General features: G+C 29.8%; 64 protein-coding genes (2 of these 64 running past the window's edge). 60 read left to right on the top strand and 4 right to left on the bottom strand.

From position 1 onward, the window contains the following. From rplE to rpsI, 25 genes are all read left to right on the top strand, one after another. Nucleotides 1-23, top strand: partial view of a 50S ribosomal protein L5 gene (gene rplE / locus BEN51_RS01265; RefSeq protein ID WP_119864297.1) — the end only. The gene continues 520 nt to the left of window position 1, outside the view; only the last 23 of its 543 coding nucleotides appear in the window; its start codon lies beyond the left edge, outside the window; it ends in the stop codon at nucleotides 21-23. 14 nt (nucleotides 24-37) lie between these two features. Further along, nucleotides 38-223, top strand: coding sequence for a type Z 30S ribosomal protein S14 (locus tag BEN51_RS01270; protein WP_119864298.1), 186 nt, complete (start codon nucleotides 38-40; stop codon nucleotides 221-223). Nucleotides 224-252: 29 nt separating this feature from the next. Next, nucleotides 253-651 (top strand): 30S ribosomal protein S8, encoded by a 399-nt coding sequence (rpsH, locus tag BEN51_RS01275; RefSeq protein ID WP_119864299.1) that lies wholly within the window; start codon nucleotides 253-255, stop codon nucleotides 649-651. 63 nt (nucleotides 652-714) lie between these two features. Next, a complete protein-coding gene (gene rplF / locus BEN51_RS01280; RefSeq protein WP_119864300.1) occupies nucleotides 715-1,257 on the top strand; it encodes a 50S ribosomal protein L6 in 543 nt (180 codons plus the stop codon). Nucleotides 1,258-1,277: 20 nt separating this feature from the next. Continuing rightward, complete coding sequence (gene rplR / locus BEN51_RS01285) at nucleotides 1,278-1,640, top strand: 50S ribosomal protein L18 (protein WP_119864301.1); 363 nt, start codon at nucleotides 1,278-1,280, stop codon at nucleotides 1,638-1,640. Nucleotides 1,641-1,659: 19 nt separating this feature from the next. Further along, nucleotides 1,660-2,157, top strand: coding sequence for a 30S ribosomal protein S5 (gene rpsE / locus BEN51_RS01290; protein ID WP_119864302.1), 498 nt, complete (start codon nucleotides 1,660-1,662; stop codon nucleotides 2,155-2,157). Between the two features lie 12 nt (nucleotides 2,158-2,169). Further along, nucleotides 2,170-2,349 (top strand): 50S ribosomal protein L30, encoded by a 180-nt coding sequence (rpmD, locus tag BEN51_RS01295; RefSeq protein WP_119864303.1) that lies wholly within the window; start codon nucleotides 2,170-2,172, stop codon nucleotides 2,347-2,349. A 20-nt stretch (nucleotides 2,350-2,369) separates the two neighbouring features. Further along, on the top strand, nucleotides 2,370-2,810 hold the full coding sequence (gene rplO / locus BEN51_RS01300) for a 50S ribosomal protein L15 (protein ID WP_119864304.1): 441 nt from the start codon (nucleotides 2,370-2,372) through the stop codon (nucleotides 2,808-2,810). 1 nt (nucleotide 2,811) lies between these two features. After that, nucleotides 2,812-4,086 carry a preprotein translocase subunit SecY gene (gene secY, locus BEN51_RS01305; RefSeq protein ID WP_119864305.1) on the top strand — a complete coding sequence of 425 codons (1,275 nt, stop codon included), beginning with the start codon at nucleotides 2,812-2,814 and terminating at the stop codon, nucleotides 4,084-4,086. 22 nt (nucleotides 4,087-4,108) lie between these two features. After that, nucleotides 4,109-4,759 carry an adenylate kinase gene (locus BEN51_RS01310; protein ID WP_119864306.1) on the top strand — a complete coding sequence of 217 codons (651 nt, stop codon included), beginning with the start codon at nucleotides 4,109-4,111 and terminating at the stop codon, nucleotides 4,757-4,759. Then, nucleotides 4,759-5,508, top strand: coding sequence for a type I methionyl aminopeptidase (map, locus tag BEN51_RS01315; RefSeq protein ID WP_119864307.1), 750 nt, complete (start codon nucleotides 4,759-4,761; stop codon nucleotides 5,506-5,508). The genes BEN51_RS01310 and map overlap by 1 nt, the downstream gene beginning before the upstream one ends. Before the next feature lie 51 nt (nucleotides 5,509-5,559). Continuing rightward, nucleotides 5,560-5,871 (top strand): KOW domain-containing RNA-binding protein, encoded by a 312-nt coding sequence (locus BEN51_RS01320; protein ID WP_119864308.1) that lies wholly within the window; start codon nucleotides 5,560-5,562, stop codon nucleotides 5,869-5,871. A 7-nt stretch (nucleotides 5,872-5,878) separates the two neighbouring features. Further along, on the top strand, nucleotides 5,879-6,097 hold the full coding sequence (infA, locus tag BEN51_RS01325; protein WP_119864309.1) for a translation initiation factor IF-1: 219 nt from the start codon (nucleotides 5,879-5,881) through the stop codon (nucleotides 6,095-6,097). A 45-nt stretch (nucleotides 6,098-6,142) separates the two neighbouring features. Next, nucleotides 6,143-6,256, top strand: coding sequence for a 50S ribosomal protein L36 (gene rpmJ / locus BEN51_RS01330; RefSeq protein WP_003373491.1), 114 nt, complete (start codon nucleotides 6,143-6,145; stop codon nucleotides 6,254-6,256). A gap of 240 nt (nucleotides 6,257-6,496) precedes the next feature. Continuing rightward, complete coding sequence (rpsM, locus tag BEN51_RS01335; RefSeq protein WP_119864310.1) at nucleotides 6,497-6,862, top strand: 30S ribosomal protein S13; 366 nt, start codon at nucleotides 6,497-6,499, stop codon at nucleotides 6,860-6,862. A gap of 15 nt (nucleotides 6,863-6,877) precedes the next feature. After that, entirely contained in the window at nucleotides 6,878-7,270 is a 393-nt protein-coding gene (rpsK, locus tag BEN51_RS01340; protein WP_119864311.1) for a 30S ribosomal protein S11, read from the top strand. A gap of 23 nt (nucleotides 7,271-7,293) precedes the next feature. Further along, a complete protein-coding gene (gene rpsD, locus BEN51_RS01345; protein ID WP_119864312.1) occupies nucleotides 7,294-7,914 on the top strand; it encodes a 30S ribosomal protein S4 in 621 nt (206 codons plus the stop codon). A gap of 101 nt (nucleotides 7,915-8,015) precedes the next feature. Then, on the top strand, nucleotides 8,016-8,963 hold the full coding sequence (locus BEN51_RS01350; RefSeq protein ID WP_119864313.1) for a DNA-directed RNA polymerase subunit alpha: 948 nt from the start codon (nucleotides 8,016-8,018) through the stop codon (nucleotides 8,961-8,963). A gap of 14 nt (nucleotides 8,964-8,977) precedes the next feature. Continuing rightward, on the top strand, nucleotides 8,978-9,319 hold the full coding sequence (gene rplQ, locus BEN51_RS01355; protein ID WP_119864314.1) for a 50S ribosomal protein L17: 342 nt from the start codon (nucleotides 8,978-8,980) through the stop codon (nucleotides 9,317-9,319). 230 nt (nucleotides 9,320-9,549) lie between these two features. After that, a complete protein-coding gene (locus tag BEN51_RS01360) occupies nucleotides 9,550-10,383 on the top strand; it encodes an energy-coupling factor transporter ATPase (protein ID WP_418219555.1) in 834 nt (277 codons plus the stop codon). Then, nucleotides 10,368-11,234, top strand: a complete 867-nt coding sequence (locus tag BEN51_RS01365; protein WP_119864316.1) for an energy-coupling factor transporter ATPase — start codon at nucleotides 10,368-10,370, stop codon at nucleotides 11,232-11,234. The genes BEN51_RS01360 and BEN51_RS01365 overlap by 16 nt, the downstream gene beginning before the upstream one ends. A gap of 5 nt (nucleotides 11,235-11,239) precedes the next feature. Further along, nucleotides 11,240-12,043 (top strand): energy-coupling factor transporter transmembrane component T family protein, encoded by an 804-nt coding sequence (locus BEN51_RS01370; RefSeq protein WP_119864317.1) that lies wholly within the window; start codon nucleotides 11,240-11,242, stop codon nucleotides 12,041-12,043. Nucleotides 12,044-12,053: 10 nt separating this feature from the next. Then, the gene (truA, locus tag BEN51_RS01375) at nucleotides 12,054-12,788 is read left to right on the top strand and encodes a tRNA pseudouridine(38-40) synthase TruA (RefSeq protein WP_119864318.1); all 735 of its coding nucleotides are present in this window, start codon (nucleotides 12,054-12,056) and stop codon (nucleotides 12,786-12,788) included. A gap of 169 nt (nucleotides 12,789-12,957) precedes the next feature. Next, nucleotides 12,958-13,392, top strand: a complete 435-nt coding sequence (gene rplM / locus BEN51_RS01380; protein ID WP_119864319.1) for a 50S ribosomal protein L13 — start codon at nucleotides 12,958-12,960, stop codon at nucleotides 13,390-13,392. Nucleotides 13,393-13,420: 28 nt separating this feature from the next. After that, nucleotides 13,421-13,813 (top strand): 30S ribosomal protein S9, encoded by a 393-nt coding sequence (rpsI, locus tag BEN51_RS01385; protein ID WP_119864320.1) that lies wholly within the window; start codon nucleotides 13,421-13,423, stop codon nucleotides 13,811-13,813. Between the two features lie 50 nt (nucleotides 13,814-13,863). On the opposite strand, the gene BEN51_RS01390 is transcribed toward rpsI, so the two are convergent. Next, nucleotides 13,864-14,925, bottom strand: a complete 1,062-nt coding sequence (locus BEN51_RS01390; protein ID WP_119864321.1) for an NAD(P)-dependent alcohol dehydrogenase — start codon at nucleotides 14,923-14,925, stop codon at nucleotides 13,864-13,866. Between the two features lie 355 nt (nucleotides 14,926-15,280). Here BEN51_RS01390 and BEN51_RS01395 point away from each other — a divergent pair, with 355 nt between their 5' ends. Then, complete coding sequence (locus BEN51_RS01395) at nucleotides 15,281-15,943, top strand: HAD family hydrolase (protein ID WP_119864322.1); 663 nt, start codon at nucleotides 15,281-15,283, stop codon at nucleotides 15,941-15,943. A gap of 96 nt (nucleotides 15,944-16,039) precedes the next feature. Beyond that, nucleotides 16,040-16,726 carry an N-acetylmuramoyl-L-alanine amidase CwlD gene (gene cwlD / locus BEN51_RS01400; protein WP_119864323.1) on the top strand — a complete coding sequence of 229 codons (687 nt, stop codon included), beginning with the start codon at nucleotides 16,040-16,042 and terminating at the stop codon, nucleotides 16,724-16,726. Between the two features lie 248 nt (nucleotides 16,727-16,974). On the opposite strand, the gene BEN51_RS01405 is transcribed toward cwlD, so the two are convergent. Further along, nucleotides 16,975-17,835 carry a YitT family protein gene (locus tag BEN51_RS01405; protein WP_207652788.1) on the bottom strand — a complete coding sequence of 287 codons (861 nt, stop codon included), beginning with the start codon at nucleotides 17,833-17,835 and terminating at the stop codon, nucleotides 16,975-16,977. A gap of 198 nt (nucleotides 17,836-18,033) precedes the next feature. Between BEN51_RS01405 and BEN51_RS01410 the strand changes: the two genes are divergently transcribed. The 8 genes from BEN51_RS01410 to iadA all read left to right on the top strand — a co-directional run bounded on the left by BEN51_RS01410 (nucleotide 18,034) and on the right by iadA (nucleotide 28,677). Beyond that, nucleotides 18,034-18,723 (top strand): response regulator transcription factor, encoded by a 690-nt coding sequence (locus BEN51_RS01410; RefSeq protein ID WP_119864324.1) that lies wholly within the window; start codon nucleotides 18,034-18,036, stop codon nucleotides 18,721-18,723. Further along, on the top strand, nucleotides 18,713-20,485 hold the full coding sequence (locus BEN51_RS01415; protein ID WP_236906233.1) for a sensor histidine kinase: 1,773 nt from the start codon (nucleotides 18,713-18,715) through the stop codon (nucleotides 20,483-20,485). Before BEN51_RS01410 ends, BEN51_RS01415 begins: the two co-directional genes overlap by 11 nt. 15 nt (nucleotides 20,486-20,500) lie before the next feature. Next, complete coding sequence (locus BEN51_RS01420; protein WP_119864325.1) at nucleotides 20,501-20,875, top strand: Spx/MgsR family RNA polymerase-binding regulatory protein; 375 nt, start codon at nucleotides 20,501-20,503, stop codon at nucleotides 20,873-20,875. A 171-nt stretch (nucleotides 20,876-21,046) separates the two neighbouring features. Further along, complete coding sequence (locus BEN51_RS01425) at nucleotides 21,047-23,278, top strand: ribonucleoside-diphosphate reductase subunit alpha (protein ID WP_119864326.1); 2,232 nt, start codon at nucleotides 21,047-21,049, stop codon at nucleotides 23,276-23,278. A 31-nt stretch (nucleotides 23,279-23,309) separates the two neighbouring features. Next, the gene (locus BEN51_RS01430) at nucleotides 23,310-24,347 is read left to right on the top strand and encodes a ribonucleotide-diphosphate reductase subunit beta (protein WP_119864327.1); all 1,038 of its coding nucleotides are present in this window, start codon (nucleotides 23,310-23,312) and stop codon (nucleotides 24,345-24,347) included. A gap of 244 nt (nucleotides 24,348-24,591) precedes the next feature. Continuing rightward, entirely contained in the window at nucleotides 24,592-26,211 is a 1,620-nt protein-coding gene (ptsP, locus tag BEN51_RS01435; RefSeq protein ID WP_119864328.1) for a phosphoenolpyruvate--protein phosphotransferase, read from the top strand. Nucleotides 26,212-26,341: 130 nt separating this feature from the next. Next, nucleotides 26,342-27,487, top strand: a complete 1,146-nt coding sequence (locus BEN51_RS01440; RefSeq protein WP_119864329.1) for a tetratricopeptide repeat protein — start codon at nucleotides 26,342-26,344, stop codon at nucleotides 27,485-27,487. A 17-nt stretch (nucleotides 27,488-27,504) separates the two neighbouring features. Then, nucleotides 27,505-28,677: a beta-aspartyl-peptidase gene (iadA, locus tag BEN51_RS01445; protein WP_119864330.1), complete on the top strand. Its 1,173-nt coding sequence runs from the start codon at nucleotides 27,505-27,507 to the stop codon at nucleotides 28,675-28,677. A 178-nt stretch (nucleotides 28,678-28,855) separates the two neighbouring features. Here iadA and BEN51_RS01450 read toward each other — a convergent pair whose 3' ends face one another. Both BEN51_RS01450 and BEN51_RS01455 read right to left on the bottom strand, forming a co-directional pair. Beyond that, the gene (locus tag BEN51_RS01450; RefSeq protein WP_119864331.1) at nucleotides 28,856-29,431 is read right to left on the bottom strand and encodes a cell wall hydrolase; all 576 of its coding nucleotides are present in this window, start codon (nucleotides 29,429-29,431) and stop codon (nucleotides 28,856-28,858) included. Nucleotides 29,432-29,502: 71 nt separating this feature from the next. Continuing rightward, on the bottom strand, nucleotides 29,503-30,486 hold the full coding sequence (locus BEN51_RS01455; RefSeq protein ID WP_119864332.1) for a hypothetical protein: 984 nt from the start codon (nucleotides 30,484-30,486) through the stop codon (nucleotides 29,503-29,505). A gap of 169 nt (nucleotides 30,487-30,655) precedes the next feature. Between BEN51_RS01455 and cdaA the strand changes: the two genes are divergently transcribed. From cdaA to BEN51_RS01585, 25 genes are all read left to right on the top strand, one after another. Beyond that, nucleotides 30,656-31,510, top strand: coding sequence for a diadenylate cyclase CdaA (gene cdaA, locus BEN51_RS01460; protein WP_119864333.1), 855 nt, complete (start codon nucleotides 30,656-30,658; stop codon nucleotides 31,508-31,510). Then, nucleotides 31,480-32,748, top strand: a complete 1,269-nt coding sequence (locus BEN51_RS01465; RefSeq protein WP_119864334.1) for a CdaR family protein — start codon at nucleotides 31,480-31,482, stop codon at nucleotides 32,746-32,748. Before cdaA ends, BEN51_RS01465 begins: the two co-directional genes overlap by 31 nt. Nucleotides 32,749-32,953: 205 nt before the next feature. After that, complete coding sequence (locus BEN51_RS01470; protein WP_119864335.1) at nucleotides 32,954-34,558, top strand: NAD(P)/FAD-dependent oxidoreductase; 1,605 nt, start codon at nucleotides 32,954-32,956, stop codon at nucleotides 34,556-34,558. A gap of 117 nt (nucleotides 34,559-34,675) precedes the next feature. Next, complete coding sequence (locus BEN51_RS01475; RefSeq protein WP_119864336.1) at nucleotides 34,676-35,497, top strand: AIM24 family protein; 822 nt, start codon at nucleotides 34,676-34,678, stop codon at nucleotides 35,495-35,497. Nucleotides 35,498-35,580: 83 nt separating this feature from the next. Next, on the top strand, nucleotides 35,581-35,889 hold the full coding sequence (locus tag BEN51_RS01480; RefSeq protein ID WP_119864337.1) for a YerC/YecD family TrpR-related protein: 309 nt from the start codon (nucleotides 35,581-35,583) through the stop codon (nucleotides 35,887-35,889). 37 nt (nucleotides 35,890-35,926) lie between these two features. Beyond that, complete coding sequence (glmM, locus tag BEN51_RS01485; RefSeq protein WP_119864338.1) at nucleotides 35,927-37,270, top strand: phosphoglucosamine mutase; 1,344 nt, start codon at nucleotides 35,927-35,929, stop codon at nucleotides 37,268-37,270. Between the two features lie 591 nt (nucleotides 37,271-37,861). Then, the gene (gene ilvN, locus BEN51_RS01490; protein WP_119864339.1) at nucleotides 37,862-38,362 is read left to right on the top strand and encodes an acetolactate synthase small subunit; all 501 of its coding nucleotides are present in this window, start codon (nucleotides 37,862-37,864) and stop codon (nucleotides 38,360-38,362) included. A gap of 135 nt (nucleotides 38,363-38,497) precedes the next feature. After that, nucleotides 38,498-40,093 (top strand): citramalate synthase, encoded by a 1,596-nt coding sequence (cimA, locus tag BEN51_RS01495; protein ID WP_119864340.1) that lies wholly within the window; start codon nucleotides 38,498-38,500, stop codon nucleotides 40,091-40,093. An 18-nt stretch (nucleotides 40,094-40,111) separates the two neighbouring features. Next, nucleotides 40,112-41,371, top strand: a complete 1,260-nt coding sequence (gene leuC / locus BEN51_RS01500) for a 3-isopropylmalate dehydratase large subunit (protein WP_119864341.1) — start codon at nucleotides 40,112-40,114, stop codon at nucleotides 41,369-41,371. Nucleotides 41,372-41,384: 13 nt separating this feature from the next. Next, nucleotides 41,385-41,888, top strand: coding sequence for a 3-isopropylmalate dehydratase small subunit (leuD, locus tag BEN51_RS01505; protein ID WP_119864342.1), 504 nt, complete (start codon nucleotides 41,385-41,387; stop codon nucleotides 41,886-41,888). 193 nt (nucleotides 41,889-42,081) lie between these two features. Beyond that, entirely contained in the window at nucleotides 42,082-43,158 is a 1,077-nt protein-coding gene (gene leuB, locus BEN51_RS01510) for a 3-isopropylmalate dehydrogenase (protein ID WP_119864343.1), read from the top strand. 13 nt (nucleotides 43,159-43,171) lie between these two features. Further along, complete coding sequence (ilvD, locus tag BEN51_RS01515; protein ID WP_119864344.1) at nucleotides 43,172-44,830, top strand: dihydroxy-acid dehydratase; 1,659 nt, start codon at nucleotides 43,172-43,174, stop codon at nucleotides 44,828-44,830. 49 nt (nucleotides 44,831-44,879) lie between these two features. Then, nucleotides 44,880-46,556, top strand: coding sequence for a biosynthetic-type acetolactate synthase large subunit (gene ilvB / locus BEN51_RS01520; RefSeq protein WP_119864345.1), 1,677 nt, complete (start codon nucleotides 44,880-44,882; stop codon nucleotides 46,554-46,556). 11 nt (nucleotides 46,557-46,567) lie between these two features. Further along, complete coding sequence (gene ilvC, locus BEN51_RS01525) at nucleotides 46,568-47,572, top strand: ketol-acid reductoisomerase (protein ID WP_119864346.1); 1,005 nt, start codon at nucleotides 46,568-46,570, stop codon at nucleotides 47,570-47,572. 192 nt (nucleotides 47,573-47,764) lie between these two features. After that, nucleotides 47,765-48,616 (top strand): 4,5-DOPA-extradiol-dioxygenase, encoded by an 852-nt coding sequence (ygiD, locus tag BEN51_RS01530; protein ID WP_236906234.1) that lies wholly within the window; start codon nucleotides 47,765-47,767, stop codon nucleotides 48,614-48,616. 163 nt (nucleotides 48,617-48,779) lie between these two features. Further along, nucleotides 48,780-49,727 carry a 1,4-dihydroxy-2-naphthoate polyprenyltransferase gene (gene menA, locus BEN51_RS01535; RefSeq protein WP_119864347.1) on the top strand — a complete coding sequence of 316 codons (948 nt, stop codon included), beginning with the start codon at nucleotides 48,780-48,782 and terminating at the stop codon, nucleotides 49,725-49,727. Then, the gene (locus tag BEN51_RS01540; protein ID WP_119864348.1) at nucleotides 49,727-49,969 is read left to right on the top strand and encodes a GIY-YIG nuclease family protein; all 243 of its coding nucleotides are present in this window, start codon (nucleotides 49,727-49,729) and stop codon (nucleotides 49,967-49,969) included. The genes menA and BEN51_RS01540 overlap by 1 nt, the downstream gene beginning before the upstream one ends. A 208-nt stretch (nucleotides 49,970-50,177) precedes the next feature. Next, nucleotides 50,178-50,891, top strand: a complete 714-nt coding sequence (locus tag BEN51_RS01545; protein ID WP_119864349.1) for a LytR/AlgR family response regulator transcription factor — start codon at nucleotides 50,178-50,180, stop codon at nucleotides 50,889-50,891. Nucleotides 50,892-51,258: 367 nt separating this feature from the next. After that, a complete protein-coding gene (locus BEN51_RS01550; protein ID WP_119864350.1) occupies nucleotides 51,259-51,648 on the top strand; it encodes a hypothetical protein in 390 nt (129 codons plus the stop codon). A 23-nt stretch (nucleotides 51,649-51,671) separates the two neighbouring features. Next, complete coding sequence (locus BEN51_RS01555; protein WP_207652790.1) at nucleotides 51,672-52,370, top strand: hypothetical protein; 699 nt, start codon at nucleotides 51,672-51,674, stop codon at nucleotides 52,368-52,370. 302 nt (nucleotides 52,371-52,672) lie between these two features. Next, nucleotides 52,673-54,952 (top strand): peptidase domain-containing ABC transporter, encoded by a 2,280-nt coding sequence (locus tag BEN51_RS01560; protein ID WP_119864351.1) that lies wholly within the window; start codon nucleotides 52,673-52,675, stop codon nucleotides 54,950-54,952. After that, on the top strand, nucleotides 54,939-55,436 hold the full coding sequence (locus BEN51_RS01565; protein WP_119864352.1) for a hypothetical protein: 498 nt from the start codon (nucleotides 54,939-54,941) through the stop codon (nucleotides 55,434-55,436). Before BEN51_RS01560 ends, BEN51_RS01565 begins: the two co-directional genes overlap by 14 nt. Further along, on the top strand, nucleotides 55,423-56,535 hold the full coding sequence (locus BEN51_RS01570; RefSeq protein ID WP_119864353.1) for an HlyD family secretion protein: 1,113 nt from the start codon (nucleotides 55,423-55,425) through the stop codon (nucleotides 56,533-56,535). The genes BEN51_RS01565 and BEN51_RS01570 overlap by 14 nt, the downstream gene beginning before the upstream one ends. Nucleotides 56,536-56,665: 130 nt before the next feature. Further along, nucleotides 56,666-57,061 (top strand): hypothetical protein, encoded by a 396-nt coding sequence (locus BEN51_RS01575; RefSeq protein WP_119864354.1) that lies wholly within the window; start codon nucleotides 56,666-56,668, stop codon nucleotides 57,059-57,061. A gap of 473 nt (nucleotides 57,062-57,534) precedes the next feature. Next, nucleotides 57,535-57,671, top strand: partial view of a hypothetical protein gene (locus BEN51_RS01585; RefSeq protein WP_119864356.1) — the 5' end (the start) only. Its footprint extends 193 nt past the window's final position; 137 of the gene's 330 nt are visible here — the first part of the coding sequence; the start codon lies at nucleotides 57,535-57,537; its stop codon lies off the right edge, out of view.

Raw genomic sequence — 57,671 nt, forward strand, 5'->3', positions numbered from 1 at the left:
TTGGAATGCCATTCGCTCAATAAAAGGAGGGAAAACTGTGGCACGTAAGGCTATTATTGAAAAATGGAAAAAGGAACCAAAATATAAAACAAGAGCTTATACAAGATGCAGAATATGTGGAAGACCACATGCAGTATTAAGAAAATATGGTGTATGCCGTATTTGTTTTAGAGAACTTGCTTATAAGGGTGAAATTCCTGGTTGCAAGAAAGCAAGTTGGTAAAACTAATGTAGTGAAAGGAGGCACATTAAATGGTTATGACAGATCCTATCGCAGATTTGCTAACACGTGTTAGAAACGCAAATGCTGCTAGACATGAAGTAGTAGAAGTTCCTTCATCAAATATTAAGAAAGCAATAGCTGAAATATTATTACAAGAAGGATATATTAAAGAATTAGAGGAATATAGCGACGGAGTAGTTCCAATGCTAAGAATAACTCTTAAATATGGAGCAGATAAAGAAAGAGTAATTACTGGAATTAAGAGAATATCTAAGCCAGGTCTTAGAATTTACTGCAAGAAAGACGAAATTCCAAAGGTGCTAAACGGATTAGGAATTGCAATTATATCAACATCAAAAGGATTATTAGTTGATAGAGAAGCAAGAAAAGTTGGCTTAGGCGGAGAAGTTATCTGCTACGTTTGGTAATTTTAAATAAGAAAATTGACTTTATTAACATATAACAGAACAAGTAAAACAGGAGGTGCGATTATGTCAAGAATAGGTAGATTACCTATAGCTATACCTGCAGGAGTAACAGTAGAAGTTTCAGCAGATAATGTTGTTACAGCTAAAGGACCTAAAGGTCAACTTGTTAAAGCTATGCACAAAGATATGAATATAGCAGTTGAAGACAATCAAGTTGTTGTAACTAGACCTAGTGATAACAAAGAACACAAGGCTCTTCACGGTTTAACTAGAACATTAATCAATAACATGATAATCGGCGTTGAAAAAGGATTTGAAAAAACACTAGAATTAGTTGGTGTTGGTTATAGAGCTCAATTACAAGGAAAGAAGCTTGTAATGAACTTAGGATTTTCACATCCAGTAGAAATTGAACCAGTTGATGGAGTAACATTTGAAACTCCTTCAGCAACAAAAGTTGTTGTTAAAGGTATAGACAAAGAACTTGTTGGAGATGTTGTGGCTGATATAAGATCATGGAGAAAACCTGAACCATATAAGGGCAAGGGAATTAAGTTCGAAAATGAAGTTATCAGACGTAAAGAAGGAAAAACTGGTAAGAAATAATAGAAAGGAGTGAAACCTCTATGTTCAAGAAGGTAGACAAGAACACTAAAAGAGCAAAACGTCACCTAAGAGTACGTAAAAAAGTATTTGGTACTGCTGAAAGACCAAGACTTTCAGTATATAGAAGTGAAAAGAATATATATGCTCAAATTATAGATGATGTTAAAGCAGTAACTTTAGTTGCAGCTTCATCTTTAGATAAGTCATTAAACTTAAAAGTTGGTGGAAATAAAGAAGCTGCTAAATTAGTTGGAGAATTAATAGCTAAGAAAGCATTAGAAAATGGAATTACAGAAGTGGTATTCGATAGAGGCGGTTATGTATATCACGGAAGAATTCAAGCTTTAGCAGAAGCTGCAAGAGAAGCAGGCTTAAAATTCTAATAAACAAGGAGGGAAATAAATGAGAATCGATCCTAGCACACTAGACCTTAAGGAAAAGGTTGTAAGTATAAACAGAGTAACTAAGGTTGTTAAGGGTGGTAGAAACTTCAGATTCAGCGTACTAGTTGTTGTAGGTGACGAAAACGGACACGTAGGCGTTGGAAGCGGAAAGTCAATAGAAATCCCAGAAGCAATTAGAAAAGGAATAGAAGACGCTAAAAAACATTTAGTAAGTGTTGCAATAGTTGATGGTACTGTTCCTCATTCAATATATGGAAAATTTGGAACTGGTAAAGTTCTTATAATGCCAGCTAAAGAAGGTACAGGAGTTATCGCTGGAGGTCCAGCTAGAACTGTATTAGAATTAGCAGGATTAAAGGATGTTAGAGCTAAGTCTTTAGGTTCAAACAATCCTAAAAATATGGTAAATGCTACTATTAACGGTTTAGCAAACTTAAGAACAGCTGAAGATATAGCTAGATTAAGAGGCAAAACTGTAGAAGAAATATTAGGTTAGGAGGGGAAAGCAATGGCAAAAATTAAAGTTACTCTAGTAAAGAGCTTAATCGGAAGAAAAAAAGACCAAATTGCTACTGCACAAGCCCTTGGACTAAATAAAATTGGTAAGACAGTAGAACATGAAGATACTCCTCAAATCAGAGGAATGATAAATAAAGTTAGCTATTTATTGAAAGTAGAAGAAGTTTAATAAGAGGAGGTGCTTGAGTAATGAAACTTCATGAATTAAGACCAGCAGCTGGAAGTAAAAAAGCTCCTAAAAGAGTTGGTAGAGGTACTGGTTCAGGTTTAGGTAGAAACGCTGGTAAAGGTGAAAAGGGTCAAAATGCTAGATCAGGCGGCGGTGTAAGACCTGGTTTTGAAGGTGGTCAAATGCCACTATACAGAAGACTTCCTAAGAGAGGATTCACTAACATATTTGCTAAAGAAATTGTTAGCATAAATGTTGATAGATTAAATATATTTGAAAACGGAACTGTAGTTACACCTGAACTTTTACTTGAAAAGAGAGTAATAAGCAAGGTTAAGGACGGAGTTAAAATTTTAGGAAATGGTACTTTAGAGAAAAGCTTAACTGTTAAAGGATGCAAGTTCTCAAAATCAGCTGCAGAAAAGATCGAAGCAGCTGGAGGAAAAGTAGAGGTGGTTTAGTATGCTATCAACCCTACGTAATGCCTGGAAGGTTCCCGAATTAAAGAAAAAATTCCTATGGACTATATTTTTAATTGCAATTTTCAGGATAGGAACACATATTCCTGTTCCTGGAATTAGCAAAGAAGTCTTAGAAAGTTTAGCACAAAGCGGAACTTTATTTGGATTTTATGATTTAATATCAGGAGGTGCTTTTAGTCAATTTAGTATATTGGCTCTAGGCGTAACACCTTATATTAATGCATCGATAATAGTGCAACTATTGACTATAGCAGTACCATCTTTGGAACAATTATCTAAGGAAGGTCAAGAAGGAAGAAAGAAAATTCAAGCAATAACAAGAATATTATCTATATTTATTGGTTTTATTTTAGCTTTCGGAATTTATAACTTAGTAGCTTCAAAAGGAGCTATACAAGAAAGTAGCTTTAGTCAAATAATTGTTGTATTAGTATCATTAGTTGCGGGATCAACTTTCTCAATGTGGTTAGGAGATCAAATAACAGCTAAAGGATTTGGAAATGGAACATCAATATTAATATTCGTAAATATTGTGTCTCAGTTACCGGTGACTTTAATGTCATTATATACATTAAAAAATATAGGAAAAATCACTATTGTAGAAATATTGTTGTTTGTGTTATTTGTGTTATTAATGTTAGTAGCATCTGTATTCTTCTCATTAGCAGAAAGAAGAATTCCAGTGCAATATGCGGGAAAAGCTGTTGGAAATAAAGTTATGAGAGCTCAAAGTACCCATATACCTTTAAGTATAATAGGGTCTGCAGTTATAGCTATAATATTTTCATCCTCAGTTATGATGTTCCCTGCTACACTAGCTCAATTCTTCCCAAATAGCAAAGTATTGACTAGTTTAACAACAAGTAAATATAGTTTATTCAATAGAGGAACATGGATATATGCGGTTGTATATGCTCTATTGACAATATTCTTTACTTGGTTCTATACACAAATTACAATGAAACCTGATGAAATGGCAGAAAATTTACATAAATCAGCAGGTTTTGTACCTGGTATTAGACCAGGAAATGCAACTGAAAAATATTTCGAAAAACTACTTACAAAAGTATCAATAATAGGTGGAGTATTTGCAGCTGTTTTAGCAGTACTACCTATATTAATATCAAATACAAATTTACAAGGAATTCAATTTGGTGGTACATCATTACTAATTATGGTAGGAGTTGGACTTGATTTTTCAAGACAATTAGACTCACAATTAATTATGAGACATTATCAAGGATTCTTAAAATAGTTTAATAATGGAGATGATGCCCGTGAAGATAGTATTATTAGGTCCTCCTGGAGCAGGGAAAGGAACACAGGCAAAATCAATTAGTAATAGATACTCAATACCTCATATTTCAACTGGAGATATTTTTAGAAAGAATATTTCAGAAAATACTCCTTTAGGAATTGAAGCTAAGAAATACATCGATAAAGGTCAATTGGTACCTGATGAAGTTACAATTAACATGGTTAAGGATAGACTTCAAGAAGATGATTGTAAAAGTGGGTTCTTATTAGATGGATTTCCTAGAACTGTAATTCAAGCAGAAGCTCTTCAAGAATTTTTATTAGAAAGAGATAAAAATCTTGATACTGCATTACTGATTGAAGTGCCAACAGAGTTTATTTTAGAAAGAATGACAGGAAGAAGAGTATGTCCATCATGTGGAGCTAGTTATCACATAAAGTATAATCCACCTATCCATGGAGATAAATGTGATGTTTGTGGAAGTGATATCATCCAAAGAAAAGATGATTCAGAGGAAACAGTATCTGAAAGATTAGATGTGTATAAGAAACAAACACAACCACTAATTGATTTTTATAAAGAAAAGAACTTACTTTCAGTTGTAGATGGAACAAAGGCTATTAATGAAGTTTTTGAAGGTATTTGTGCCTTATTAGGAGATTTTGAATAATGATTTTTCTTAAAAATAACAAAGAAATTGAGCTAATGAGGTTGGCTGGAAGAATAGTAGCCGAAACATTATTATTAATTGAAGAAAAAGTAAGGCCAGGAATAACTACTGCTGAATTAGATAGAATTGCAGAAGAATTTATAACTAAGCATGGAGCTAGACCTTCATTTAAGGGCTTATACGGCTTTCCAGCTTCATTATGTATATCTGTTAATGAGCAAGTTGTTCATGGAATCCCAGGAAAATATGTATTAAAAGATGGAGATATAGTTAGTGTAGATTGTGGTGCGTTTCTTAATGGCTTTCATGGAGATGCTGCAAGAACCTTTGCAGTGGGCAATATAACAGAGGAAGCTAGTAAGTTAATTAAAGTAACCAAAGAAAGTTTCTTTAAAGGCATTGAAAATGCTAAGGTGGGCAATAGACTTACTGATATATCACATGAAATACAAAACTACGTAGAGGCTGCAGGTTTCTCAGTAGTAAGAGAATTCGTGGGACACGGTATAGGAAGATCTTTGCATGAGGATCCAGATATACCAAATTACGGTAGGCCAGGTAAAGGTCCTAAATTAGTAGAAGGAATGGCTTTGGCCATTGAGCCTATGGTTAACGTAGGTAGCTATAAAGTTAGAACATTAAATGATAACTGGACTGTAGTAACTAGTGATGGCAGTTTATCTGCACATTACGAGAACACTATTGTAATTTTACCAGATGGACCAGAAATATTAACACTGATTGAGTAAGTGTTGCTTAGTTATAAATTAACATGATACCACAAGGTGGCTTGTAGATTTATGACTAAGGTAATCATTGAGGTGAAAAATTTGCAAAACAATGACTTGATTGGAAAAGTAGTTCTTTCAAAAGCAGGAAGAGACAAAGATCATTTATATGTAGTAATAGATGTGTTAAATGATAAGTATGTTCTTCTAAGCAATGGGAATACAAAAACAGTTCAGATGCCTAAACGTAAGAGTTTAAAACACTTAAGAGTTTTAAATAATGTAGATGATGAGATTAAAGAATCTATCATATCAAAAGATAGAGGTACTGATTTAAAAATAAAAAGATTTCTAAAACTTAAAGGCATTGTTAAGGAGGGTTGATTACCTTATGTCAAAAGATGATGTAATAGAAATGCAGGGTACAGTACTAGAAGCATTGCCAAATGCTATGTTCCAAGTAGAACTTGAAAGCGGGCATAAGATTCTAGCACATATATCAGGAAAATTAAGAATGAACTTCATAAGAATTCTTCCAGGGGATAAGGTTACAATAGAACTTTCTCCATATGACTTAACAAGAGGTAGAATTACATGGAGAGAAAAATAAAAAATTAATACTAAACGCTACAAAGTTTTACAAGGAGGGTTAGCGATGAAAGTAAGACCATCAGTTAAGCCTATTTGCGAAAAGTGCAAAGTTATAAAGAGAAAAGGAAGAGTAATGGTTATCTGTGAAAATCCTAAGCACAAGCAAAAACAAGGCTAATACAATAAAAGTATAGGCAAAAAAGTATTATATTCCTATATGAATTTTATTGACTTTTAACTTAAAGTCAAATATGATTATATAGGCATTTATTTAATGATAAATAAATATTAGGTGCGGCTGACAGTAGAGCAAAACTCTACTGACCTAGTTTTTATTATATAAAAATACACAAAATCAATTAATAAACAATATTAATAAAAATTGTTTTGATTTCAATACCAGGAGGTGTAAGTTTTAATGGCAAGAATTTCAGGCGTAGACCTACCAAAGGAAAAAAGAATTGAAATAGGTCTAACATATATATATGGAATAGGACTTTCTACTTCACATAAGATATTAGCAGCAACAGGTATAAATCCTGACACAAGAGTTAAGGATCTTACTGAAGACGAAGTAACAAAGATTAGAGAATATGTAAAAACATTAACAATTGAAGGCGACTTAAGAAGAGAAGTAGCATTAAATATTAAGAGATTAATAGAAATCGGATCTTATAGAGGAATAAGACACAGAAAAGGTCTTCCAGTTAGAGGTCAAAAGACTAAGACTAACGCTAGAACAAGAAAAGGTCCAAAGAAAACTATAGCAAATAAGAAGAAATAGTTAGGAGGGAATTCAATGGCTCAGAAAGTTAAGAAAACTAGAAGAAGAAAAGAAAGAAAGAATGTTGAGCATGGCGCAGCACATATTTCTTCAACATTTAATAACTCAATAGTTACTTTAACTGATGCAAGAGGAAATGCTTTATCATGGTCAAGCGCAGGAGCTTTAGGCTTCAGAGGGTCAAGAAAGAGTACTCCTTATGCAGCACAAATGGCAGCAGAAACTGCAGCTAAAGCAGCTATGGAACATGGATTAAAGAGTATAGAAGTTTATGTAAAGGGACCAGGAGCTGGAAGAGAAGCAGCAATCAGATCTTTACAAGCAGCAGGATTAGAAGTAACTTTAATTAAAGATGTTACTCCAATCCCACATAACGGATGTAGACCACCAAAGAGAAGAAGAGTCTAGTATTCATATAGGAGGTGTAATTAATGGCAAGATATACTGGAGCTACATGTAGATTATGTAGAAGAGAAGGTATGAAACTATTCCTAAAAGGGGATAGATGTTATACAGATAAATGTGCTTTCGTTAGAAGAAGTTATGCACCAGGACAACACGGAGCAGCTAGAAAGAAATTATCTAACTACGGAGTACAATTAAGAGAAAAACAAAAAGCAAGAAGAATATACGGAATATTAGAAGGCCAATTCAGAACTTACTATGAAAAGGCTGATCACATGAGAGGAATCACAGGTGAAAACTTACTAAAATTACTAGAAATGAGATTAGATAACGTAGTTTACAGACTAGGTTATGGTGCTTCAAGACCAGAAGCTAGACAATTAGTAAACCACGGACATTTCTTAGTAAATGGTAAGAGAGTTAATATCCCATCATATCAAGTTTCTGTTAATGATGTAATAACAGTAGCTGAAAAGAGCAGAGGATCAGAAAAGTTCAAGACATTTATTGAAAATCCTAAGACATTACCAAAATGGTTAGAAGCTAATGCTGAAAATTATACAGGAAAAGTAGTTGCTGAGCCATCAAGAGAAGATATTGATAGCCCAATCAACGAAACTCTAATTGTCGAATTATACAGCAAGTAATAGTTTAGTATTTATATTGTTAAGATTTTTCTTACGATATAAATATTTAAGCGTTGCCCTCAGAGTAAAGTTGCCATTTAATATATAAGGAGGGTTTGTGCATGTTAGAAATAGAAAAGCCAGTTATAGAGTGTACAGAAGTAAATGAAAATGGTACTTATGGTAAGTATGTTATTGAACCACTAGAAAGAGGATACGGTATAACTCTTGGAAATGCTCTAAGAAGAATACTTTTATCATCACTTCCAGGAGTTGCTCCAACATCTGTTAAGATTGACGGAGTATTACATGAGTTTTCAACTGTACATGGAGTTAAGGAAGATGTAACAGAAATAATTCTTAACATAAAATCTTTAGCATTAACTATGAATGGTGAAGGTCCAAAAACTATTTATATAGATGCTAAAGGACCTGGTGAAATTACAGGTGCTGATATAAAAACTGATGGAGATGTAGAGGTAATAAATAAAGATCTTCACATCGCTACGTTAGATGAAGACGGTAAGTTATATATGGAGATAACTGTTAATAAAGGAAGAGGATATGTAACTCAAAGTAAAAATAAGAGTGAAGATCTTCCAATATCATCAATAGCAGTAGATTCAATATATACACCAGTTAAAAGAGTTAATTTTACTGTTGAAAATACAAGAGTTGGTCAAATTACTGACTACGATAAATTAACTTTAGAAATTTGGACTAACGGAACTATAAAAATTGATGAAGCTATAAGCTTATCAGCAAAAATTCTTATAGAACATTTAAAACTATTTATGTCATTAGGAGATAGTACTAATGATGTAGAAATTATGATAGAAAAAGAAGAAGATAAGAAAGAAAAAGTACTAGAAATGACTGTAGAAGAATTAGATTTATCTGTTAGATCTTATAACTGTCTAAAGAGAGCAGGAATTAATACAGTTCAAGAACTTGCCTCAAAATCAATGGATGATATGATGAAGGTAAGAAATCTAGGAAAGAAATCTTTAGAGGAAGTCGAAAGAAAGCTTAGGGAGCTAAACTTAAGTTTAAGACAAAACGATGAGTAAGGAGGTAAATCCACATGGCAGGTTATCGTAAACTAGGTCGTTCTACAGACCAAAGAAAAGCTATGTTAAGAAGCCTTGTAACTGGACTTTTAAAACATGGTAAGATAGAAACAACAGAAACTAGAGCTAAAGAAACTAGAAAACTAGCTGAAAAGATGATCACTTTAGCAAAAAGAGGTGACCTACACGCTAGAAGACAAGTTTTAGCTTTTGTTACTGAAGAAGAAGTAGTTGCAAACCTATTTGACAACATTGCTCCAAAATATGCTGAAAGAAATGGTGGATACACTAGAATCTTAAAGATGGGTCCAAGAAGAGGGGACGGAGCTGAAGTTGTTATACTTGAATTAGTATAATATATTAGGGGATTAAGCCGAGCTTAGTCCCCATTTTTACATATATATATTTAAGATTTATGAGGACAAATAGTTAAATATTATATGAGAGTCTATAAAATTTTCCAAAATCCATTGTAATACTTTCAAGGTATATTATAATATTCTTATATTTAATGTATATACAGTATAGATTTTGATATAATATTTAAGCATAGTGGCAGATTGGAGGAATATATGTGAAAGAAACAATGATTAACTGCAACAATGTGTCTTATAAATATAGAGCTAACGAAAATGAAGAAGAAAAATATGCTGTAAATGGTGTTACTTTTAAAGTAGAAAAGGGAGAATTCCTTGCTATTTTAGGGCATAATGGGTCTGGAAAATCAACAATAGCAAAGCATATGAATGCTCTATTATTACCAACTGAAGGAACAGTAGTAGTCGATGGATTAGATACTTCAAATTCAGAATGTTTATGGGAAATTAGAGCAAAGGCAGGTATGGTTTTTCAAAATCCAGATAATCAGCTTGTTGCTACAATTGTAGAAGAAGATGTTGCTTTTGGACCTGAAAATTTAGGAATAGATCCTAAAGAAATAAGAGAAAGAGTCGATGATAGTTTAAAGAAAGTTGGTATGTATGAGTATAGAAAGCATGCTCCTCATTTACTTTCTGGAGGTCAAAAACAGAGAATAGCTCTTGCAGGAATATTAGCAATGCAGCCAGATTGTATAATACTAGATGAACCAACAGCTATGCTAGATCCTTCTGGTAGAAAAGATGTATTAAATTATATAAAAGAAGTTAATGAGAAATACGGTATAACAATTATATTAATTACTCATTATATGGATGAAGCTGCTCAAGCAGATAGATTAATAGTTATGGATAATGGTAAAATAATCTTAGAAGGAAAACCTAGAGAGGTCTTTTCTAATGTAAAGAAAATGAAAGAACTTGGTTTAGATGTTCCTCAAGTAACAGAATTATGTTATGAGTTAAGAAAAGAAGGTATAAATATAAATTCAAATATTTTAAATGTAGATGAGATGGTGAATGTATTATGTCAATTAAAATAGAAAATTTAGTACATGTGTATATGCCAAAATCACCTTTTGAGAAAGTGGCATTAAATAATGTTAATCTAGAAATAAATGATGGAGAATTTGTAGCTTTAATTGGACACACAGGTTCTGGAAAATCAACATTGATACAACATATGAATGGATTATTAAGTCCTACATCTGGAAAAATAATAATAGATGGCATAGATATTACAAAAAAAGATGTTAAGCTTTCTGATATAAGAAAAAAAGTAGGTTTAGTATTTCAATATCCAGAATATCAATTGTTTGAAGAAACAATAGAAAAAGATATAGAATTTGGTCCTAGAAATTTAGGATTAGAGGATGAAGAGATAACAAGAAGAGTTAAAAGAGCCATGAATATGGTAGGTCTAGACTATGAAACTTATAAAGACAAATCTCCTTTTGACTTAAGTGGGGGACAAAAAAGAAGAGTAGCAATTGCTGGTGTAATTGCTATGGAACCAAAGACACTTATATTAGATGAACCAACTGCCGGATTAGATCCAAAGGGAAGAGATGATATTTTAAATCAAATTAAAATTCTTCATGATGAATATAAAATGACAATCATAATAGTAAGTCATAGTATGGAGGATGTTGCTAATATAGCAGAAAGAGTTATTGTTATGAATAATGGAGAAGTTGCTCTTCAAGGAAATCCTTCAGAAGTATTTGTAGAAGTAGAAAAATTAGAAAAAATAGGCCTTGCAGTACCTCAAGTAACATATTTAATGAGAAAACTAAGAAATAAGGGTTTTGATGTAAGTACAAAGGTATATACAATAGAGCAGGCTAAAGAAGAATTATTAAAGCTATTAAAATCCAATGTATCTAGGGGGTAACAAAATTGATAAAAGATATAACTATAGGTCAATATATACCTGGGGAAACCTTTGTTCATAAGTTAGACCCTAGGACAAAAATACTTTTAACTATACTATATATAATATCCTTATTTATAGTAGATAAATTTGTTGGATATATATTAATTATAGGCTTTTTAGTTCTAACAGTATGGGCAGCAAAGCTCCCAGTTAGATATTTAGCTAAGGGAATAAAACCAGTACTTTTTCTAATAATTTTCACTGCAGTATTAAATATCTTTATGGTTAAGGGAACTCTAAATAATTTAATATTTGAATATGGTTTTATAAAAGTATATAAAGAAGGGCTTTTAACAGCAGCCTTTATGGCTTTAAGGCTAATTTTCCTAATTATGAGTACTTCTGTTTTAACTCTTACAACATCCCCTATTGAGTTAACAGATGCAATAGAAAAGCTTCTTAAGCCAATAGGAAAAGAAATTGCTCATGAATTAGCTATGATGATGACAATTGCCTTAAGATTTATACCAACTTTAATGGACGAAACAGATAAAATTATGATGGCTCAAAAGGCAAGAGGAGCAGATTTTGATAATGGTGGATTAATGCAAAAGGCAAAAAGTCTAATACCACTTTTAGTTCCTCTATTTGTAAGCTCCTTTAGAAGGGCAGATGAGCTTGCTATGGCAATGGAATCAAGAGCTTATAGGGGCGGAGCAGGAAGAACTAGAATGAAGCAGTTAAAATTTACAAATAATGATTTACTTTCTTTTGGTTTATTTTCAATTTTATTTGTAGGAGCTTTATTAGTAAGATTCTATTTATAAAGGTGAAAAAATGAGAAATATAAAACTAACAATAGAATATGATGGAACAAATTATTTAGGATGGCAGAAACAAAAAAATGGAGCAACTATTCAAGGAACCTTAGAAGAGGCTATAAAGCTTTTAACAAAGGAAGAAATTGAATTAGTAGGAAGTTCTAGAACTGATACAGGAGTTCATGCTAAGGCTTTTATAGCTAATTTTAAAACAAATAGTACAATTCCTGCTGATAAGTTTAGAGAAGCCATAAATCATAAATTGCCTGAAGATATTGTTATTATAAAATCAGAGGAAGTAGATATAAACTTTCATTCAAGGTATGATGCTAAAGGAAAAACATATTCCTATAGTATAATTAACAGAGATATTTACCCAGCAATAGGAAGAAATTATTTATATCATATAAAGAAAAAATTAAATATAAATTCCATGAAGGAAGCTTGTAAATACTTCATAGGAACTTACGATTTTTCAGCTTTTAAAAGTAGTGGAAGTTCAGTTAAAACATCTATAAGAACAATAAAAGATCTTCATATAGATGAAGAAAATGAAATAATAAAAATATATGTAACTGGTGATGGTTTCTTATATAATATGGTTAGAATTATTGTAGGTACCTTATTAATGGTTGGAAATAATAAAATAAAGCCGGAAGAGATAACAAATATTATAGAAAGTAAAGATAGGCAAAAAGCTGGAATTTGTGTTCCAGCAAAAGGTTTGACCCTAGAAAAGGTATATTATTAACATAAAAAATAATTATAAAGAGTATTGACACACCCGTAAGCGTGTATTATAATAATGTATGTTTGTTAGAATAATTTATGTATATAAGATCCACTAGCCCCGGGTCTTGACATAAAAGCAGTACTTAAAGAAAAGTAGAGCACAAATGTAAGTTCAGGGAGGGAAAACAATGAAATCATACATTGCTAAAGCGCAAGAAGTTGAAAGAAAATGGTATGTAGTTGATGCTGCTGGTAAACCACTAGGAAGAGTTGCTAGCCAAGTTGCTTCAATTTTAAGAGGAAAAAATAAGCCAACATTTACACCAAATGTTGATTGCGGAGATTTCGTTATAGTAATCAATGCAGAACAAGTTGTTTTAACTGGTAATAAGTTAGATCAAAAGATGATGAGAAAGCACAGTCTATATCCAGGTGGATTAAAGGAAACTCCATATAGAGAAGTGTTAGCTAAGAAGCCTGAATTCGCTTTCGAAGAAGCTGTAAGAAGAATGCTTCCAAGTGGCGTATTAGGAAGAAAGATGCTTAAAAAATTAAAAGTATATAGAGGTGCTGAGCACGGACACGAAGCTCAAAAACCAGAAGTACTTGAATTAAAGTACTAATAATACACGCTCGGGAGGAGGAATAGAAATGTCAAAAGTTCAATACATGGGAACTGGAAGAAGAAAAAAATCAATTGCAAGAGTTAGACTAGTACCAGGAAGTGGTAGAGTTGTTATAAACAATAGAGAAATAGATCAATATTTCGGTTTAGAAACATTAAGAATGATTGTAAACCAACCATTAGTTTTAACAGGAACTAAGGATAAATTTGATGTTTTAGTTAATGTTCACGGTGGTGGATTCACAGGTCAAGCTGGAGCTATCAGACACGGAATAACAAGAGCATTAATTAAATCAGATGAAAGCTTAAAACCAGAATTAAAGAAAGCTGGATTTGTTACTAGAGACCCAAGAATGAAGGAAAGAAAGAAATACGGTCTTAAGAAAGCAAGAAGAGCTCCACAATTCTCAAAGAGATAGTATTTGGAACTCAAAAAACCCACAAACTTTATGTTTGCGGGTTTTTTATTTTATTCAATTATTACTATAGGTTTAATTAGATCCTTTGGCTTATCTTTCATAAGCAATAAAGCTTCTTCTATATGTTCAAATCCATGGAATTTATGAGTTATTAATTTAGATGGTTGAATTCTCTTTGATAAAACTAATGATGCAAGTTTTTCCATTTTTAGTCTTCCACCAGGCATAAGTCCTCCAGCAATAGTCTTATGTCCCATACCACAGCCCCATTCAGCTCTAGGTATTAATACATTATCTCCTGATCCTAGATAATTAACATTACCTATTCTCCCACCAGGTTTTAACATTTTAATTGCTTGTGCAAATGTTGTTTCTCCATCTCCACCAGCTATAATAACTCTATCTACACCTTTTCCGTTAGTTAATTTCATAACTTGCTCAACTATATCGCCATTTTTATAGTTTATTATTGCTGTAGCCCCAAATTCTTTAGCTAATTCTACACAATTTGGACGAGAGCCAACAGCAAATATTTCAGAAGCTCCTCTTATAGATGCTCCAGCAACAGACATTAGTCCAACGGGACCGATACCTATTACACATACAGTATCACCAAATTGAACATCTGCTAATTCTACTCCATGTAATCCTGTAGGAACCATATCTGCTAACATAACAGCACTTTCTAAATCTAGTCCTTCTGGTAAGTGGGCTAAGTTTCCATCAGCATCATTTACGTGGAAGAACTCACCGAAAACCCCGTCTTTAAAATTAGAGAATTTCCATCCTGATAACATTCCACCTGAATGCATTGAATAACCAGCTTGAGCTTCTAGAGTAGACCAATCAGGAGTAATGGCTGCAATAAGAACTCTATCTCCAGCTTTAAAGTCTTTAACTAAATTTCCTACCTCCACAACTTCTCCTACAGCTTCATGGCCTAGTATCATATTATGTCTCTCTCCTATAGCACCTTCCCATACTGTGTGTATGTCAGAAGTACAAGGAGAAACGGCTAAAGGACGAACAATTGCATCTAAAGGACCACATACAGGACGATCCTTTTCAACCCAGCCTACCTTTCCTATTCCTAACATTGCAAAACCTTTCATAAAAACTCACCCCTATATAAAATTCTATTTAAATAACAATATTATATTGTTAAAAAATAAACTATAATTATTAAGAAATAAGCATAAAAATAAATACATTAATAAAATACTAGATTTTCAATAATAATATTAGCATTAATTAGGACAGGCTATATAACTATTATAACGTTTACTAAATCTATCTTCAACAGTTTATGAAAATTTAACAATTATTAAATCTCTTATAAATATGTAGTCAATAATTTAACAATATTTATATAATGAAGGTTAAGCTATGTAGAAGGGATTTTTATAGATATATGCTATAATATGACTATGTTCAAAAGAAACCACAATAATTTTAGGGGAGGTTATTATGAAGGGTGTAATTTTTGATTTTAATGGAACTATGCTTTTTGATTCTGATAAGCAGGAAAAGGCATGGAGAATGTATATTAAAAAAATGATAGGAAGAGATGTTAGTGACGAAGAGTTTAAAGAAAGAGTTCATGGTAGAAATAACTCAGATATATTAGAATATTTTTCAGGTAAAAAATTAACTGAACAAGAAATAGATGAAATGGGTGAGGAAAAGGAAGTTATATATAGAAGATTATGTCTAGAGGATAAGGAAAATTTTAAGCTTGTAGAGGGAGTTGAAGAATTATTAAATTATTTAAAGGAAAACAATATTCCCTTTACTATAGCCACAGCTTCAGGAAGAAAAAATGTAGAATTTTTCTTTGAAAATTTAAATTTGGACAAATGGTTTAATCTTGAAAGAGTGGTTTATAGTGATGGAACTATAAAAGGAAAACCTAATCCAGATATATATTTAAAAGCTGCAGAAATAATAAATATGGCTCCAAAAGACTGCTTAGTATTTGAAGATGCTAAGTCAGGAATAATAGCAGCAGAAAGAGCTGGTATAGGAAAAATAATTGCTATAGCATCTACATCAGAACCAGAGTATTTTAATGATATAAAGGCTGTATCTAAGGTTATAAGAGATTTTACAGGATTTAAAGATTATATTTAAAGTAAGTATAAAGCTTTGTATTTTAAATAAATAAATTAGCTTCTTCTGGAGATAATAATTTTAGGCTATTTAAATAATTATCATGGAGGAAAACTAATGAAAAAGTTAAAGACTGTATTATCGTTAACCTTATTATTTTTATTTTGTATTTTTCCAGTAAAAATAAATGCTGTAGAAAAGGAAGGAAAAATAATACTTATTGATCCAGGACATGGAGGAATAGATGGAGGGGCTTCAACTAAAAATGGTCCTTTAGAAAAGGATATAAACCTACAAATAAGCTTAAAATTAAGGGATGCTTTAGAAAATGAAGGCTATAAGGTATATTTAACAAGAGAAAGTGATGAAGGCTTATATTCTCAAGGAAAAACAGTAAGAGAAAAGAAGAGGGAAGATCTAAAAAGAAGAAGGGAAATGAAAAAAGAAACAAATTGTCATGTTTTTATTTCCATTCATCAGAATAAGTTTCCTCAAGCAAAATGCTATGGAGCCCAAGTCTGGTATGCAGCTAATGATAAAAGTCAATTATTAGCTAACTTTGTACAAGAAGCTCTAAAGGAAACTATAAAAGATAATAATAAAAGAGTGTCAAAACCAGCAGGAGACGATTACTTAATATTAAGAGATGATTACGATGGAGCTTCAATTCTTATAGAATGTGGATTTCTATCAAATCCTGAAGAGGAAAAGAAACTTCAAACAGAAGAACATCAAAATTTAATAGTAAATGGAATTTCCTTAGGATTAGAAAGATATTTTGAGGAAATTGAGAAAAAAGCATAGCAAATAAAAATCTAAATAATTTCCTAGGAAATACAATAAAAAGACAAGATTAATTAGCTTTAACAAATCTTGTCTTTTTTTATATAATAATAAATTTTCTATTAGTTTCATTAAGAAGTGACTTTTGTAGAAATAAAAGTAATATTCCTGCTTTATGATAGTTATGAATTAATAAGTCTATATTTAACAATAAAAAAAGTAATAATTCAGATAATCTGAATTATTACTTAAATTATGCATTTTATATTTTAAATTCCATAAAATCCTTTCCCATTAACTTCAGAAACATCAATAATTGTAATAAAGGCATTTGGATCTATCATTAATATCTTCCTCTTTAACTGTACCATTTGAGGAGTGGTTACAGCAACATAAAGCATCTTTTTAAGGTTATGAGTATATTCACCTTCAGCAATCAAGGAAGTAACTCCTCTATTCATATCTTTTATAACATATTTAATAATTTCTTCTTCCTTCTCAGTTAGAATTAATAAAAGTTTTTTGCTATTAAATCCACTAATAACTTTGTCTAAAACTGTAGCCTGTATATAAATAAATATCAAAGTATATAAGGCTTTTGAAGGGTTAAATATTATTGCAGCTAGAAGTATAATAAAGATATTAAAGGTAAAGCCTAACTTTCCAATTTCTAAATTAGAGTTTCTTTTTCTTAGGATCATTGATACTATATCAATACCACCAGTAGAGCCGTTTCTCGAAAAAACTAATCCATAGCCTAATCCGCATAATACTCCACCATAGATACAGTAAAGTAATGTATCATCTAGTTTAAAGAAGTCTGGTATATTATTTGTTAATACAAGAAATAGCGATGAAGCTGACATACCTATAGTTGTGTAAATGGTGAATCTTTTGCTTAACAACTTATAGCTTAAGATTATTAAAGGTATATTTATAAGAAAGGTAGAAATACCAGATGGTATATTAAATAAATATTGCAAAATAAGGGCTATACCAGTTACTCCACCACTTAAAAGTTCTGCATTTACAAGAAAAATATTAACACCAGCTGAGGCTATAAAACAGCCTAGGGTAATGAGTATAAAGTCTATAATCATATGATTATTAATCTTAAATTTCATTAACATATCAATTCCTCTATTTCTCTGTTGATGTACATAAAGCATTATATATCAAATATAAAAATATGTTAATAAAAAATTATAAATTTATATTTATATATTAATAAAATTGTAATTATTGCCCTTAGCAAATTGACATAATATAAGCTATTATATTTATAGAACGCTATATTAATAAAATAATATACTTAAGAGGTGAATAATATGTTTAACGTTTTAGTTGTAGATGATGAAAGAGAAATAAGAGATGCAATTGAAATATATTTAAGAGGAGAAGGAATAAAAGTATTTAAGGCAGGAGATGGGGTAGAAGCTCTAGAAATATTAGAGAGAGAAAAGGTACATCTTATAATTTTAGATATAATGATGCCTAAAATGGATGGGATACAAACCTGTTTAAAAATAAGAGAAAAAAGAAATTTACCTATAATAATGCTTTCAGCTAAAGGAGAAGATAGTGACAAAATATTAGGATTAAATGTTGGGGCAGATGATTACATAGCAAAGCCATTTAATAATTTAGAGCTTGTAGCAAGGGTAAAATCACAGCTTAGAAGATATGAAAAGCCTTTAGAAATAGAGGGAGAAAATAAAGACGTAATAACAGTAAGAGATCTTGTAATAAATAATAAAGAAAAAACTGTCTATTTAAGAGGAGAAGAGATAAAAGTTACAGCAACGGAATTTAAAATATTAAAATTATTGGCTTCTAATTTAGGAAAGGTTTTTTCAATTAAGGAAATTTATGAAAGAGTATGGGAAGAGCCTTTTTATAGAAGTGAAAATACAGTAACTGTCCATATAAGAAGAATAAGAGAAAAAATTGAAATAAATACAAAAGATCCAGAATATATAAAGGTTGTTTGGGGAGTTGGATATAAAATTGAAAAGTAAGATAAAAAATTATTTAACTGGTATATGGGGAATAGAAATACTAATTTTTCTATTTTTAGTTCCAACAATATTTATAGGTTATTATCAAGCTCTTAATAATGAATTTGTGGAAATTGGAGCAGGAACTTTTGATGCATTATTAAATAAAGAAAAATATATTAAGGGAATGATATATTACGAAAGCAAAGATATTTCTGAATATATATATGCAAATACAAATAATCTTGAAGATATAAGTGATATAAAATATGATAACGAAAGATTTATAGGTCCTTCAAATTATAGCAATATCTTTTATATATTAATCAACAAAAAAACGGGAGAATACACAACAAATGACCAGGATTTATTTGAAAGCATACCTTATGAAAGTAAAACAAGAGAAGAAGTAGAAAAAAAGACAGAGGAGTATTTAAAAGAGTATGACTTTGTATCAGTAAAAATAGATAATGAAAAAATTAATAATTATTATGTAAAAATAAACTCAGATAATTTAAAAAAGGGAAATATAGAAGATTATATTGAAATATATTATAGACATCCATCAGTATATTTTTATCTTATAAAAACAGAATCAATTACTGCAAAGGTTCTTATTGGAGCTACAATATTAACTTTAATATTGTTTTTAAAACTTGTTGTAAATTTATTATTTTATAGAAAGAACCTTCATTTAGAAATAAGAGTATTTAAAAATCTGTTTTATGTTTTAAAATATGGATTAAAATATAAAAATACAAGGAACAAAATATTACTATCCTTTGGAATAGCTATAGGAGTTATATTAATTTATTTATATTTAGTTGCAGGAATAAGAAATGAAAATATATTAGTTACATTTCTTACTAGATATCCCTTTAAAGGAACATTAATATTAATTCTTATTCCATTAGGAACTGTTTTATATTCCTTAAAGAAAAGCTTGGATATATCAATAATAAATGATGGCTTAAAAAAGATAAATTCAGGAGATTTTGATTATACCCTTGATGATATAGGAGAAAGAGAAGTAAGGGAACTAGTAGAGAATATAAATAAAATAAAAACTGGATATAAAATAGCTTTAAATGAACAAGTTAGAAATGAAAAAATAAAAACTGAATTAATTTCAAGCGTATCCCATGATTTAAAGACACCCCTTACGTCAATAATTAATTATGTCAATATACTAAATAATAAAAATATAACAGAACAAGAAAGAATAGATTACTTAAGAATATTAGAAAAAAACTCAAGGAGATTGCAATCATTAATAGAAGATTTGTTTGAAGTTTCAAAATTAAATAGTGGAAAAATGAAGATTGAAAAATCAAAATTAGATATAATTTCATTAATATATCAAGGGGTTGGGGAATATTCTAGCTTATATGAAGAAAAAAATATAGAATTTAAAGTGAATTCTAATGCAGAAGAAATATTTGTAGATTTAGATGGAAAACTAATATCTAGAGTGTTTGAAAATATAATAGTAAATGCATTAAAATATTCATTAGCCAATACAAGAGTATATATTGATGTAATTGACAAAGAAAATGCAGTAGAAGTAGTTTTTAAAAATATTGCTAATTATGAAATGAATTTTAATGCTGAAGAAATGTTTGAAAGATTTGCAAGAGCTGATAAGTCTAGAAATTCTTCTGTAGAAGGTTCTGGTTTAGGCTTAGCAATATCAAAAAGCATAGTTGAACTTCATAATGGAAGTATTAATATAGAAGTTGAGGGAGATATGTTTAAAATATTTATTATCTTGCCAAAACAATAAAAAGGAGGAAAGAATATGGCAGTATTATTTATAGAATATCCAAAATGCACAACATGTAAAAAAGCAAAAAAGTTTTTACAAGAAAATAATATAGAATTTATAGATAGAAATATATCAGAGGAAAATCCAACAAGAGAAGAGTTAAAAGATTGGTTGAATAAAAGTGGTCTTAAAATAAATAAATTTTTTAATACTTCAGGGGTATTATATAGAGAAATGCAGTTAAAAGATAAAGTAAAAACCCTTGGAGAAGAAGAATTACTTGATATACTATCATCAAATGGAATGTTAGTAAAAAGACCTATAATAGTTAATGGTGATACAGTATTAGTTGGTTTTAAAGAAGAAGAATGGAAAGAAAGATTAGTAAAAGATAAAAATTATCAATAAGTAATAATGAAAGGGAAATGGAGATATTTATTAATATCTCCATTTCTTTTTATATTGGGATAATTTATCATGTTTTACAAGAGGGAAAAATCAAACTATAATAACAATATGTTGTGTGAGAATTGTGGATGAAATTAGAGAGATATACTATATATTGTGGGAGGAATTGTAATGAGTTATTTGAATAATATTTGCAAAGCGGCTTTAGACGGGATAGATAAGAATAGAGGAATATATACAGAAGAGAAACTTATAAAAGCATTAAAAAACATAATAAGACCAAATATGACTAATGAAGAAATAAGAGATTCAGTAATACAGATAGCCTTAGAATTAACCTCTGATATGGAACCAGATTGGCAATTTGCAGCAGCAAAATTATTTGTCCTTAAAATTTATGACAATATTAAAGAAAAAAGAGGTATTTTAGAAGAAAAAAAATTGTATAGTAATTTATATGAGTTTATTTTAGAACTAACAGAGAAGGGCCTTTATGGAAAATATATATTAGAAAACTATAGTAAAGAAGAAATTTTAGAATTAGAAAAAGAAATTAAGCCAGAAAGAGATTTTCTTTTTACTTATAGTGGTATTAATCTTTTAGCAAGCAGGTATTTAATTCAAGATTATGATAGAAGTATTTTAGAATTACCTCAACAGATGTTTATGGGAATAGCTATGCATTTAGCAATCCCAGAGAAAAAAGAAATAAGAGTGGAATGGGCTAAGAGATTTTATAATGTTTTAAGTTCTTTAAAGGCAACAATGGCAACGCCAACAATGTCAAATGCAAGAAAACCTTTCTATCAGTTAAGTTCCTGCTTTATAGATACAGTAGAGGACAGCCTAAAGGGAATTTATAAATCCTTAGACAATTTTGCAGAAGTATCAAAATTTGGCGGTGGAATGGGAATATACATTGGAAAGGTTAGAGCATCTGGTTCACCAATAAGAGGATTTAAAGGGGCTTCTGGTGGAGTTATACCATGGATAAAATTATTTAATGATACAGCTATAGCAGTAGATCAATTAGGAGTTAGAAATGGATCAGTAGCAATATGGCTAGACATATGGCATAAAGATATACCAGATTTTCTTCAAATAAAAACAAATAATGGAGATGATAGAAAAAAAGCACATGATATCTTTCCAGGAATATGTTATCCAAATTTGTTTTGGAAGCTTGCAGAAAATGATATAGATGCCAATTGGTATATGATGTGCCCTCATGAGATAAAATTAATTAAAGGCTATTCACTAGAAGATTATTATGGTGAAGAGTGGGAAAAGAAGTATTACGAATGTGTAGAAGATGACAGAATAAGCAAAAGAGTTATGCCAGTTAAGGATATAGTTAGACTGATAATAAAAAGTGCAGCAGAAACAGGTACACCTTTTGCTTTCTTTAGAGATACAGTAAATAAAATGAACCCAAATAAACATAAGGGTATGATATATTCATCAAATCTTTGTACTGAAATAATGCAAAATATGAGCCCTATGGATATTCAGCAATCAGAAATAATAGATGAAAATGGAGATAAAGTAATTGTAGAAAAAATTAATGCTGGAGATTTTGTTGTATGTAATTTATCTTCAATTGTTCTTGGAAATGTAGATATAAATAATGATGAGGAATTATCTTATGTAGTAGAAACACAAATAAGAGCCATGGATAATGTTATTGATTTAAATTATTATGCAGTTCCTTTTGCAGAGGTAACCAATAAAAGATATAGATCAATAGGTCTTGGAACAAGCGGATATCATCATATGCTTGTAAATAATATGCTTCACTGGACTGATGAAAAACATAAGGATTTTGCAGATAAGGTTTATGAAAAAATAAACTATTATGCTATAAAGGCAAGTAACAATATTGCAAAGGAAAAGGGAGCTTATTCCTACTTTGAAGGTTCAGATTGGGAAAGTGGAGAGTATTTTGACCTAAGGGGATATAAATCAGAAGCTTGGAATGAGTTAAGAGAAGAAGTAAATAAGCATGGAATAAGAAATGGCTATTTAATCGCCATTGCTCCTAATGGTTCTACAGCAACTATTGCAGGAACGTCAGAAGGTGTTGATCCAGTAATTTTAAGATTTTGGTTGGAAGAAAAGAAAGGAAGCATAATTCCTAAAACTGCTCCAAACTTAAATGAAAGAAATTATTGGTACTATAATTCTGCTTATAATATAGATCAAAAGTGGTCTGTTCAAATTAATGGAATAAGACAAAGACATATAGATCAAGGACAGTCCTTCAATCTTTATATAACAAATAATTACACAATGAGACAAATAATGAACTTATATATTGAAGCTTGTAAGGTGGGAGTAAAATCAATATATTATGTAAGATCAAAATCTTTATCAGTAAGCGATTGTGAAAGCTGTTCAGCATAATAATCTGCTAATGAATAAGGGGGAAAATAAGATGAATATAAATAAGAAGCCGTTATTTAATGAATTTGGAGATACAGAAATATCAAAAAAAAGGATAATAAATGGTAATACTACTAATTTAAATGATTTTAATAATATGAAATATACTTGGGTTTCAAATTGGTATAGGCAGGGAATGAATAATTTTTGGATACCGGAAGAAATAAACTTATCTCAAGATTTAAAAGACTATAATGATAAATTGACAGAAGAGGAAAGGATAGCCTACGATAAGATACTATCATTTTTAATCTTTTTAGATTCAATACAGACAGCAAATCTATCAAATATAAATAATTATATAACTGCAAGTGAAATAAATCTATGCTTAACAATTCAAGCCTTTCAAGAAGCCGTTCATTCACAAAGTTATAGTTATATGTTAGATACAATTTGCTCGCCAGAAAAAAGAAATGAAATTCTTTACCAATGGAAAGATGATGAGATTTTATTAAAAAGAAATAAATTTATAGGGGATTTATATAATAATTTTATTAATAATCCTAATACTGAAAACTTATTAAAAACTATAATGGCAAATTATATTCTTGAAGGAATATATTTTTATTCAGGATTTATGTTCTTCTATAATTTAGAAAGAAATAAAAAAATGCCAGGTTCTGCTCAAGTAATTAGATATATAAATAGAGATGAAAATACACATCTTTGGTTATTTAGAAACATAATAAAAGAATTACAAACAGAAAATCCTGAAATTTTTACAGAAACTATTAAAAGAGAATTAGTAGAAATGATGAAAGAAGGGGTGAAAAACGAAATAGAGTGGGGACACTATGTTATAGGAGATAAAATTCAAGGTATAAATAAGGAACTTATAAATAGTTATATAAAATATTTAGGTAATATAAGAATGAAAGCAATTGGTTTTGATTATATATATGAAGGATATAATGAAAATCCAGCTAAGTGGGTAGATATACTAGCTGATGCAAATTCTGTAAAAACGGACTTTTTTGAAGCAAGGTCTACTGCCTATGCAAAAGCAGCAGCATTAATTGATGATTTATAAAATATTGCTGTTAAATGTAGAAAAAAATTACATATTTTTTTCGAAAAATTATACCTTAATAAAAAATTATATACAAATTATAAATTTATAAGACAAAAAACACAAAAATTATAAAAAATCTGAATATTTATAGTTAACATATATTGAAAATGTGATATAATTAGTTCAGTATGATTTGAAAAAGGAAAGAGTACTTAAATGTAATTTTTTATTTTATAGCTAATTTTAAGGAGGAATTTCAGTAATGAAAAAAGGTATAGCTGCATCTAAGGGTTATGCAATAGGAAAAGTATTTATACAAGAACATGAAGAAATAGTAATAACAGATGCTAAGGTAACTAATGTAGAAGCAGAAAAGGAAACTCTACAAAAGGCTTTAGATAAGTCAAAGGAACAATTAACAGCTATTAAAGAAAAAACTCTAGCAGAAATTGGCGAGCATGAAGCACAAGTTTTTGAAGCACATCTAACCTTATTAGATGATCCAGAATTTACTGGTGGTATGTTAGCTGAAATAGAAGCAAATAGTGTAAACGCTATGAAAGCAGTTGAAAATGTTACAAATACCTTTGTAATGATATTTGAATCTATGGAAGATGAATATATGAAGGAAAGAGCTGCTGATATAAAAGACGTTTCAAAGAGAATTATTGCTAACTTAGCCGGAAAAGGAGAAAATGCTTTAGCATCAGTTGAAGAAAATACTGTAATTGTTGCTCATGATTTAACACCATCAGATACAGCTCAACTAGATAGAAGTAAAGTTATTGGTTTCTTAACTAATATAGGTGGAAGAACATCTCACTCAGCTATTATGGCAAGAACTTTAGAAATACCAGCTATAGTAGGGCTTAAAGATATAACAACCTCAGTTAAAAACGGAGATACAGTAATATTAGATGGTATCGAAGGAATATGTATAATAAATCCTGAACAATCAGTTATTGATGAATATACAGCTAAAAGAGATAAATTCTTAAAAGAACAAGAAGAATTAAAGAAACTTATTGAAGTAAAAACAGTAACTAAGTCAGGTAAAAGAATAGAAGTTTGTGGAAACATAGGATCACCAGCAGATGCTGAAGCTGTTTTAGCAAATGGTGGCGATGGAGTTGGATTATTTAGAACAGAATTCTTATATATGGATAGAGATTCTGCACCAACAGAAGAAGAACAATTTGAAGCATATAAGAAAGTTCTTGAAATAATGAAGGGTAAGAAAGTAGTTATAAGAACTCTTGATATCGGAGGAGATAAAACTCTACCATATTTACCATTACCACAAGAAATGAATCCATTCTTAGGTTATAGAGCTATAAGATTATGCTTAGATAGAAAAGATATATTTAGAGTTCAAATAAGAGCTTTACTAAGAGCATCAGTTTATGGACAACTAGCAGTAATGTTCCCAATGATTTCTGGATTAGAAGAATTCCAACAAGCTAAAGCTTTTGTTGATGAATGTAAGGCTGAATTAAGAGCTGAAGGAATTCCTTACTCAGAAGATATAGAATGGGGTATAATGGTTGAAATACCAGCAGCTGCTGTATATGCTGATGAGTTAGCTAAATATGTTGATTTCTTCTCAATTGGAACTAACGACTTAATTCAATATACTTTAGCTGCAGATAGAATGAGCGAAAAGGTATCATACCTTTACAATCCAATGCATCCAGCAGTATTAAGATTAATAAAGATGACTATAGATGGAGCACATAAACATGGAAAATGGGTTGGAATGTGTGGAGAAATGGCAGGAGATGAAAATGCTATTCCAACATTAGTTGAGTATGGACTTGATGAATTCTCAATGAGTGCAACATCAATATTAACTGCTAAGAAGATAATATTAGATCAAGAATAATAAATATAAAAAAGAAGATTGATTACAATCTTCTTTTTTTATTAATGAAATTAATAAAAAAAACGATAATAGAAATAATGATATTTTGTAAAGCTATAGTGAATATTATTTATCAATAAAAGAGGTAATTATGAGGGACGAAAATAAAAAATATTATAACAAGGCATTAGATTTATATAATAAGGGTGAAATAGATAAAGCCTTAGAAGTATGTGAAAAGGGAATTTCCCTTGATTTAAAAAATTCAAATCTTTTAAACTTAAAAGGTCTTCTTTTATATTTAAAGGGAGATTTAAATGGTGCTGTTGCTGCCTGGAAAATTAATAAAGATTACAATAATGATTCAATAGCCAAAACATATTTAAATGATTCTTATAAAGATGAAAGCAGAGAAAAATTATTTAAAGAGGCAGAAAGATTAGTAAATAACCTAGCAATAAATGAAGCTATAGAAAGATTATTAATATGCAGTGAAAGTGATTTTAATATGATTAAAGTAAATAATCTATTAGCCTTATGTTATTTAAGAAAAGGAGACTATGATAACAGTAAATTATATTTAAATAAAGTCTTATCTATAGATAAAAATAACTCAACAGCTAAAAAAATATATAAAGAAATAAATGAATTTTTAGAAGTAAAATCTAATACAAAAATATTTGTGCCACTATTATTATTAATTTTTATTATTACAGCAATAACAATAAGCTATAAAAGTGGATTAATAAATAAAATAATAAATAGAGAAAAGAATGAATTAATCTATGAAGATAAAAGCAAAACTGAAAATAAGGAAGAGGAAGAAAATAATAGAGAAATTAAAGAGAATAATAAAGCTGCTGAGGAGAATAATAAGGAAGAAAGTGATAATTTAAAAGAAGAAAATAAAGTTACTCCTTTGACTAATGAAGAAATTCAAAGCAATTATGAAAAAGCAAGTACATATTTTGAGGAAGAAAATTATAAAGCTTCTAAAGATTTATTAATAATAACCTTAAATTCAGCAGAAAATAATCATTTACATGATGATATATTATTTTTATTAGCTTCTTCTTACGATAGACTTAATGAAGTAGAATACGCTATAAAATATTTCGATGAATATCTATTAAAATATGATTATGGCAATTATAGTCAAGAGGCTTATTATAGAATGGCTTTGATTTATAAAGATATAGATATTAATAAAAGCAAAAAATATGCAAAAGAATTAGCAGATAAATATCCTAAATCTATTTATAATAATCAAAATATAAATACAATATTAAACAGCTGATTATAGGAGTTGATAAAATGCTAACCATAATAAAGGGCATAAAAGTTTACTCCCCAGACTACGAAGGAATAAAAGACGTAGTACTATGTGGAGATAAAATAGAAGGAATTTATGATAATATAAAAATTCCAGCAGATTTTATAAAAATTAATCTTATAAACGGTAATGGTAAACTACTTTTTCCAGGCTTTATAGACAATCATGTTCATATAAATGGAGCTGGTGGAGAAGGTGGATTTAGAAGAAGAACACCTGAAATAAAATTTTCCGATTTAACTAAGGCTGGAATTACCACTGTTGTAGGCTGTATAGGAACAGATGGTGTTTGTAGGGATATGAGGAGTTTGATAGCTAAGGCAAATGCATTAGAAGAGGAAGGAATAACAACCTTTTGTTATACAGGTTCTTATGATATACCAGTTAAGACTATAACAGATAGTATACAAGCAGATATTATGATGTTAGATAAAATAATTGGAGTTGGAGAAGTAGCTTTATCAGATCACAGAAGTTCACAACCTAGCTATGAAGCTTTTTTAAATGTAGTAGCACAAGCAAGGGTGGGAGGAATATTATCAGGTAAAGCTGGAATAGTCAATGTTCATTTAGGTGATGGAAAAAGAAAATTAGATTACTTATTTAAATTAATAGAAGAGACAGAAATTACACCAAAGCAGTTATTACCAACTCATATAAATAGAAGTAGAACATTATTTAAGTCAGCTGAAGAGTATACTAAAAGGGGAGGATTTATTGATCTAACAACAAGTTCAGATCCAGATAATTTAGAGCCAGGAGAACTAAGAGCTAGTGAAGGCTTAAGAATTCTAATTGATAGAGGAGTAAATATAGATAATATTACTTTTTCTTCTGATGGGAACGGAAGTATGCCATTATATGATGAAGGTGGAAATTTAACAAAGCTTGGCATATGTAATGTATCGAGTTTATATGATGAAGTAAAAGCAGCTATTAAAAAATATAATGTAAGTATAGATAATGCTATAAGAGTTATAACTAAAAATCCAGCAGAAATATTAGCCTTAAAGAATAAAGGAATTATTGAAGAAGGAAAGGATGCAGATTTAGTCTTAGTTAGAGAAGATACATTAGATATAGAGATGGTAATTGCAAAAGGAAAAATTTTAGTTGAGAATGGTAAGGCTGTAGTAAAAGGAAATTTTGAATAAATCCAATTCATAATTTACAATGCAAAATGAATATCACTTATAAAAGTTTATATAATAATAAAAAGGAACTGGCAGCGACAGTTCCTTTCTGTTTGATATTTTAGATTTTCAGTTTAGCTGAAAATCAAGCTTAATTGTACACTTTGCAATTTGAATTTTACATATTGCCTATGCTAAGCTATTTTGTATTAAAAAATAAGTGTCTGCCTATGGATGTGCTTTGTGTTTTTTCAATATTTGTCATCCATGAGCAGGTTGCTGTTTCTGGATTATAAAAGAATAATGCTTCATTCGTTGGGTCATTACCTCTTATAGCATCGTAAACAGCATCATAACATTCTTGGGTTGGAGTAACTGATATTTTTCCATCAATAACACAAGAAAAGGCATTTGGTTGAAAAACTACCTCTTCTATGCTATTTGGAAAACCTGGACTTAATACTCTGTTTAAAATAACAGAAGCTACCGCCACCTTACCCTCATAGGGCTCTCCTTTACTTTCAGCATATACAACTTGTGCCATTAAATTAATGTCGTATTCAGTTAAATAAATTTTATTATCATTATAGTTAAAAACCTCAACTACCTCATCTGCATCTGGTGATGCATTATTTATTATGTTATCATTTATATTTATATTTTTTATATTACTTGCCATATTATTATTTTCAATTTTAGTTGAAGCAAAAGTAGTTATTTCTGCTGAAAATATTAGGAGAGTGCATAAGATAAATATTTTTCTTAAATATTTCATTTTTAACCTCCTATTTGTTACAATAATCAAAAATTAGTATTACCAAGTTAAAAAAAATAATACTATTTTTTTTATAAAAGTTTTAAATATTTAGAATAAACTTCTAGAGTATCTTCTCTTTTTAAGGAGGCATTCTTGTATTTTTTTGATATTTCTTTAGAATAATCTTCAAAATTTGAACAACTTTTTTCGTAAATTACAGCACTTTTCATCGAACTTAAATAAGCTGCGTAGAGATTAAAATATTCATTTAAAATGACATATAGTTCATCATATCCTTCTGGTATAGATATAGAGTATAAATCGTTTTTTATAGAAACAAGTTTTTCTTCTTTTTTATATAAATCATCTAAAATTATAGATAAATCGTCCTTTTCTTCTCTTATTTTATTAATTGAAGGCATTAAGTCCTCGTTTAAATAGTCCATTTCCTTATTTAAATTTTCTAGTTTTATTAGAAATTTATTTATTTGCTTTTCTTTAAAAGCAGTATCTCTATTATTTTTAATAAGCTTGTTTAAAAAATTATAATATTCATCGGTATAATCATTTAACTTGTTAATAAAGTTTAAATTTAGTTTGTATTCTTTTTTTAAAATAGAATAATAATTTATGCAATTTTCTTTAAGAGTTAAAAATTTATTTAAGTCATAGTTAGAATTTACTTTTTTTGAATTTACAAGAAGATAATTTAAATCATCATAAAGATATATATTAGCTGCTATAGAGTTATTTAATAATAATTGCAACTCTTTATTTTGAGAGAAAAAATTATTTTTATCCACATCAATTTCTTCAGAAATGTTTTTCAGAAGTTCTACACTTTCTACCAAACTATCATTAAGTAGATTAATATCTTCAGTATGATTAGAAAAATTTTTTATAACTTTTTCGTTAATAGTGTTTAGTTTTTTAGTAATAACGATTAAAGGATTTTTATTTAAATTATTGTTGTAAAAGTATATAAATAAGAAAAAGATGAATAAAAATATTAGGAAAATACTTATTACTAAATGTCTATCTATTTTGTTAGAATTATTAGAAGAAATGTGCAAAAATTATCACTCCTTAAAAATCTCTTTACATAAATATATATATATTAGAATAGAGTAATAAATATTATTAAAATTAAATTAAAATTTAAAAAAGAATTAAAGTGATGTAATTAGATATCATAAATTTGGTGTATAATTAAAATATATAGGAAATTAGGAGGAGCTTCTTTTGCAAGATATAAGTATATTTATTACAAATACAATTAAAAATATATCAATATCATCTATTTTAGATATAGCAGTTGTTGCCTATTTATTTTATAAAGGATATATGTTAATAAGAGGTACCAGGGCTGAACAATTATTAAAGGGAATAATGTTTATGGTATTTTTAATTCCTGTAAGTTATTTACTAAACTTAGAGGTTGTAAACTTTATATTAAATAAAACTTTGACTGTAGGATTAATATCAGTGGTTATTATTTTTCAGCCGGAAATTAGGAGGGTATTAGAGCATATTGGAAGAAGGGCCTTTGATGAAGTTTATAATATAGAAGATCAAGAAGAAAGAAGTATTGTAATAAACGAAATAGTTACAGCAGTAAAGAATTTATCAGATAGTAAAACAGGAGCTCTATTAGTAATTGAACAAGCAACAGGTTTAGGAGAAATATTAGGTACAGGAACTATTTTAGATGCAAAGATTTCATCTAATTTATTAGAAAATATATTTGTAGTTAATACCCCTCTCCATGATGGTGCAACTATAATAAGAAAAGATAGAATAATTGCATCAGGATGTGTCTTGCCCTTAACCAATAATGACAAAATAGATAAAAAATTAGGAACAAGACATAGAGCAGCTATAGGTTTATCAGAAGTGTCTGATTCAATAAATATTATAGTGTCAGAAGAAACCGGGATAATTTCACTGGCTATTAATGGAAAGCTAACAAGAAATTATGATGCAGAAAAATTAAGAATAATTTTGTTACATCTCCTTAAAAACAAAGAAAAGAAAAATGTTAAGTCAGCTGGAGAGAAGGTGAAATCTTGGATAAAGATAAAAAAGATAAAGGAATAATAATAATAATATGTACTATATTATCTGTGGCTCTATGGATATATGTAACTAACGTAGAAAATAAAATAAGAACTACAGAAATAAATAAAATACCAGTTGAGTTAATTAATGAAGAGGCGTTAAAAGCTTCAAATTTGGCAGTAGTTCCAGGACAGGAATTATATATTACTTTAAAAGTTGAAGGTAATACTGCTGATATAAATCAAATAAAAAGAAGCGATTTTAAGGTACAAGTAGATTTAGCTGAATATGCATGGAAAAAAGGTGTAAATAAAGTTCCAGTATCAATAGTAGACTATCCAGTTTCGGTAAGTATAAAAAATACAAATGCATTAACAGTTTCTATTAATATAGATAATTATTTAGAAAAGACAATAAATATTGAATCAAATATTAATATTACTCCAAGGCTTGGCTATTTTGCAGCAGCAGCGGTGATTACTCCAGAGACAGTTAAGATAAGCGGGGCAGAGTCTTATGTAAATATGGTAAATAAAGTAGTTGTAAAAGATAATATAAATGATGCTTATGAAAATATTTCAGCAGAATATAAAATAATTCCTATAGATGATGAAGGAAAAGAATTAACAGGGATATATTTATCACAAGAAACCGCAAAAGTAGAAATAAAAGTAAGTAAGGGAAAATCTGTTAAAGTTAATATTCCAACTATTGGAGAACTTCCAAATAAACTAAAGCTTAGTTCTTTAAAACAAAATAAAGAGACTGTGGAATTATTAGGAGAAAAGGAAGTAATTGATGGAGTAAATGAGGTTTCTACTGAACCACTAGATTTATCAACAATAACGGCGAACAAAGAAGTATTTCTTAAAATTATTGCTCCAGAAAATACCACTGTATCAGAAGGAGAAGAATATATAAGGGTTACTGTAGAAGTAATAAAATATATAACTAAAGATTTTAATGTAACTTTTACTACTAGTGGATTAGTAGAAGGATTAAATATTACTCCTAATAAAGATAAAATAAGAGTTATAATTAGCGGTTATGAAACAGATATAAAAAATATAAATGAAAATAATATAAGAGCTAGTTTAGATTTAAGCGGTTATACTAAAGAGGGTTCTTTTGAAAAGGCACCTAAAATTACTATTGAAGGTATAACTTCAGAATATGGCTTAGATTATATAGAACCAGTAAGTTTTAAAATAACAAAAGAAGCAGAAGTTCCAACCCAGGGAAGTCCACAAGAAACAGATAGAAACCAAGGAGAATGAATTAGTTAGGAGTGTGGAGTTAGTAGTTAGGAGTTAGTAATTAGTAGTTAGGAGTTAGGAGTTAGGAGTTAGGAGTGGAGATAACTCGACACTGTATTTTTATTTCACACTCCAAACTCCACACTGTATTTTCACTCCACACTACTAACTCCTAACTCCAAACTAAATTATCTATTCTAAACTTAAGAAAAGTGAGGAAAAAAGGATGACAATTAGAATAAATAATATTTCTTTAAAATTAGATGAAGATAAGGAAGTTTTAATTAAAAAAGCAGTTAAGAAGCTAAAAATATCAGAAAAGGAAATTAAGCACTTTAAAATACTTAAAGAAAGCTTAGATGCAAGGAAAAAAAGTGATATAAAGCTTGTTTATCATGTTGAATTAAATTGTAAGAATGAAGAAGCTCTTGTTAAAAAATTAAAGGACAAGGATGTTAAATTAGAAGAACCTTATTATGAAGGAGTAATAAAGTTTGGAGATAGAAAATTAGATAATAGGCCGGTAGTAGTTGGTTTCGGTCCTGCGGGAATATTTGCAGCTTTAACCTTAGCTGAAAATGGTTATAAACCAATTGTTATTGAACGTGGAGAAGATGTTGATAAAAGAACTGAGACTGTTAATAAGTTTTGGGAAACAGGACAACTTGATGTAAATTCAAATGTGCAATTTGGTGAAGGTGGAGCAGGAGCCTTTTCAGATGGAAAATTAACTACAAGAATAAAAGATAAAAGATGTGATTATGTATTAAAGAAATTAGTGGAAGCAGGGGCACCTGAAGAAATAGCATATTTAGCAAAACCTCATGTAGGAACAGATTTATTAAAGGGCGTAGTTAAAAATATAAGGGAGAGAATAATAGAACTAGGTGGAGAAGTATTATTTTCTAATAAACTGGAAGAAATAAAACATGAAAATGGCAAACTAAAATCTATAATTGCTAATGGAAGGGAAATAAATTGTGAAAATTTAATATTAGCAATTGGTCATAGTGCAAGAGATACTTATGAAATGCTTTATAAAAATAAAATTTATATGGAACCTAAAGCCTTTGCTATAGGTGTTAGAATAGAGCATCTTCAAGAAGTTATAAATAAAAGCCAATACGGTGAGATGTATGATCATCCAAAGTTAAAGGTAGCAGATTATAAATTAACTTATCAAAGTGAAAGACTAAATAGGGCAGTGTATTCTTTCTGTATGTGTCCTGGAGGAGTAGTAGTATCTGCAGCTTCTGAAGAAAATAGATTAGTTACAAATGGAATGAGTTATCATGCAAGAGATTTAGAAAATGCTAATTCAGCTTTAGTTGTTACTGTAAGACCAGAGGACTTTGAAGGAAATTCGCCATTAAGGGGGATGGAATTCCAAAGATATTATGAAGCTTTAGCTTATAAGCTAGGCGGTGGCGGATATAAGGCACCTGTTCAACTACTAGGAGACTTTATGGAAGATAGATTAAGTACTAAAATTGGAAGAGTAAAACCTAGCTATACTGGAGGATATATTTTTGAAGATTTAAGAAAGTGTCTTCCACCTTATGTAATTGAAGCTTTAAAAGAAGCAATACCAGTCTTTGATAAAAGAATTAATGGTTATGGAGATAAGGATGCTGTTCTAACTGGTATAGAAACAAGAACATCAGCTCCAGTAAGAATACAAAGAGATGAGAATCTTGAAAGTATATCAATAAAAGGAATATATCCAGCAGGAGAAGGGGCAGGTTATGCTGGAGGGATAATATCAGCAGCAGTAGATGGAATCAAAGTAGCAGAAAAAATAATAGAAAAATATAGTCCAATTAATAATTAAAATTAAAAACTCCCTGCTAAGTGCAGAGAGTTTTTTTGTATTTTTATAAATTATAAAATAATAAAAGGGAACCTTACTATTGAAAAATTATGGTAAAATATAAAAAGAGGTGATTTTATGAGAGCGTCCTTTAACATAAATAATAAAATGACAATGATTGCAGAAATGAGAAATGACACTGTTTTTCAAATATTAGAATATGATGATTTGGGAGAAAACTTAGATCCTAAAATATCAATGAAGTTAGATTATATTAAAAGAGAAAATAACAAGCTTAGACAAGCAAGAATTATACTTGATAATAGTGAAATAAAAGTGGAACCTGGAAAATTAAGTTATTTTAAGGGAGAAATAAATATAGAAAACAAAGGCGGTTTTGTTGGAATTGGAAAAAAATTAATTTCGAATATTGTAATGAAGGAAGCAGCTCATAAACCAGTTGTTGAAGGCTCAGGAGAAGTGTTTTTAGAACCAGCTTTTGAAAACTTTATTCTATTAGAATTAGAAGATGAGGAAATAATTATTGACAATAAGGCCTTTTGTGCCTGCGAGAGTTCAATAGAAATTACAACATTAAGAGAAATAAGGGATCCTTATTTGGAAGAGTATTCTAATATGCTTAAGTTAATGGGGAGTGGAATAGTATTAATAACAATTCCAGTTTCTCATAAAGAAATATTAAAATGTAAGATATATAGAGATTCTATAAAAATAAATGGAGATATAGTTCTCTTAAGGAGCGGAAGCATAGAGCATGAAATAGAAAAGATATCAAGTAATCTATTAGGTGATTCATCAGAAGGCAAATTCTTAAACATCTATAATGGTACTGGAGAGTTATGGTTGGCTCCTACAATAAAAGTTTATGAAAATTTAAGAGAAAAGATAGAAGAAGATATGATAGAATATTTAAGGGATATAGAAAATACACGAAATTAGATACTTATAATGTTGTAAGTTAAGTGAAATATAGATATAATTTAGTAGGATTAAGTAGTCTAAAGAAAAAGGGAGTGAGACTATTGGCTAATGGAGAAAGTAAGCTAAAAAGTAAGGATATTGACTTGCTTTTTGAAGCAATACTTAAGCTTGAAACCATAGAAGAATGTTATGATTTCTTTGAAGATGTTGCTACAATAAATGAGTTAAAGGCTTTAGCTCAGAGATTATCTGTAGCAAAAATGTTAAGGGAAAAGAGAGTTTATACTGAAATAGCTGAAAAAACAGGGGCAAGCAGTGCCACAATTAGTAGAGTTAATAAATGCTTAAATTATGGTACTGGGGGATATAATACCATTCTAGATAGATTAGAAGATAAAGGAAAAAATTAGATTTACTAAATAATATGCAAAAAAGTGAGGTAAAAATATGAATAGAATGTTTGGAACAGACGGAGTTAGGGGAATTGCAAATACAGAATTGACTTGTGAAATTGCTTATGGTTTAGGAAGAGCTGGAGCTTATGTATTAACAGAAGGTACTCATAAGCCAAAAATATTAGTTGCTAAGGACACTAGAATTTCAGGGGATATGTTAGAAGCTGCTTTAGTGGCAGGAATATTATCAGTTGGAGCAGAAGCAGTTATGTTAGGGGTAATTCCTACACCAGCAGTTGCACATTTAATAAGAGAATATAATGCCGATGCAGGAATTATGATATCAGCCTCTCATAATCCAGTAGAATATAATGGTATCAAGTTCTTCGATAATAAGGGTTATAAATTAAGAGATGAATTAGAAGATGAAATACAAAGAATAATAGAAAACAATTTTGAAGGAGTTCCTACACCTATAGGAAATGCTCTTGGAAGATCTTATGTAAAGACTTCTGCATTAGATGACTATGTAAATTATGCTATTTCAACAATAGATGTAGATTTTAAAGGATTAAAGATAGCTTTAGATTGTGCAAACGGTGCTTCATCAACTGCGGCAGTTAAGGCCTTTGAAAAACTAGGAGCAGAAGTTCATGTAATTTATAATAAACCAGATGGAACAAATATAAATGAAAACTGTGGTTCAACTCATCCAGAAGACTTACAAGAATATGTTGTATCAGAAAAATGTGATTTAGGATTTGCCTTTGATGGAGATGCAGATAGATGTTTAGCTGTTGATGAAAAAGGTAATTTAATTCATGGAGATTTTATATTAATGATGTGTGCAAAACATCTTAAAGAAGCAGGAAAATTAAAAGATGATACTTTAGTAGTAACAGTAATGAGCAACTTAGGCTTAGATATAGCATGTAAAAGAGAAGGAATTAATGTTATAAAAACTAAGGTTGGAGATAGATATGTATTAGAGGAAATGGTTAAGGATGGTTATGTCTTAGGAGGAGAACAATCTGGACATATTATATTCTTAGACCATAACTCAACTGGTGATGGCTTAGTTACAGCACTTCAAGTTGCAGCCATAAGAAAGAAGGAAAATAAAACATTAAGTGAATTAGCTTCAATAATGAAGGAGCTTCCTCAAGTTTTAGTTAATGCAAAAGTTCCTAATGATAAGAAGAATATATACTTAGAAGATGAAGAAATAGTTGAAGCTATAAAAAATATAGAAGAATCCTTACATGGAGTTGGAAGGGTTTTAATAAGACCTTCAGGTACAGAACCTTTAGTTAGAGTGATGCTGGAAGGCGAAAATCAAGAAGAAATAGATAAAATGGCTAATGATTTAGTTAATTTAATATTGAGCAAAATTTAATATCTATTAATAGGACTGATATAAAAAAAGAAGATTGGGAGTAATCTTCTTTTTTTATACAATTTACTATTTTTTATTATTATAAAATTTATTAAAATAAGCCTGGTATTATAATATATATTCATTATTTTTCTTAAAAATTTTATTAATTTGCAATGAAAAACCTTAATATATTAAAAAATTATTAATAGGATATAGTGATAAAGGGGGAAGAAAAAATGATTTTGTAAAAATTCTGTAAAAGATTGACTTAGGTGGATAATAGGTGTAATATTTTTATCAACAGTAAAATTGAATAAGAAATATTAAATTGAATAAATGCTATGAAGGAGACCATTATTTAGAGAATAAAGTTACAGAGAGTCCATGGTTGGTGTGAATGGATACTTTACTAAATAATCATCACTCCAGAGCAGTATCTTGAAAGTACAAAAATGTATTAGTAAGAGATAACCGGTAAGCACCGTTAAAGGCAAGGGTTTGTTGGAACCTGGTGATAGTAATTTAATGTTGAGTTATGATTACCGCCATTGATTTATATTATCGAAGGTGGTATTTTTATACACTTTTTTAGGAAGGGGGAATGATCATTTGGAAAGTCACATATTATCTGTGTTAGTTCGTAATTCTTCAGGAGTATTAGCTAGAATAGCGGGATTATTTTCAAGAAGGGGATTTAACATTGACAGTTTAACAGTTGGAAGTACTGAAAATAAAGAAATATCAAGAATGACAATAGCTTTAACTGGAAACGAGGATGTTTTAGAGCAATTTACAAAGCAGCTCAATAAACTAGAGGACGTTTTAAAAATATATGAATTAAAGTCAGAAAATTCTGTATATAGGGAATTAGTATTAATAAAAGTACAAGCTCCACCAGAAAAAAGGGGAGAAATAAATGAGCTGGTAAAAATATTTAGATGCAAGATTATAGATGTTGCACAACAAACATTAACAATAGAACTTACTGGAGATGAAAGTAAGGTATCAGCCTTGATAGAATTAATGCAGTCCTATGGAATAGTAGAAATGGTAAGAACGGGGGTAACAGCCCTAGAAAGAGGGGATAACGATATAACAAAATACGAATAGTATCCAATTGAAGATTGAAAATGGACAATTGATAATTAAAGATAAACTGTTATACAGTTTCTAAAATTTATAATTCAGCTATGCTGAATTATTCCCAAAATTGTGAATTTTGCATTGTACTTAGGGGGGATGGCAATGAGCAATAAAAAAATAGAAATATTTGATTCAACCTTGAGAGATGGGGCACAGGGTGAAGACATTTCCTTTTCGCTGGAGGATAAAATAAAGCTGGCTTTAGCATTAGATAAAATTGGGGTTACTTATATTGAAGCTGGAAATCCTGGATCAAATCCAAAGGATATGGAGTTTTTTAAACGTATAAAGGAAATAAAACTCAGTAATTCAAAACTTGTAGCCTTTGGTTCAACAAGAAAGGCCAATATTAAAGCTGAAGAAGATAAAAATTTAAAGAGTTTAATTGGGGCAGATACAGAAACAGTTGCGATATTCGGAAAGGCATGGGATTTTCAGGTTGAAGAAATTTTAAAAACTTCTTTAGAAGAAAATATAAATATGATATTTGATACAATAAAATTTGCTAAGGAAAAAAATAAAGAAGTAGTCTTTGATGCAGAGCATTTCTTTGATGGATATAAAGCTAATAAGGAATATGCAATAAAAGCTATTAAAACAGCAAAAAAGGCTGGTGCAGATGTTATAGTTTTATGTGATACAAATGGTGGAACTCTTCCTAAAGAAATTAAAGAAATATCAAAGAAAGTGGTTGAAGAACTAGGAGGAAGGATAGGAATTCATTGCCATAATGATATAGGTTTAGCGGTGGCAAACTCATTAGCAGCAGTAGAAGAAGGAGTAATTCATATTCAAGGCACTTTTATTGGATTTGGAGAAAGATGTGGAAACGCAAATTTATCATCAATAATTCCAACTTTGCAGCTAAAAATGGGATATAGGGTAATAGAGGAAGAAAAATTATCAAGATTAACAAAAACAGCAAGATTTATATCTGAAATTTCAAATCTTAAGCTTACAGACAATATGCCTTATGTTGGGGAGTCAGCCTTTGCCCACAAAGGTGGAATGCATATTGATGCAGTAACAAAATCTACAAAGTCTTATGAACATATAAATCCTGAACTTATAGGAAATGATAGAAGATTCTTAATTTCTGAGGTAAGTGGCAGAAGTACAATACTAAAAGAAATTCAAAAGATATTTCCTAATATAGAAAGGGATAGTGAAGAAGTAACTAAAGTCACAAATAGATTAAAAGAACTTGAATATGAGGGCTATAAATTTGAAGGTGCAGAGGGCACCGTAGAACTTCTTATTAGAAAAACAATAGGAAAATATAAGCCTTTCTTTCAGTTAAATCACTTTAAAACAATAGTAGAACAACCCTTCAGCAATAAGGACTTTACATCAACAGCAATAGTAAATATTACAGTGGATAATGAAAATAAAATTGCAGCTTCACAGGGAGATGGACCTGTAAATGCATTAGATAAGGCATTAAGGGAAGCCCTTGAAAGTTTTTATCCAAAGTTGAAAGAAGTAAGATTAGTCGATTATAAGGTAAGGGTTTTAGATTCAAAAAGTGCCACAGGTTCAAAGGTAAGAGTATTGATAGAATCTACTGATGGCAGGGAAAATTGGACTACAGTTGGGGTGTCTAAGGATGTAATTGAGGCAAGCTGGACCGCCTTAGTTGACTCCTTGGAATATAAATTAATTAAAGATATGGAGAAAAATTTAAAAGCGTATTTTTAAAAAGGGGGACTAAAACAAATGGGAATGACAATGACACAAAAAATATTAGCAGCACATGCAGGACTAGATAAAGTAAAGGCAGGACAGTTAATTGAGGCAAAATTGGATTTGGTGCTAGGTAATGATATAACATCACCTGTAGCAGTAAAGGAATTTCAAAAATTAAATTTTAAAGAAGTTTTTGATAAAGATAAAGTTGCTATAGTTCCAGACCACTTTACACCTAATAAAGATATAAAGGCAGCGGAACAATGTAAGTTCATAAGGAACTTTGCAAAAGAAAAAGAAATTACAAATTTCTTTGAAGTAGGTGAAATGGGAATAGAACATTGCTTAATACCTGAAAAGGGCTTGGTAGTTGCAGGAGATGTGGTAATTGGGGCAGATTCACATACTTGTACCTATGGAGCACTAGGAGCTTTTTCAACAGGTATTGGCTCAACAGATATGGCAGCTGGTATGGCAACAGGAAAGTGCTGGTTTAAAGTTCCATCGGCAATAAAATTTGTACTCAGAAATAAACCATCAAAATGGGTAAGTGGAAAAGATATTATTCTTCATATAATTGGAATGATTGGGGTAGATGGAGCTCTTTATAAATCTATGGAGTTTGTAGGAGACGGAATACAATATTTATCAATGGATGATAGATTTACAATGGCAAATATGGCAATTGAGGCTGGTGGAAAAAATGGAATTTTTCCAGTAGATGAAAAGACAATTGAGTATTTAAAAGAACATTCAACTAGAGAATATAAGGTTTATGAAGCAGATGAAGATGCAGAATATGATGAGGTTTATGAAATAGATTTAAGCAGCTTAAGACCGACAGTTGCATTTCCACATTTACCAGATAATACGAGAACTATTGATGAAGTTGGGGATGTTGTTATAGATCAGGTAGTTATAGGTTCTTGCACAAATGGTAGAATATCAGATTTAAGAGTTGCAAGAGATATACTTAAAGGCAAGAAAGTGAAAAAAGGAGTGAGATGTATAGTCTTCCCTGGAACTCAAAAAATTTATCTTCAAGCTTTAGAAGAAGGAATAATTAAGGATTTAGTAGAAGCTGGAGCTGTTGTTTCTACACCAACTTGTGGACCATGTTTAGGTGGCCACATGGGAATACTTGCAAAGGGTGAAAGGGCTGTATCAACAACCAACAGAAATTTTGTTGGTAGAATGGGGCATGTTGAATCAGAAGTTTACTTAGCAAGTCCAGCAGTTGCAGCAGCATCAGCAATAACAGGAAAAATAACAAATCCAGAGTTAATTTAAGGGGGAGATATAAATGAAAGCAGTAGGAAAAGTTTTTAAATATGGAGATAACGTAGATACAGATGTAATTATTCCAGCAAGATATTTAAATACATCAGATCCAAAGGAACTAGCCAGTCACTGTATGGAGGATATTGATAAAGATTTTGTGAAAAAGGTAGAAGCTGGAGATATTATCGTTGCAAATAAAAATTTTGGATGTGGCTCTTCAAGAGAACATGCACCAATAGCAATTAAAGAAAGTGGAGTAAGTTGTGTTATTGCAAAAACCTTCGCAAGAATATTCTATAGAAATGCTATAAATATTGGACTTCCAATTTTAGAATGCGAAGAGGCTGTAGATAAAATAGATGCAGGGGACAAACTAGAAATAGACTTCACAACTGGAGTAATAACAAATCATACAAAAAATGAACAATACCAAGGGGAACCTTTCCCGGAATTTATGCAGGAAATAATAAACTCAAATGGGCTAGTGAATTACATTAAAAACAAGAATAATTCAGTTAGGAGTTAGTAGTTTGGAGTTAGTAGTTTGGAGTGTGGAGTGTTGAGTGTGGAGCTTAATTTAGTCAGTAGTTTGGAGTTTGGAGTTTAGCTTAGTTAGGAGTTGGGGTAAGAAGCATAAGTTAGAGTTAAGAAGTGATAGGTAAGAAGTAATAAGCAAAAAAATATAGTGAACAGTGAACTGAATAGTTGGGGGGATTAAAATGAATTATAAAATAGCTGTAATAGCAGGAGATGGAATTGGTCCAGAAGTTGTTGAAGAAACTGTGAATATTTTAAATTGTGTTGGGGATAAATTTAATCATAAGTTTGAATATGAATATCTTTTAGCAGGAGGTTGTGCAATAGACGAGAAGGGTATACCTCTTCCAGAAGAAACTTTAGAAGCTTGTAAAAAGGCAGATGCAGTTTTACTTGGTGCTGTAGGAGGACCTAAATGGGACAATCCTGATGCAAAAATAAGACCTGAACAAGCCTTATTAGGTCTTAGGGGAGGTCTTGGACTTTTTTGTAATTTAAGACCAGCTCTTTTATATGCCCCATTAAAGGAAGCATCACCTCTTAAGGATTCAATTATAGGAGATGGAATAGATATATGCGTTGTTAGAGAACTAACAGGAGGCATATATTTTGGTGAAAGAGGAAGAGAAGAAATTAATGGTGTTAAGGGAGCTTATGATACTGAAAGATATAATGAAAATGAGGTAAGAAGAATAGGTAAAATTGCCTTTGAAACAGCAATGAAAAGAAATAAAAAGCTAACAAGTATTGATAAGGCCAATATACTGGAAAGTTCAAGGCTTTGGAGAAAGGTAATAGATGAATTGGCAAAGGAATATCCAGAGGTAGAAGTAAATCATATGTATGTTGATAATGCAGCAATGCAGCTTGTAAGAAATCCAAAACAATTTGATGTAATTGTTACTTCCAATATGTTTGGTGATATTTTATCAGACGAAGCTAGTATGATAACAGGTTCAATAGGTATGCTGCCTTCAGCATCATTGGGAGAAGGCAAAAAAGGAATGTATGAGCCAATCCATGGAAGTGCACCTGATATTGCTGGTCAAGGAATAGCTAATCCTCTAGCAACAATATTATCAGCTGCAATGATGCTTAGATATAGCTTTGATTTAGAAGAAGAAGCAAAAGCTATAGAAAAGGCAGTTGTTAGTGTTCTTGAAGAGGGTTATAGGACTGCAGATATTATGAGTGAAGGAAATAAGTTAGTTGGAACAAAGGAGATAGGAAAACTTGTACTAGAAAAAATATTGAGTTAAAGGAAGTGTTATTATGAGAAGTGATGCAATAAAGAAAGGAGCTTCTAGGGCTCCTCATAGATCATTACTTAAGGCAACTGGATTGACTGATGAAGAAATAGATAGACCCTTAATAGGAATTGTAACTTCACAAAATGATATAATTCCTGGCCATATTAATTTAGATAAGATAACAGAAGCTGTAAAAAAAGGCATCCTTCTGAAGGGCGGAACTCCAATAATATTTCCAGCTATAGGAGTATGTGATGGTATAGCAATGGGTCATGAGGGAATGAGATATTCATTACCCACTAGGGAATTAATTGCAGATTCTATAGAGTGTATGGCTAAGGCCCATCAATTTGATGCCTTAGTGTTTATTCCAAACTGTGACAAAATCGTTCCAGGGATGTTAATGGCTGCTTTAAGGCTTAATATACCATCGATTTTTGTCAGCGGCGGTCCAATGTTAGCAGGTAAATTTAAGGGAAAAGAAGTATCTCTTTCAACTATGTTTGAAGCGGTGGGAACTTATGAGAGTGGAAATATATCTAAAGGGGATTTGTTAAATTTAGAAAATAATGCTTGTCCTACATGTGGTTCTTGTTCTGGAATGTTTACTGCAAATTCAATGAATTGCTTGTCAGAAGCTTTGGGGTTAGCTCTACCAGGCAATGGCACAATCCCAGCTGTTTATTCAGAAAGAATTAGACTAGCTAAGATGGCAGGAATGCAGATAATGAATATTCTTAAGGAAGATATAAAACCAAGAGATATAGTTACAAAATCAGCATTAATTAATGCCCTTAAAGTAGATATGGCCCTTGGATGCTCAACCAATAGTATTCTGCATTTATTAGCTATAGCTAATGAAGCAAAAATAGAGTTAAATTATGAAATTATAGATAAGGTATCAGAAATTACCCCTAATTTATGTAAACTTGCGCCAGCTTCAGATACCCACATTGAGGAATTATACTGGGCTGGTGGCATTCAAGCAGTAATTAAGGAACTTTCAAAGAAGGATTTAATAGCTCTTGACTGCATTACAGTTACAGGAAAAAGCCATAGAGAAAATATTAAGGATGCAGAGGTTTTAAATTATGATGTTATAAGACCTATAGATAAGCCTTATAGTGAAATAGGAGGAATAAAAGTTCTTAAAGGAAACTTGGCTAAAGAAGGGGCAGTAGTTAAAAAGTCAGCAGTACTAGAAGAAATGCTGGTTCATACTGGATCGGCAAGGGTGTTTGATAGTGAAGAAGATGCAATAAAAGCTATTTTATCAAGGAAAATAGTTAAGGGTGATGTTGTAGTCATTAGATATGAAGGACCAAAAGGCGGACCTGGTATGAGGGAAATGCTGTCACCAACCTCAGCAATTGCAGGAATGGGCTTAGATAAATATGTAGCCTTGATAACAGATGGAAGATTTAGTGGAGCTACAAGAGGAGCATCTATAGGACACGTTGCACCAGAGGCTGCTGAAGGGGGAGTAATAGCGCTAGTAGAAGAAGGAGACAAAATATCAATAGATATTATAAATGGTAAACTAGAGCTGCTAGTTCCAGAGGAAGTTTTAGAAGAAAGAAGAAAAAGATTAAAAGCTTTTGAACCAAAGATTAAAGAGGGGTATTTATATAGATATTCAAAATTAGTAAGTTCATCAAGCAAAGGAGCAATATTAAAATAATGGACAATTCTCCATTGTTCATTGTGAATTGATAAAAAGGGGGGCTTTTATGTATTTAACTGGGGCAGAAATTTTAGTTAAATCCCTTTTGGATGAAGGTGTTGATACCATTTTTGGATATCCAGGAGGGGCTGTTTTAAATATATATGATGAATTATATAAATACAAAGATAAGATAAGGCATATTTTAATGGCTCATGAGCAGGGGGCAGCTCATGCAGCTGATGGATATGCAAGGGCGACGGGAAAGGTTGGAGTTTGTTTAGCTACTTCTGGCCCTGGGGCAACAAATCTTGTAACAGGAATAGCTACAGCTTATATGGATTCAATACCTATGGTTGCAATAACAGGAAATGTTCCAAGAAATCTGCTTGGAAAGGACAGCTTTCAAGAAGTCGATATAACTGGAATAACAATGCCAATAACTAAGTATAACTATATAGTTAAGGATATAAAGGATTTACAAAAAATAATAAGAGAGGCCTTTTATATTGCTAAGGAGGGGAGACCGGGGCCTGTACTTATAGATATACCAAAAGATATTACGGCTGAAAAAGCTGAATACAAGCCTTTAATACCTAAAAAAGTAGAAAGAAAGGTAAAAAACTTAACAGAAAAGGATTTAGAAAAGGTTGCAAAACTTATTAATGAGGCTAAAAATCCTTTCATCTATGCCGGGGGAGGAGTAGTGGCTTCAGGAGCTTATGATGAACTTATTGAATTAGTAAATAAAATTAATTCACCAATAGCTACATCTCTTATGGCAATTTCAGCTTTTCCACAGGAGCATCCATTATATACAGGAATGATTGGAATGCACGGATCAAAAGCATCAAATATTTTAGCATCAAAGTGTGATCTATTAATTTGCTTAGGTGCTAGATTTAACGATAGAGTTATAAGCAATCAAAAGCATATAAAAAATGCAAAGGTAGTTCATATAGATGTAGATCCAGCTGAAATTAATAAGAATATTAAAGCTGATGCATTTATTATTGGGGATTTAAAAAGTGTTCTTCAAAGGCTTATTTCATTACTTAAAGAAAAGAAAGATGAAGAATGGCTAGAAAAGGTTGAGGAATTAAAGTCATTAAATGTGATAAAAGATACAGATACAGGGGAGTTGACACCAGAATTTTTATTTAAAAAATTAGATGAATTTGATGATGGGAATTTTATAATAACAACAGAAGTTGGACAACATCAGATGTGGGCAGCTAAATATTATAAGTTTAGGAAACCTAGAAGCTTTATATCTTCTGGAGGACTTGGAACAATGGGATATGGTCTTGGGGCAGCCATTGGGGCTCAAGTTGCTTTAAAGGATAGAAGAGTAATTAATATAGCTGGAGATGGGAGTTTTGGAATGAACTGCAATGAATTAGTAACTGCAGTTAAAAATAACTTACCTATTATAGTAATAATTTTTAATAACAATTCCTTGGGGATGGTAAGACAATGGCAAAGTTTATTCTATGAAGAAAGATATTCTTATACAACCTTAAACAGGGCAACTGACTTTGTTAAATTAGCAGAAGCTTTTGGCGGTAGAGGCTATAGAGTTTTTAGAAAAGAAGATTTAAAGGATGTATTAACACAGGCATTAGAAAATAAGGGTCCTGTTGTAATAGATTATGTTGTTGATAATGATAGAAAGGTATTTCCAATGGTTGCACCAGGTGCAGCAATTGATGAAATAATAAGTGAAGAAAATATAAATAATTAGGGGGATGTAAAATGGCAAAAATGTATTATGAAAAAGATACAAATTTAAAGTTATTAGAGGGAAAAAAGGTAGCAATAATAGGATATGGCAGCCAAGGTCATGCTCATGCATTAAACTTAAAGGAAAGCGGAGTAGATGTTGTTGTTGGTCTTTATGAAGGAAGTAAATCTAAAGAGAGAGCCGAAAAGGCAGGATTAGAAGTTTTAACTGTAGCTGAAGCTGCAAAATTAGCAGATGTTATAATGATACTATTACCAGATGAAAAACAAGCAGCTGTATATAAATCAGAAATTGCACCAAATTTAGAAAAGGGTAATGCGCTTGTTTTTGCTCATGGATTTAATATCCACTATGGTCAAATTGTTCCGCCGGCAGATGTAGATGTATTTATGTGTGCTCCAAAGGGCCCAGGCCATATGGTTAGAAGAACTTATACAGAAGGTTCTGGAGTTCCATGTTTAATAGCAGTTTATCAAGATGCAACTGGTAATGCAAAAGATTTAGCATTAGCATATGCAAATGGAATTGGAGGAGCTAGAGCAGGTATCTTAGAAACTACTTTTAAAGATGAAACAGAAACAGATTTGTTTGGAGAGCAGGCTGTTCTTTGTGGAGGAGTTACTGCCCTTATAAAAGCAGGCTTTGAAACATTAGTAGAAGCTGGATATGCTCCAGAAAATGCATATTTTGAATGTCTGCATGAAATGAAACTGATAGTAGATTTAATGTACCAAGGTGGTATGGCAGCTATGAGATATTCCATTTCTGATACAGCTGAATATGGTGATTATCTTGTAGGAGACAGAATTATCACAGAAGATACTAAGAAAGAAATGAAAAAGGTATTAAAAGAAATTCAAGATGGAACTTTTGCTAAGAATTGGCTTTTAGAAAACCAAGTTGGAAGACCAATGTTTAATGCAAGAAGAAGATTAGAAGCAGAACACCCAATTGAAAAGGTAGGAAAAGAATTAAGAGAAATGATGAGCTGGATTGATACTAAAAAGTTAGATTAAAGATATAAAAGGGGCAATATCAAGAAATTTTGATATAGCTCCTTTTATAATTATATAATAAATGCAGACACTAATACTTGATATTTTAAATAAGGAAACTTACAATGGTAATAATATAAAATATTAATTAATAAAAATTATTTGTTTTAAAGTTATAATTATAAAAGTTAGGAGCTTAATTAAAGAGTAATTATGAAAAATGGATTTAATAAATTTATAAAATTAATCAAAGGTAAAGATAAAAATATAGAGAAGGGAAGTGATAATATGAAAAATAAGATGCCTGTTATATTTATAGGTCATGGAAGTCCTTTAAATATGATTTTAGATAATGATTATACAAGAGATTTAAGTGAATTCGGAAAAAGCTTAGAAAGGCCAAAGGCAATACTTGTAATATCAGCCCATTTTTATACAAAGGGTTCATATATAACTTATTCAGATAAACCTAAACAAATATATGATTTTTACGGCTTTCCAGATGAAATGTACAAAATGGAGTATAGACCAGATGGGGGAAAAGAATATGCATTAAAAACATATGAGCTCTTAAAGGATTTTGGAGTTAAGTTAACAGAAGATTGGGGATTAGACCATGGTTCTTGGGGAATATTGCATTTTTTATTCCCTAAAGCAGATGTGCCAACTTTCCAACTAAGTATAAATGCTGATTTAACAGAAGAAGAACATTATAATATGGCAAAGAAATTATTAAAATTAAGAGAAGAAGGAGTTTTAATAATTGGAAGCGGCAATATATCCCACAATTTAAGAGTAATGGAATATGAAATGGATGCTAAGCCTCTTGAATTTGCTTTAGAATTTGATGAATATATTAAAAAGTCATTATTAGAGGGAAATCATGAAAATGTGATTAATTATAAAAAATTAGGAGAAATAGCAAGTCTAGCAGTTCCAACTCCTGATCATTATCTTCCGCTGATTTATACAATAGCCCTTCAAGAAGAAGGAGAAAAAATAGATTTTATTCATGAAAACATACAAAATGGTTCAATGGCTATGAGAAGTTTTATAATCAATTGATAGTTACCAATTGATAATTAAGGAGAACTTTCTCTTTATTTTACATTTAAAATTTTAACTTATATGATATAACTTATGTGATATAATAATGCTGGATTAAATGTTGTCCAATAATTATATATATATTTAATACAATAATTTTATCTGAAAGGAAGTATTGAATTTGAAAATAAAAAGTTTTCTAAAGCTAGTAGAGATACAAACAAAGGCTGCAAGTGTAATTCCATATTTTTTAGCCTCCTTATTTGTATATTATAGATATAATATTTTTAATTTTAAAAATGCAATAATAATGTTTTTCTCAATGCTTATTTTTGATATGACAACTACAGCAATAAATAATTATATAGACTATGCAAAGGCAATAAAAAAAGAAGGATTTGGATATGAAAGTCATAATGCAATTGTAAGAGATAAATTAAATCCAGATCATGTAAGATATTTAATATATGCAATGTTAGGAACAGCAGCTCTTTTAGGATTATTATTAGTTGCAAATACAAATATTGTGGTTTTATTACTTGGTGCATTAGCCTTTGTTATTGGTATTACTTATACCTTTGGACCAATTCCAATTTCTAGAACTCCCTTTGGGGAATTATTTTCCGGTCTTGCAATGGGATTTTTATTAACTTTTATAACTATGTATATACATATATTTGACAGAGGGATATTAAATATCGATTATACAAATTTTAATAGTATAAATATAGTATTTAACTTAAAAGAACTTGTTATTTTATTTATAGTTTGCTTACCTGCAATAACAGGAATTGCAAATATTATGTTGGCAAATAATATCTGTGATATAGAAGATGATATAGTAAATAAGAGATATACTCTTCCAATTTATATAGGCAAGGAAAATGCCCTTAAATTATTTAAGTGGCTATATTATATTGGTTATATGGCAATTGTTATAGCCGTTGTTATTAGAGTTCTTCCTCTTTATTCTCTTTTATCAGTTTTAGTACTAAAAAAGGTCAAGGAAAATATAGATAAATTTAATGAACTTCAAACTAAAAAAGATACTTTTGGATTAGCAGTTGAAAACTTTGCCCTTACTAATATTGTACTAGCTATTACTATTTTAGTTGGAGTAATAATATAATGAATTATGTTTATATGTTAGAATGTTCTGATGGAAGTTTATATACAGGATGGACAAACAACTTAGAAAAAAGAATTGCAGCTCATAATAATGGAAAGGGAGCAAAATATACAAGGGTAAGGCTTCCAGTAAAATTAGTTTATTATGAAGAATATGAAGATAAAATAGAAGCAATGAAAAGGGAATATGAAATAAAACAATTATCAAGAAAAGAAAAGGTAAAGTTAATTAAATTTCAATAAAATATTATAGTAAATTTATATTTAATTATGGGATTAATGCAAAAAATGGAATGTTGAAAGTATTTTTTGTAATAATCCTTTTTTATTAATTAAAATATAAACTATTCAGGAAATTAAGTAAAAAATATAAATGTATTCAATATATTTACAAAAAAGTTAATTTTATTGTATAATAAGAAGACAATTTAATACTTGTGGGGGAAAATATATGAATATATTGTTAGTAGAAGATGATACACTTCAAAGTAGTATATTAAGAAAAATAATAGAGAAGAACTACATTGATATAAGAGTATATGAAGCAAAATCTGAAAAAGAAGCCATGTATATAATTGAAAAAGAAGAAATAGATTTATTCTTTATAGAGATGAACATAAAGCAGAAATCTGGATTAACATTAGCAGAGAATATAAGAAAAATTGAAAAATATGAATTAACTCCTATAGTTTTCATTAGTAAAGAAATTGATTATATTATAACAGCATTTAAAAAAGTTAATTGTTATGATTTTTTAACAAAACCAATAAGTGTAAATAATATTAAAAAAATAATTGATAAGTTTTTAAGGCATAAAAATAAAATTACTAATGAAAGTTATAATTTTTTTAAAACCATAGATGGTAATGATGTAAGGGTATATACAAAAGATATAATATTTATAGAGTTTTATTTAAAAAGCTGTATTTTACATACTTTGCATGGAGAATACAAAATAAAATCAGATGGATTAAATAAAATACTTGATAAAATAAATAATGACAATATTATACGAACTCATAAATCTTTTGCAGTAAATTTAGAACATATAAAAGAAATAAGAAAAGTCAATTTTAAACTTTGGGAAATAAGTTTTTACAATTATGATAAAACAAGCGAATTAAGTTATAGTTATAGAAAATATATAAAGAATATTATTAAGTAAATCATTAAAGTAAGGATTAGAATTTTTATTTATGCTAATCCTTACTTTTTATTATTAAACTAAAAAATTAAGGATTATATATAGAAATAAAAATTGCACTAAAAGGAATTTTATTCCAAAAAATTCTTTTCGATATAGATTTTTTATATTTCCCTCTAAAATTTAACATAATAAATTCTTCTTTTATTAGAATAATTATAGAAAGTAGAGGAAAGGTTAATCCATTGGAATAAAAAATTAACTTGAATTAAAAGAAAATTAGGTAGGTAAAGTTTAGCATACATAGCGCGCGGATTAATTAAGTGTATGTTAAATATTTGTATATATCTAATATTCTTTTAAAATATATAAATAATGGAGGAGAATTATGAGCGCTTTTGTATTAAGCAGAGAGTATGAATTACAATTACCAATCAGCTATGTAGATATTGACAGAGCTGAAATGGAGTATGTTGATGGGGGATATTCTATCCCTGTGAATGTAGCGATGTTATCATCTGCATATTGTCTTTCCTATGCAACAACCTTATGGATTCAAGGCGTAATTTCATTTTCCAACATCTTAGTTATTGCGAAAGAAATTAGAGGACATGCTGCAGCATATTATGGATTATCTGGTTTATCAGCGTTAGGAATTTCTAACAGCACATTAGAAGAAATGAAGAGAAGTGCTAATCCAATCGATATAAGAGATGGATATGATCCAAGATGGTATGTTGTAGCTGCTTGCGAACTAATCTGGACATTACCAGGTTAAAAAATAAAATTTAAGGATAGCAAGTGAAAAAAATAATATTAGGAATAAGCATATTATTTATCAGTATTATAAGTATTATGCTTTTAATAGCAGTAAAAGAACAAAGGGATATAGTTGCAAGATATATAACTGATGAGCATTATAGGTATAAGCCGGTTGAAATGAAAGATGAAGTATATTTTCCATCAACTGTTGACTTAGGTAATGAAAATGGTTTGAAAGAAATAGGTTACTTAAGTGTAAAAAATAAAAGCATAGTTAATGATTTATTATTAATTGTGGGAAAAGTACTTGTTGATGAGAGTGATAAAAACTATACTCATTTTTCTGTTATAGATGATTTTGCAATGAATTATACTAAAGGAGAATATTTGCAAGATAAGAGTATAATTAATTATACTATGAATAAGTATAATGACTTTGTTCTTTGCAATGATAAAAATGATCTTGAAACTAGAATTACACTAGAAAAAGATGTGTTATATATGCTTCAAGATGAGTTTAAAACTATAGAATATAAAGCAGATGATTTCAAAAATAGTGATGATAGATATTATATATATGTTAATTCACCGCAAAAGAAATTACATGGTAGAACTTTTGATGATCCAATAATATTTATGGGATGTATATTAGTTAAAGATAACAAGTTATACTATGGAAATTTTGATAATGAAATAAAAGGTGAATTATTAAATAAAATAATATTATATATAAAATAAATTATCACAATTTTTGGATATGAAAATATTTTATAGTACTAATTGTTCTTAGAAACAAAGGCTTCCGGTTCTTATTATAACACCTGAAGTTATAATAAAATCGGAAGCTATTATTTTGTTAAAGTAAGGATTAAAGTTATTTATAATATTTAAAACAAAACTAAATTGACAAAAAGTGGATTTAAGGGAATATTAATTTAAGATATTCCTTTTAATATTTATTCTTTATATTTTATTCCCAAAATTAACACAATTTCTTTCCTTTTTATTAAAATATTTGTAGAAAATGGAGGAAAGATTTTATGAGAAATAAATATTTAGTGAAACAGCATGATATAACAGATTGTGCAGCAGCAAGTTTAGCAACAATATGTATGTATTATAAAAAAGAAATAACTATAACAAAACTAAGAGATATACTTGGAACTGATATAAAAGGAACAACTTTAGCAGGTTTAGAAAATGGTGCAAAAAAATTAGGCTTTGATACTAAAGCTATCAGAGTTGATAAAGAGGGATTTAAGAGCAAATATACACTTCCTGCAATCGCTCATGTTATTACAAAGGAAGGACTGACACACTTTGTGATTATACACAAAGTCAAAAAGGAAGAAGTAATAATATTAGATCCTGCTAAGGGAAAAGAAAAGGTTAACATTGATAAGTTTTTTGAAAGTTTTGATGGAATATTACTTTTATTAGTACCAAATAAAGAATTTAATCCTGGCAAAATAAAAGGGCAAGGTATTCTTAATAAGTTTATTCAATTATTACTTCCTCAAAAGTCACTTTTTATATATAGCATAATAGCATCAGTTATATTAACTATATTGGGAATAGCATCTTCATTCTTTAATAAAATTCTTATGGATGAAATTCTTCCATATAGTTTAAAAAATCAACTTAATATTTTTGTAATAGGATTTTTGGTTTTAGGAATAACTCAAATAGGACTTGGGGCAATAAGGCAGCATATGCTTTTATATTTATCACAGAAAATTGATATTCCTTTATTATTAGGTTATTTCAAGCATGTTTATAAACTGCCTATGAAGTTTTTTGCAACGCGAAAGGTAGGAGATATATTAACTAGGTTTAGTGATGCCTTTACAATAAAAAATATACTAACTTCAGTTTCTTTATCATTATTAATGGATATTGTTCTGGCAGTAGCATCAGCTTCTATTCTATATGTAATGAATCAGAAGTTATTTATTGTAATATTAGTTTTAACCTTAATTAGTGCAGCTTTAATATATATATTTAAACATCCTTATAAGAAAATTAATATAGAACAAATGGAAGCAGGAGCCAGATTAAATAGTCAAATTATAGAAAGCTTAAGAGGAATTGAAACAATAAAGGTAAATTCGGCAGAAGAAAAAAGTATAGAAAAGTTAGAAAATGAATATATAAGAAATTTAAGAATTGCCTTCAAAGAAGGAGTTCTGTCTAATATTCAAGGATCTATATCAGGAGCAGTATCTACCATGGGTAATCTTGTACTTATGTATATTGGAGCAAGAATGATAATGGATGGAGATATAACTTTAGGAAGTCTTATGGCATTTACAACTTTATCAGGATATTTTATGGATCCTATTGGAAGACTTATAAGCCTTCAATTAAGTATTCAAGAAGCTAGTATTTCCTTAAAAAGAATTTCTGAAATATATGAAGTTGAAAAAGAACAGCTTGAAGAAGATTTTGATAAGGTAAAACTAGAAAAGATAGATGGAGATATAGAACTTAATAATATTACTTTTAGATACGGAAGCAGATCACCAGTTTTAAAAAATGTAAGTATAAAAATACCTAAAGGTAAGAAAGTTGCTTTAGTTGGTGAATCAGGAAGCGGAAAAACTACAATATCTAAGTTAATATTAAAGTATTATACTCCTGAAGAAGGAAAAATAAATATTAATGGATATAATATTGAAGAGTTAGATTTATATAATTTAAGACAGAATATTTCTTATGTTCCTCAAAATGTGGAACTATTTTCAGGAACTATTAAGGATAATATAACTTTAGGAAGACCAAATGCAAGTTATGAAGAAATAAAAGCAGCTTGTGAAAATTCAGGCTGCAGCGAATTTATTGAAAGGCTGCCTGGTAAATATGGAACCTTCTTAGAAGAAGCTGGTGGCGGGCTATCAGGTGGTGAAAAACAAAGGCTAGCATTAGCAAGAGCCTTAATTAAGAAGTCTAAATTTATGATATTAGATGAAGCTACTAGTAACTTAGATTTTATAAGTGAAGCAAAAGTATTTAACACTTTATTTAAAAAGGGAAAAAATATAACAATGCTTATAATAGCCCATAGACTTTCAACTATTAGAAATTGCGACATTATTTATGTTATGGACAAGGGTAGAGTAGTTGAAGTTGGTGACCATGAAAGCTTGTTAAGGAAAAAGGGTTATTATTATAGATTATATATAAGTCAGGTAGGATCTTTTGAAGAAAAAGAAATAGTATTTAATGAAAATTTAAATATGGGTACAGAAGATGTCTCTTCTAAAGAGATTAAGTTAGAAGAAGATATTATAGAGGAGGGTGAAATTTATGAGTACAATTGAAAAAATAATAGTAAGGGAAAATAAAACTTTAAAGTTAAATAACGTTTTAATAAGAGAAGTAAGTGAAAATGAATTAATTGATATCGAAAGAATAAGTTACATGATGGATAGCTATATAAAATCAAAAGGCGCTTCAACTATTGGACCAATGATTAATTATTCTGGAATTGAAACTGATGAAAATGGTGAGGCTAAGATAAAAATGAAATTAATGGTTCAACTTAAGAATTCAATTTATAAAGTTGAAAAGCCTTATAGTATAAAGCCGCAAATTAGGGTAACAAATTGTTTATTTGCAAGGTTTACTGAAAAACAAGAAAATCTACAATATGCTTATCAAAAACTTGGTGTATATGCTTTTGAAAATGATATAAAGTTAAAAGGAGACTCATATACAGTTTTTGTTAAGCAAGAAGAAGATAATATAGTGGCAGATGTATTTATGGAAGAAGCGAAAGGTGGAGAATTACTTGAAAGTATATAATTTAAATGAAATTACTGATAGTAAAGTACTTTATGATAAAAAGCCACCAGCTTTTATGAATTATATTATTTTGATAGTTTTAGCATTAATAGTTGCAGCTTTAATTTGGGCAAATAAATCTGTAAAAACATATATGGTAAAGGGACAAGGTCTAGTTGTTTCAGAAAATAAGTCTCATATTATGACTAAAGCATCAGGAGAAATAAAGGAAGTATTCATTGAAGAAGGAAGTGAAGTAAAAGAAGGAGATGTACTATTTACAACAAATAGTTTAGAAACAGACCTTCAGTTAGAGCAAGTAAATTCGCAAATAGATACTTATAGTAGAAGAATTGAATTATTGAAAGCAGCAGAAGAAAATGCAGCTAATGGTACAAATTATTTTGATAGATATGATGAAGCAGAAAATGAATTTTATAATAGATTAAATCAAGCCTACATGGCAAGAAAGGAATTTGATGTAGATGAACAGTCGTTAAAAGACCAAGGATATGAGCAAAAGCAAATAGATGAGTTTGTAAAAACACAAAAAAATAAAGCAAATGAACATTATTATAGAACTATTTCAGAGTTTTCTAATGAGAGAAATCAATATGAAGTAGAGCTTTCAAAATTAGTTTCACAAAAAGAAGCCTTAGAGAAAAGTAAAGAGCAATATCAAGTAGTAGCTCAAAAAGGTGGAACAGTACATTTAAGCACACCATTAACAACTGGAATGGTAATTCAGGGAGGAAGCTTAATTGGAACAATAACTAGCAAGGAAGAAGAATTAATTATAGAAACAATGCTACCTTCTAGTGATAGACCAAGAATCCATGTTGGAGATGAAGTTTCATTAGCAGTTGGGGGTCTTAACCAAGCAGAATATGGAACAATACCTGGTAGTGTCATTAGTATTGATGAAGATGCAACCATTGATAATGAAAATGGAAATGTATATTTCAAAGTAAGGGTTAAGCCTGAAAAAACATATCTAGAAGATTCTAAAGGAGAAAAAGTTAATTTAAGCTTAGGAATGGTAACAGAAACAAGAGTTAAATATGAAAAGATAACTTATATGAAATACCTATTAGAATTAATAGGAGTAAAGTTTAGTTAATTAATTTGCATTAAAAGAAAATTAGAAAGATAAATTTTAGCATACATAGCGCGCGAATTAATTAAGTGTGTGTTAAATATTTACAAATTTCTAATATTCTTTTAAAATATATAAGTAATGGAGGAGAATTATGAGCGCTTTTGTATTAGGCAGAGAATACGAATTACAATTACCAAATAACTATGTTGAAATTGACAGCGATGAAATGGAGTATGTTGATGGAGGTGGTGTTTATAACTGGATAGTTGCAGGAGCTGTAAACATCGTATTTGCTGCTGCTTTTGGTGGGGGAGCTATAACGTTGGTTAAAAGTATAATTAAATCACTTGGTTCAACCAATGTAAAACAAAAAATTGTAGGAGCAATTACAAAATATATTGCAGTTCAAGCAGCAAATAGAATAGCAGGAATGGTATTAGGAGCAATTTGGGGAATAGCCTCTGGTTCTATAGGAGACTTTGTTGCAAATATATGGGATGCTAATGATACGGTACGCTATAACGGGGTTTGTAATGCGTTGTGGTAATATAAATAAAATTGATATATTAAGTTTATTTATATTTATAATTATAGCCTCATTTACTTTATATGTAAGAAATCCAGCATTAGTAAAGTATTATTGGATTTTATATATTGTAGAGTTTTTTATAGGAGTATATATAGCTATTAGACTATTCTATATTAAGGACTTTTCAATCAAAAATAGAAATAAAATTTAATATGGAGTATGAATAATAATGTAAATTATCAAGAGAGTTAGTGTTAATATCCTAACTCTCTTTTGATAAAAGAATAATTATTAAAAAGTTAAGAGAAAATTTTATACTAAATCTTCTAAAAAGATATTAAATACTTATTAGAAATTATAAGTTTTAGATATTTAAAATTATTAAATATACCCTTAAAATCAATATATAAATAATGGAGGAGAATAAAATGAGCGCATGAGGGTATGCTTTACAATTAGCAAATAGCTATGTTGAAATTGACAATAATGAAATGGAGTATGTTGATGGAGGTGCTTGGAATTCAGTACAAAACATTGGATATGCACTAGATGTTCTAATATGGGTTGGTGGAGTAGTTACTGGAGTTATTGGAATAGTTGGTTCAGTAAGAGAAATATTAAGAAGAAA

It is taken from the genome of Clostridium isatidis, assembly GCF_002285495.1.
In the GTDB taxonomy this organism is placed as follows: Bacteria; Bacillota; Clostridia; order Clostridiales; family Clostridiaceae; genus Clostridium; species Clostridium isatidis.

What these genes read in the sequence shown, in the direction of transcription:
- rpsH (WP_119864299.1), top strand. Translation starts at nt 253, where the DNA reads ATGGTTATGACAGATCCTATCGCAGATTTGCTAACACGTGTTAGAAAC.
- rplF (WP_119864300.1), top strand. Translation starts at nt 715, where the DNA reads ATGTCAAGAATAGGTAGATTACCTATAGCTATACCTGCAGGAGTAACA.
- rplR (WP_119864301.1), top strand. Translation starts at nt 1,278, where the DNA reads ATGTTCAAGAAGGTAGACAAGAACACTAAAAGAGCAAAACGTCACCTA.
- rpsE (WP_119864302.1), top strand. Translation starts at nt 1,660, where the DNA reads ATGAGAATCGATCCTAGCACACTAGACCTTAAGGAAAAGGTTGTAAGT.
- rpmD (WP_119864303.1), top strand. Translation starts at nt 2,170, where the DNA reads ATGGCAAAAATTAAAGTTACTCTAGTAAAGAGCTTAATCGGAAGAAAA.
- rplO (WP_119864304.1), top strand. Translation starts at nt 2,370, where the DNA reads ATGAAACTTCATGAATTAAGACCAGCAGCTGGAAGTAAAAAAGCTCCT.
- secY (WP_119864305.1), top strand. Translation starts at nt 2,812, where the DNA reads ATGCTATCAACCCTACGTAATGCCTGGAAGGTTCCCGAATTAAAGAAA.
- map (WP_119864307.1), top strand. Translation starts at nt 4,759, where the DNA reads ATGATTTTTCTTAAAAATAACAAAGAAATTGAGCTAATGAGGTTGGCT.
- BEN51_RS01320 (WP_119864308.1), top strand. Translation starts at nt 5,560, where the DNA reads ATGACTAAGGTAATCATTGAGGTGAAAAATTTGCAAAACAATGACTTG.
- infA (WP_119864309.1), top strand. Translation starts at nt 5,879, where the DNA reads ATGTCAAAAGATGATGTAATAGAAATGCAGGGTACAGTACTAGAAGCA.
- rpmJ (WP_003373491.1), top strand. Translation starts at nt 6,143, where the DNA reads ATGAAAGTAAGACCATCAGTTAAGCCTATTTGCGAAAAGTGCAAAGTT.
- rpsM (WP_119864310.1), top strand. Translation starts at nt 6,497, where the DNA reads ATGGCAAGAATTTCAGGCGTAGACCTACCAAAGGAAAAAAGAATTGAA.
- rpsK (WP_119864311.1), top strand. Translation starts at nt 6,878, where the DNA reads ATGGCTCAGAAAGTTAAGAAAACTAGAAGAAGAAAAGAAAGAAAGAAT.
- rpsD (WP_119864312.1), top strand. Translation starts at nt 7,294, where the DNA reads ATGGCAAGATATACTGGAGCTACATGTAGATTATGTAGAAGAGAAGGT.
- BEN51_RS01350 (WP_119864313.1), top strand. Translation starts at nt 8,016, where the DNA reads ATGTTAGAAATAGAAAAGCCAGTTATAGAGTGTACAGAAGTAAATGAA.
- rplQ (WP_119864314.1), top strand. Translation starts at nt 8,978, where the DNA reads ATGGCAGGTTATCGTAAACTAGGTCGTTCTACAGACCAAAGAAAAGCT.
- BEN51_RS01360 (WP_418219555.1), top strand. Translation starts at nt 9,550, where the DNA reads ATGATTAACTGCAACAATGTGTCTTATAAATATAGAGCTAACGAAAAT.
- BEN51_RS01365 (WP_119864316.1), top strand. Translation starts at nt 10,368, where the DNA reads ATGTCAATTAAAATAGAAAATTTAGTACATGTGTATATGCCAAAATCA.
- truA (WP_119864318.1), top strand. Translation starts at nt 12,054, where the DNA reads ATGAGAAATATAAAACTAACAATAGAATATGATGGAACAAATTATTTA.
- rplM (WP_119864319.1), top strand. Translation starts at nt 12,958, where the DNA reads ATGAAATCATACATTGCTAAAGCGCAAGAAGTTGAAAGAAAATGGTAT.
- rpsI (WP_119864320.1), top strand. Translation starts at nt 13,421, where the DNA reads ATGTCAAAAGTTCAATACATGGGAACTGGAAGAAGAAAAAAATCAATT.
- BEN51_RS01390 (WP_119864321.1), bottom strand. Translation starts at nt 14,925, where the DNA reads ATGAAAGGTTTTGCAATGTTAGGAATAGGAAAGGTAGGCTGGGTTGAA.
- BEN51_RS01395 (WP_119864322.1), top strand. Translation starts at nt 15,281, where the DNA reads ATGAAGGGTGTAATTTTTGATTTTAATGGAACTATGCTTTTTGATTCT.
- cwlD (WP_119864323.1), top strand. Translation starts at nt 16,040, where the DNA reads ATGAAAAAGTTAAAGACTGTATTATCGTTAACCTTATTATTTTTATTT.
- BEN51_RS01405 (WP_207652788.1), bottom strand. Translation starts at nt 17,835, where the DNA reads ATGTTAATGAAATTTAAGATTAATAATCATATGATTATAGACTTTATA.
- BEN51_RS01410 (WP_119864324.1), top strand. Translation starts at nt 18,034, where the DNA reads ATGTTTAACGTTTTAGTTGTAGATGATGAAAGAGAAATAAGAGATGCA.
- BEN51_RS01420 (WP_119864325.1), top strand. Translation starts at nt 20,501, where the DNA reads ATGGCAGTATTATTTATAGAATATCCAAAATGCACAACATGTAAAAAA.
- BEN51_RS01425 (WP_119864326.1), top strand. Translation starts at nt 21,047, where the DNA reads ATGAGTTATTTGAATAATATTTGCAAAGCGGCTTTAGACGGGATAGAT.
- BEN51_RS01430 (WP_119864327.1), top strand. Translation starts at nt 23,310, where the DNA reads ATGAATATAAATAAGAAGCCGTTATTTAATGAATTTGGAGATACAGAA.
- ptsP (WP_119864328.1), top strand. Translation starts at nt 24,592, where the DNA reads ATGAAAAAAGGTATAGCTGCATCTAAGGGTTATGCAATAGGAAAAGTA.
- BEN51_RS01440 (WP_119864329.1), top strand. Translation starts at nt 26,342, where the DNA reads ATGAGGGACGAAAATAAAAAATATTATAACAAGGCATTAGATTTATAT.
- iadA (WP_119864330.1), top strand. Translation starts at nt 27,505, where the DNA reads ATGCTAACCATAATAAAGGGCATAAAAGTTTACTCCCCAGACTACGAA.
- BEN51_RS01450 (WP_119864331.1), bottom strand. Translation starts at nt 29,431, where the DNA reads ATGAAATATTTAAGAAAAATATTTATCTTATGCACTCTCCTAATATTT.
- BEN51_RS01470 (WP_119864335.1), top strand. Translation starts at nt 32,954, where the DNA reads ATGACAATTAGAATAAATAATATTTCTTTAAAATTAGATGAAGATAAG.
- BEN51_RS01475 (WP_119864336.1), top strand. Translation starts at nt 34,676, where the DNA reads ATGAGAGCGTCCTTTAACATAAATAATAAAATGACAATGATTGCAGAA.
- glmM (WP_119864338.1), top strand. Translation starts at nt 35,927, where the DNA reads ATGAATAGAATGTTTGGAACAGACGGAGTTAGGGGAATTGCAAATACA.
- cimA (WP_119864340.1), top strand. Translation starts at nt 38,498, where the DNA reads ATGAGCAATAAAAAAATAGAAATATTTGATTCAACCTTGAGAGATGGG.
- leuC (WP_119864341.1), top strand. Translation starts at nt 40,112, where the DNA reads ATGGGAATGACAATGACACAAAAAATATTAGCAGCACATGCAGGACTA.
- leuD (WP_119864342.1), top strand. Translation starts at nt 41,385, where the DNA reads ATGAAAGCAGTAGGAAAAGTTTTTAAATATGGAGATAACGTAGATACA.
- leuB (WP_119864343.1), top strand. Translation starts at nt 42,082, where the DNA reads ATGAATTATAAAATAGCTGTAATAGCAGGAGATGGAATTGGTCCAGAA.
- ilvD (WP_119864344.1), top strand. Translation starts at nt 43,172, where the DNA reads ATGAGAAGTGATGCAATAAAGAAAGGAGCTTCTAGGGCTCCTCATAGA.
- ilvB (WP_119864345.1), top strand. Translation starts at nt 44,880, where the DNA reads ATGTATTTAACTGGGGCAGAAATTTTAGTTAAATCCCTTTTGGATGAA.
- ilvC (WP_119864346.1), top strand. Translation starts at nt 46,568, where the DNA reads ATGGCAAAAATGTATTATGAAAAAGATACAAATTTAAAGTTATTAGAG.
- ygiD (WP_236906234.1), top strand. Translation starts at nt 47,765, where the DNA reads ATGAAAAATGGATTTAATAAATTTATAAAATTAATCAAAGGTAAAGAT.
- BEN51_RS01540 (WP_119864348.1), top strand. Translation starts at nt 49,727, where the DNA reads ATGAATTATGTTTATATGTTAGAATGTTCTGATGGAAGTTTATATACA.
- BEN51_RS01545 (WP_119864349.1), top strand. Translation starts at nt 50,178, where the DNA reads ATGAATATATTGTTAGTAGAAGATGATACACTTCAAAGTAGTATATTA.
- BEN51_RS01550 (WP_119864350.1), top strand. Translation starts at nt 51,259, where the DNA reads ATGAGCGCTTTTGTATTAAGCAGAGAGTATGAATTACAATTACCAATC.
- BEN51_RS01560 (WP_119864351.1), top strand. Translation starts at nt 52,673, where the DNA reads ATGAGAAATAAATATTTAGTGAAACAGCATGATATAACAGATTGTGCA.
- BEN51_RS01565 (WP_119864352.1), top strand. Translation starts at nt 54,939, where the DNA reads ATGAGTACAATTGAAAAAATAATAGTAAGGGAAAATAAAACTTTAAAG.
- BEN51_RS01575 (WP_119864354.1), top strand. Translation starts at nt 56,666, where the DNA reads ATGAGCGCTTTTGTATTAGGCAGAGAATACGAATTACAATTACCAAAT.